At 74.2% G+C, this 57,671-nt stretch carries 46 protein-coding genes and 1 tRNA gene (2 of these 47 running past the window's edge); 33 read left to right on the forward strand and 14 right to left on the reverse strand.

Annotated features, from left to right (window positions below):
• From ACZ7C5_RS14975 to ACZ7C5_RS14985, 3 genes are all read left to right on the forward strand, one after another.
• On the forward strand, nt 1–3,190 hold the 3' portion of the coding sequence (locus ACZ7C5_RS14975) for an ATP-dependent helicase (RefSeq protein WP_401083343.1). It extends 353 nt beyond the left edge of the window; 3,190 of the gene's 3,543 nt are visible here — the last part of the coding sequence; its start codon lies beyond the left edge, outside the window; the stop codon is at nt 3,188–3,190.
• A gap of 105 nt (nt 3,191–3,295) precedes the next feature.
• Nucleotides 3,296–6,562, forward strand: coding sequence for a UvrD-helicase domain-containing protein (locus tag ACZ7C5_RS14980; protein ID WP_470322717.1), 3,267 nt, complete (start codon nt 3,296–3,298; stop codon nt 6,560–6,562).
• A 189-nt stretch (nt 6,563–6,751) separates the two neighbouring features.
• Nucleotides 6,752–7,960: a PP2C family protein-serine/threonine phosphatase gene (locus ACZ7C5_RS14985; RefSeq protein ID WP_401083346.1), complete on the forward strand. Its 1,209-nt coding sequence runs from the start codon at nt 6,752–6,754 to the stop codon at nt 7,958–7,960.
• Between the two features lie 73 nt (nt 7,961–8,033).
• On the opposite strand, the gene ACZ7C5_RS14990 is transcribed toward ACZ7C5_RS14985, so the two are convergent.
• Complete coding sequence (locus ACZ7C5_RS14990; protein ID WP_401083347.1) at nt 8,034–9,005, reverse strand: endonuclease/exonuclease/phosphatase family protein; 972 nt, start codon at nt 9,003–9,005, stop codon at nt 8,034–8,036.
• 79 nt (nt 9,006–9,084) lie between these two features.
• On the opposite strand from ACZ7C5_RS14990, the gene ACZ7C5_RS14995 reads away from it, so the two are divergent.
• The 6 genes from ACZ7C5_RS14995 to ACZ7C5_RS15020 all read left to right on the forward strand — a co-directional run bounded on the left by ACZ7C5_RS14995 (nt 9,085) and on the right by ACZ7C5_RS15020 (nt 17,118).
• Entirely contained in the window at nt 9,085–9,711 is a 627-nt protein-coding gene (locus ACZ7C5_RS14995) for a PadR family transcriptional regulator (RefSeq protein WP_401083348.1), read from the forward strand.
• A 72-nt stretch (nt 9,712–9,783) separates the two neighbouring features.
• On the forward strand, nt 9,784–10,548 hold the full coding sequence (locus ACZ7C5_RS15000) for an ABC transporter ATP-binding protein (protein WP_401083349.1): 765 nt from the start codon (nt 9,784–9,786) through the stop codon (nt 10,546–10,548).
• Entirely contained in the window at nt 10,545–13,418 is a 2,874-nt protein-coding gene (locus ACZ7C5_RS15005; protein ID WP_470322718.1) for an FtsX-like permease family protein, read from the forward strand. Before ACZ7C5_RS15000 ends, ACZ7C5_RS15005 begins: the two co-directional genes overlap by 4 nt.
• A 143-nt stretch (nt 13,419–13,561) precedes the next feature.
• Nucleotides 13,562–14,965 (forward strand): dipeptidase, encoded by a 1,404-nt coding sequence (locus tag ACZ7C5_RS15010; RefSeq protein ID WP_470322719.1) that lies wholly within the window; start codon nt 13,562–13,564, stop codon nt 14,963–14,965.
• Nucleotides 14,966–15,035: 70 nt separating this feature from the next.
• A complete protein-coding gene (nudC, locus tag ACZ7C5_RS15015; RefSeq protein ID WP_401083354.1) occupies nt 15,036–15,977 on the forward strand; it encodes an NAD(+) diphosphatase in 942 nt (313 codons plus the stop codon).
• Nucleotides 15,978–16,278: 301 nt separating this feature from the next.
• The gene (locus tag ACZ7C5_RS15020) at nt 16,279–17,118 is read left to right on the forward strand and encodes a GntR family transcriptional regulator (RefSeq protein WP_401083355.1); all 840 of its coding nucleotides are present in this window, start codon (nt 16,279–16,281) and stop codon (nt 17,116–17,118) included.
• Nucleotides 17,119–17,215: 97 nt separating this feature from the next.
• Here ACZ7C5_RS15020 and ACZ7C5_RS15025 read toward each other — a convergent pair whose 3' ends face one another.
• Nucleotides 17,216–17,473, reverse strand: coding sequence for a mycoredoxin (locus tag ACZ7C5_RS15025; RefSeq protein ID WP_401083357.1), 258 nt, complete (start codon nt 17,471–17,473; stop codon nt 17,216–17,218).
• Nucleotides 17,474–17,736: 263 nt separating this feature from the next.
• Here ACZ7C5_RS15025 and ACZ7C5_RS15030 point away from each other — a divergent pair, with 263 nt between their 5' ends.
• The 4 genes from ACZ7C5_RS15030 (at nt 17,737) to ACZ7C5_RS15045 (ending at nt 21,558) form a co-directional block, all read left to right on the forward strand.
• Complete coding sequence (locus ACZ7C5_RS15030) at nt 17,737–19,905, forward strand: ATP-dependent DNA helicase UvrD2 (RefSeq protein ID WP_401083739.1); 2,169 nt, start codon at nt 17,737–17,739, stop codon at nt 19,903–19,905.
• Between the two features lie 273 nt (nt 19,906–20,178).
• Nucleotides 20,179–20,625 carry a hypothetical protein gene (locus tag ACZ7C5_RS15035; protein ID WP_470322720.1) on the forward strand — a complete coding sequence of 149 codons (447 nt, stop codon included), beginning with the start codon at nt 20,179–20,181 and terminating at the stop codon, nt 20,623–20,625.
• Nucleotides 20,626–20,794: 169 nt separating this feature from the next.
• Complete coding sequence (locus ACZ7C5_RS15040; RefSeq protein WP_401083361.1) at nt 20,795–21,163, forward strand: WhiB family transcriptional regulator; 369 nt, start codon at nt 20,795–20,797, stop codon at nt 21,161–21,163.
• The gene (locus ACZ7C5_RS15045; protein WP_317620264.1) at nt 21,160–21,558 is read left to right on the forward strand and encodes a hypothetical protein; all 399 of its coding nucleotides are present in this window, start codon (nt 21,160–21,162) and stop codon (nt 21,556–21,558) included. Before ACZ7C5_RS15040 ends, ACZ7C5_RS15045 begins: the two co-directional genes overlap by 4 nt.
• 117 nt (nt 21,559–21,675) lie before the next feature.
• Here the strand turns inward: ACZ7C5_RS15045 and ACZ7C5_RS15050 are convergent, their stop codons facing one another.
• Together ACZ7C5_RS15050 and ACZ7C5_RS15055 are read right to left on the reverse strand one after the other, a co-directional pair.
• Nucleotides 21,676–23,091, reverse strand: coding sequence for an ABC1 kinase family protein (locus tag ACZ7C5_RS15050; protein WP_401083363.1), 1,416 nt, complete (start codon nt 23,089–23,091; stop codon nt 21,676–21,678).
• Nucleotides 23,092–23,639: 548 nt separating this feature from the next.
• Nucleotides 23,640–24,728, reverse strand: a complete 1,089-nt coding sequence (locus ACZ7C5_RS15055) for a TOMM precursor leader peptide-binding protein (RefSeq protein WP_401083364.1) — start codon at nt 24,726–24,728, stop codon at nt 23,640–23,642.
• A gap of 255 nt (nt 24,729–24,983) precedes the next feature.
• Between ACZ7C5_RS15055 and ACZ7C5_RS15060 the strand changes: the two genes are divergently transcribed.
• Nucleotides 24,984–25,721: a M48 metallopeptidase family protein gene (locus ACZ7C5_RS15060; RefSeq protein ID WP_401083366.1), complete on the forward strand. Its 738-nt coding sequence runs from the start codon at nt 24,984–24,986 to the stop codon at nt 25,719–25,721.
• 105 nt (nt 25,722–25,826) lie between these two features.
• On the opposite strand, the gene ACZ7C5_RS15065 is transcribed toward ACZ7C5_RS15060, so the two are convergent.
• A complete protein-coding gene (locus ACZ7C5_RS15065; protein WP_401083368.1) occupies nt 25,827–26,429 on the reverse strand; it encodes an NUDIX hydrolase in 603 nt (200 codons plus the stop codon).
• Nucleotides 26,426–27,949 carry a zinc-dependent metalloprotease gene (locus ACZ7C5_RS15070; RefSeq protein WP_470322721.1) on the reverse strand — a complete coding sequence of 508 codons (1,524 nt, stop codon included), beginning with the start codon at nt 27,947–27,949 and terminating at the stop codon, nt 26,426–26,428. Before ACZ7C5_RS15070 ends, ACZ7C5_RS15065 begins: the two co-directional genes overlap by 4 nt.
• A 199-nt stretch (nt 27,950–28,148) precedes the next feature.
• On the opposite strand from ACZ7C5_RS15070, the gene ACZ7C5_RS15075 reads away from it, so the two are divergent.
• The 4 genes from ACZ7C5_RS15075 to ACZ7C5_RS15090 all read left to right on the forward strand — a co-directional run bounded on the left by ACZ7C5_RS15075 (nt 28,149) and on the right by ACZ7C5_RS15090 (nt 31,403).
• Nucleotides 28,149–29,297 (forward strand): NAD-dependent epimerase/dehydratase family protein, encoded by a 1,149-nt coding sequence (locus tag ACZ7C5_RS15075; RefSeq protein WP_401083371.1) that lies wholly within the window; start codon nt 28,149–28,151, stop codon nt 29,295–29,297.
• Nucleotides 29,298–29,400: 103 nt separating this feature from the next.
• Complete coding sequence (locus ACZ7C5_RS15080) at nt 29,401–29,841, forward strand: molybdenum cofactor biosynthesis protein MoaE (protein WP_401083373.1); 441 nt, start codon at nt 29,401–29,403, stop codon at nt 29,839–29,841.
• Between the two features lie 230 nt (nt 29,842–30,071).
• Entirely contained in the window at nt 30,072–30,245 is a 174-nt protein-coding gene (locus ACZ7C5_RS15085) for a hypothetical protein (RefSeq protein WP_223244787.1), read from the forward strand.
• 42 nt (nt 30,246–30,287) lie between these two features.
• Entirely contained in the window at nt 30,288–31,403 is a 1,116-nt protein-coding gene (locus ACZ7C5_RS15090) for a YlbL family protein (protein WP_401083376.1), read from the forward strand.
• An 86-nt stretch (nt 31,404–31,489) separates the two neighbouring features.
• On the opposite strand, the gene ACZ7C5_RS15095 is transcribed toward ACZ7C5_RS15090, so the two are convergent.
• On the reverse strand, nt 31,490–32,062 hold the full coding sequence (locus tag ACZ7C5_RS15095; RefSeq protein ID WP_401083378.1) for a PPA1309 family protein: 573 nt from the start codon (nt 32,060–32,062) through the stop codon (nt 31,490–31,492).
• A gap of 236 nt (nt 32,063–32,298) precedes the next feature.
• Between ACZ7C5_RS15095 and ACZ7C5_RS15100 the strand changes: the two genes are divergently transcribed.
• The 3 genes from ACZ7C5_RS15100 to ACZ7C5_RS15110 all read left to right on the forward strand — a co-directional run bounded on the left by ACZ7C5_RS15100 (nt 32,299) and on the right by ACZ7C5_RS15110 (nt 37,738).
• Nucleotides 32,299–35,256 carry a UPF0182 family membrane protein gene (locus tag ACZ7C5_RS15100; protein WP_401083741.1) on the forward strand — a complete coding sequence of 986 codons (2,958 nt, stop codon included), beginning with the start codon at nt 32,299–32,301 and terminating at the stop codon, nt 35,254–35,256.
• 64 nt (nt 35,257–35,320) lie between these two features.
• Nucleotides 35,321–35,394, forward strand: a tRNA-Met gene (locus ACZ7C5_RS15105).
• Nucleotides 35,395–35,761: 367 nt separating this feature from the next.
• Nucleotides 35,762–37,738 (forward strand): tetratricopeptide repeat protein, encoded by a 1,977-nt coding sequence (locus ACZ7C5_RS15110; RefSeq protein WP_401083380.1) that lies wholly within the window; start codon nt 35,762–35,764, stop codon nt 37,736–37,738.
• A 118-nt stretch (nt 37,739–37,856) separates the two neighbouring features.
• Here the strand turns inward: ACZ7C5_RS15110 and ACZ7C5_RS15115 are convergent, their stop codons facing one another.
• Nucleotides 37,857–38,270 carry a Fur family transcriptional regulator gene (locus ACZ7C5_RS15115; RefSeq protein WP_188295753.1) on the reverse strand — a complete coding sequence of 138 codons (414 nt, stop codon included), beginning with the start codon at nt 38,268–38,270 and terminating at the stop codon, nt 37,857–37,859.
• Nucleotides 38,271–38,373: 103 nt separating this feature from the next.
• Here ACZ7C5_RS15115 and ACZ7C5_RS15120 point away from each other — a divergent pair, with 103 nt between their 5' ends.
• On the forward strand, nt 38,374–39,849 hold the full coding sequence (locus tag ACZ7C5_RS15120) for a catalase (RefSeq protein WP_401083382.1): 1,476 nt from the start codon (nt 38,374–38,376) through the stop codon (nt 39,847–39,849).
• Between the two features lie 67 nt (nt 39,850–39,916).
• Here the strand turns inward: ACZ7C5_RS15120 and hisN are convergent, their stop codons facing one another.
• From hisN to ACZ7C5_RS15145, 5 genes are all read right to left on the reverse strand, one after another.
• Nucleotides 39,917–40,714, reverse strand: coding sequence for a histidinol-phosphatase (gene hisN, locus ACZ7C5_RS15125; RefSeq protein ID WP_401083384.1), 798 nt, complete (start codon nt 40,712–40,714; stop codon nt 39,917–39,919).
• A 103-nt stretch (nt 40,715–40,817) separates the two neighbouring features.
• Nucleotides 40,818–41,141, reverse strand: coding sequence for a DMT family transporter (locus ACZ7C5_RS15130; protein WP_188295756.1), 324 nt, complete (start codon nt 41,139–41,141; stop codon nt 40,818–40,820).
• 108 nt (nt 41,142–41,249) lie between these two features.
• A complete protein-coding gene (gene rsgA, locus ACZ7C5_RS15135) occupies nt 41,250–42,302 on the reverse strand; it encodes a ribosome small subunit-dependent GTPase A (RefSeq protein WP_401083387.1) in 1,053 nt (350 codons plus the stop codon).
• 15 nt (nt 42,303–42,317) lie between these two features.
• Complete coding sequence (gene aroA / locus ACZ7C5_RS15140; RefSeq protein ID WP_470322722.1) at nt 42,318–43,649, reverse strand: 3-phosphoshikimate 1-carboxyvinyltransferase; 1,332 nt, start codon at nt 43,647–43,649, stop codon at nt 42,318–42,320.
• Between the two features lie 112 nt (nt 43,650–43,761).
• On the reverse strand, nt 43,762–44,487 hold the full coding sequence (locus ACZ7C5_RS15145) for a M50 family metallopeptidase (protein WP_401083390.1): 726 nt from the start codon (nt 44,485–44,487) through the stop codon (nt 43,762–43,764).
• A 151-nt stretch (nt 44,488–44,638) separates the two neighbouring features.
• On the opposite strand from ACZ7C5_RS15145, the gene ACZ7C5_RS15150 reads away from it, so the two are divergent.
• The 8 genes from ACZ7C5_RS15150 to def all read left to right on the forward strand — a co-directional run bounded on the left by ACZ7C5_RS15150 (nt 44,639) and on the right by def (nt 52,794).
• Nucleotides 44,639–45,391, forward strand: coding sequence for an SOS response-associated peptidase (locus tag ACZ7C5_RS15150; protein ID WP_401083391.1), 753 nt, complete (start codon nt 44,639–44,641; stop codon nt 45,389–45,391).
• Nucleotides 45,392–45,441: 50 nt separating this feature from the next.
• Nucleotides 45,442–46,122, forward strand: coding sequence for an alpha/beta hydrolase family protein (locus ACZ7C5_RS15155; protein ID WP_401083393.1), 681 nt, complete (start codon nt 45,442–45,444; stop codon nt 46,120–46,122).
• A 167-nt stretch (nt 46,123–46,289) separates the two neighbouring features.
• Complete coding sequence (locus tag ACZ7C5_RS15160; protein ID WP_317619982.1) at nt 46,290–47,147, forward strand: sigma-70 family RNA polymerase sigma factor; 858 nt, start codon at nt 46,290–46,292, stop codon at nt 47,145–47,147.
• A complete protein-coding gene (gene rsrA, locus ACZ7C5_RS15165) occupies nt 47,144–47,554 on the forward strand; it encodes a mycothiol system anti-sigma-R factor (protein WP_401083396.1) in 411 nt (136 codons plus the stop codon). Before ACZ7C5_RS15160 ends, rsrA begins: the two co-directional genes overlap by 4 nt.
• Before the next feature lie 395 nt (nt 47,555–47,949).
• Complete coding sequence (locus ACZ7C5_RS15170; protein WP_401083398.1) at nt 47,950–49,377, forward strand: HD-GYP domain-containing protein; 1,428 nt, start codon at nt 47,950–47,952, stop codon at nt 49,375–49,377.
• Between the two features lie 74 nt (nt 49,378–49,451).
• Nucleotides 49,452–50,816: an HD-GYP domain-containing protein gene (locus tag ACZ7C5_RS15175; protein WP_470322723.1), complete on the forward strand. Its 1,365-nt coding sequence runs from the start codon at nt 49,452–49,454 to the stop codon at nt 50,814–50,816.
• Nucleotides 50,817–51,116: 300 nt separating this feature from the next.
• The gene (locus ACZ7C5_RS15180; protein WP_188299282.1) at nt 51,117–52,109 is read left to right on the forward strand and encodes a tetratricopeptide repeat protein; all 993 of its coding nucleotides are present in this window, start codon (nt 51,117–51,119) and stop codon (nt 52,107–52,109) included.
• Between the two features lie 43 nt (nt 52,110–52,152).
• Complete coding sequence (gene def / locus ACZ7C5_RS15185) at nt 52,153–52,794, forward strand: peptide deformylase (protein WP_401083400.1); 642 nt, start codon at nt 52,153–52,155, stop codon at nt 52,792–52,794.
• Between the two features lie 74 nt (nt 52,795–52,868).
• Here def and ACZ7C5_RS15190 read toward each other — a convergent pair whose 3' ends face one another.
• Complete coding sequence (locus ACZ7C5_RS15190) at nt 52,869–53,885, reverse strand: LacI family DNA-binding transcriptional regulator (RefSeq protein ID WP_470322724.1); 1,017 nt, start codon at nt 53,883–53,885, stop codon at nt 52,869–52,871.
• A 181-nt stretch (nt 53,886–54,066) separates the two neighbouring features.
• Here ACZ7C5_RS15190 and ACZ7C5_RS15195 point away from each other — a divergent pair, with 181 nt between their 5' ends.
• The 3 genes from ACZ7C5_RS15195 to ACZ7C5_RS15205 form a co-directional block, all read left to right on the forward strand.
• Nucleotides 54,067–55,875, forward strand: a complete 1,809-nt coding sequence (locus ACZ7C5_RS15195) for a glycoside hydrolase family 13 protein (RefSeq protein ID WP_401083404.1) — start codon at nt 54,067–54,069, stop codon at nt 55,873–55,875.
• Nucleotides 55,872–57,221 (forward strand): alpha/beta hydrolase, encoded by a 1,350-nt coding sequence (locus ACZ7C5_RS15200; protein WP_470322725.1) that lies wholly within the window; start codon nt 55,872–55,874, stop codon nt 57,219–57,221. The genes ACZ7C5_RS15195 and ACZ7C5_RS15200 overlap by 4 nt, the downstream gene beginning before the upstream one ends.
• A gap of 64 nt (nt 57,222–57,285) precedes the next feature.
• A protein-coding gene (locus ACZ7C5_RS15205; RefSeq protein ID WP_470322726.1) for a sugar ABC transporter substrate-binding protein crosses the window boundary here: on the forward strand, nt 57,286–57,671 show its 5' end (the start). The gene runs 913 nt beyond the window's last position; only the first 386 of its 1,299 coding nucleotides appear in the window; it begins with the start codon at nt 57,286–57,288; its stop codon lies off the right edge, out of view.

Here is a 57,671-nt window from a genome sequence, read left to right on the forward strand (position 1 = left end):
GGAACTGCGGGACCGGATGTCCGGCCGGCTCGGGACCGCCGCCGCCCCGCAGGCCACCACCTTCCACTCCTTCTGTTACGCCCTGCTCCGCGCCCACCAGGACCCGGAGGACTACGCCGAGCCGCTGCGGCTGCTCTCCGGCCCCGAGCAGGACGTCATGGTCCGCGAACTGCTGGCCGGCGGCGCCGAGGACGCCAGGCTCGGCAGCACCCGCATCCAGTGGCCGCTGGACCTGCGGGCCTGCCTGACCACCCGCGGCTTCGCCGACGAGGTCCGCGCCGTCCTCGCCCGCAGCCGCGAACTCGGCCTCGGCGAGGCCGAGCTGGAGCGCTTCGCCCGGGGCGTCCAGCGCCCCGACTGGGCCGCTGCCGCGCACTTCCTGGCCGACTACCTCGACGTGCTCGACCTGCGCGGCGTCCTCGACTACGCCGAACTCGTCCACCGCGCGGTGCTGCTCGCCGAACGCCCCGAGATCGGGGCGCAGCTGCGGCGGCGCTACGAGGTCGTCTTCGTCGACGAGTACCAGGACACCGACCCCTCCCAGGTCCGGCTGCTGCGCCAGCTGGCCGGCGGCGGACGCGACCTGGTCGCGGTCGGCGACCCCGACCAGTCGATCTACGCCTTCCGCGGCGCCGACATCAACGGCATCCTCGACTTCCCGCAGACCTTCCTGCGGGCCGACGGCAGCCCCGCCGAGGTCAGGGTGCTGCGAGTCTCCCGGCGCTCCGGCGCCGTGCTGCTCGCCGCCTCCAGGGAGATCGCCCGCCGGATGCCGATGGGCCGGCTGCCCGCCGACAAGCTCGCCCAGCACCGCGCCCTGCTGCCCTCCCGCGAGGGCGGCAGGGTCGAGGTCTACACCTACCCGACCCCCGGCGCCGAACTCGACTCGATCGCCGACCTGCTGCGCCGCGCCCACCTGGAGGACGGCGTGCCCTGGGGCGAGATGGCCGTGCTGGTCCGGGCCGGCGCCCGCTCCATCCCCGGCGTGCGGCGGGCGCTCGGCGCGGCCGGCGTCCCGCTGGAGATCGACGGCGACGACCTGCCGCTGCGCGAGGAGCCGGCCGTCGCCCAGCTGCTGCTCGCCCTGCGGGTCTGCGCCCAGCAGGCGTCGCAGCAGGCCGCCCGGGACAGGCGGGGCGACCGGGACGTCACTGGCCCGGACACCACCGACCCGGACGCATCTGACCCGGAAGCCGCCGACCGGGACGCCACCGACCCGGACGCCACTGACCCGCTCATCGCCGATCCGCTCACCACCGACCTGGCGCACGCCCTGCTCACCGGCCCGCTCGGCGGCCTGGACGGCTCCGACCTGCGCCGCCTCGGCCGCGCCCTGCGCGAGGAGGAACGCGCCGCGCTGCGCGCCGACGGCCGCCCCGCCACCGCCCCGCGCCCGGCCGGCGAGCTGATCCGCGAGGCCCTCGCCGAACCCGAGCGCCTCGTCGCCCTCGACCCCGCGTACGCCCGCCGCGCCCGCGACCTCGGCACCCTGCTGCGCAAGGTCCGCGAACTGCTGGCCGGCGGCTGCACCGCCGAGGAGGCGCTGTGGGAGCTGTGGGACGGCAGCCGCCGCTGGCGCGAGCGCCTGGAGCGGTCCGCCCTGCGCGGCGGCGCGGCCGGCCGCAACGCCGACCGCGACCTGGACGCCCTGTGCGCCCTGTTCGAGACGGCCGCCCGGGCCGAGGAACAGGTCACCGGCCACCGCAGCGCCCTCGACCTGCTCGCCGAACTCGAAGCCCAGGACATCGCCGCCGACACCCTCACCGTCCGGACCGTACGCCCCGAGGCGGTACGGCTGATGACCGCCCACCGCTCCAAGGGCCTGGAGTGGCGCCTGGTCGTGGTGGCCGGCGTCCAGGACGGCCTCTGGCCCGACCTGCGCCGCCGCGGCTCCCTGCTGGAGGCCGACCGGATCGGCCGCGACGGCCTCGCCGAACCGCTCTCCCCCGGCGCGCTGCTCGGCGAGGAACGCCGGCTCTTCTACGTCGCCGCGACCCGCGCCAAGGAGCGGCTGATCGTCACCGCCGTCAAGGCCCCCGCCGACGACGGCGACGAACCCTCCCGCTTCCTGCGCGAGCTCTACCGCGAGGACGTCGACCCCCGGACCGGAAGGGTGGTCCGCCGCACCCCGCCGGTCACCGTCGAGGACGTCACCCACCGCCCGCGCCGTCCGCTGTCGGTCGCCGCGCTGGTCGCCGAACTGCGCGCGGTCACCGTCGACCCGGCCCGCTCGCCGGAACTGCGCCGCGCAGCCGCCGAACGGCTCGCCACCCTCGCCGCCGCAGCCGACGAGGACGGGCTGCCGCTGGTGCCCGCCGCCCACCCCGAGCGCTGGTGGGGCCTGGACGACCCGACCTCCGCCCCCGAACCGCTGCGCAGCGCCGACGTGCCCGTACGGCTGTCCGGCAGCGGCCTGGAGCAGCTGGAGAGCTGCTCCCTCCAGTGGTTCCTGGACAAGGAGGTCAGGGCGCGCGGCGCGGGCTCGGCCGCCCAGGGCTTCGGCAACGTGGTGCACGCCCTCGCCGACGAGGTCGGCTCCGGCCGCACCCCCGCCGACCTCGCCGTGCTCATGGAGCGGCTGGACACCGTCTGGGACGCGCTGGCCTTCGACGCGCCCTGGAAGTCCCAGCAGGAGAAGACCGAGGCCCGCGCCGCCCTGGAGCGCTTCCTCAACTGGCACGTCCTGGAACGCGGCCGGGACCTGGTCGCCACCGAGCACGGCTTCGACGTCACCCTCGACGTCGGCGGCGTCTCGGTGCGCATCCGCGGCTCGATGGACCGGGTGGAGAAGGACGCCGCCGGGCGCGCCTACGTGGTCGACTTCAAGACCGGCAAGCAGATACCCACCGACAAGTCGCTGCCCGACCACAAGCAGCTCGCCGTCTACCAGCTCGCCGTCCGGGCCGGCGCGCTGAACGAACTGCCCGGCTTCACCGAGCACCCGCCGGACACCGGCGGCGCCGAACTCGTCCACCTGCGCGAGCCCGCCGCCAAGGCCGCCCAGGACGCACCCAGGATCCAGCGGCAGGAGCCGCCCGAGGGCGAGCCGTGGATCGAGAACCTGCTCGCCGAGGCGGCGGGGAAGGTCCTCGCCGAGCGCTTCGTCCCGCAGACCGGCGGCGGCTGCGACCGCTGCTCCTTCCGCCGCAGCTGCTCCGCCCAGCGCGACGGCGCCCAGCTGGTCGAGTGACGGTGCCCGAACGAAGCGCACGGGTGACGGTGCCCGAAGCGGCCGGGTGACGGTGCCCGAACCGGTCGGATGAGGATTGTCCGCCACTCCGGTTACGGTTGCGGAGTGACCGCCGTGCTCAGCCATCCCGACCAGCTCAAGGAGCTGCTGGGGATCCCGTTCAACCGGGAGCAGATGGCGGCCGTCGGCGCCCCCCTGGAACCGGCCGTGATCGTGGCCGGCGCCGGCTCCGGCAAGACCACCGTGATGGCCGCCCGGGTGGTCTGGCTGGTCGGCTCCGGCGCGGTGCGGCCCGAGGAGGTGCTCGGCCTCACCTTCACCAACAAGGCCGCCGGGGAGCTCTCCGAGCGGGTGCGCGCCTCCCTCCTGAGGGCCGGGGCCGTCGACCGGGACGCCGCCGAGCCGCTCGGCGACCCGGAGATCTCCACCTACCACGCCTTCGCCGGCCGCCTGCTCAAGGAGCACGGCCTGCGGATCGGCATCGAACCGGACGTCCGGCTGCTCGCCGACGCCACCCGCTTCCAGCTCGCCGCCAAGGTGCTGCGCACCGCCTGCGGCCCGTTCCCCGCGCTCACCGGAACCTTCGCCAACCTGGTCGCCGACCTGACCGCGCTGGACGGCGAACTCGCCGAGCACCTGGTCGAGCCGCAGACCCTGCGCGAGTTCGACGAACGGCTGCTGGACACCCTCGCCACCGTCAGGCTGACCAACGACGACCTGCGGGCCGTCCCGGCCACCGCCAGGGCCCGGCTGGAACTGCTGCGCCTGGTCGAGGACTACCGGCGCCGCAAGCGCTCCGCCGGGCTGATGGACTTCGGCGACCAGATCGCCGCCGCCGCCCGCCTGGCCCAGCAGCGCCCGGAGGTCGGCGAACTGCTGCGCGGCCAGTTCAAGGTGGTGCTGCTCGACGAGTACCAGGACACCTCGGTCGCCCAGCGGCTGATGCTCGCCGGACTCTTCGGAGCCGGCCCCGACGGCACCGGCAGCGGCCACCCGGTGACCGCCGTCGGCGACCCCTGCCAGGCGATCTACGGCTGGCGCGGCGCCTCGGTGGCCAACCTCGACGAGTTCCCCCGGCACTTCCCGAAGGCCGACGGCCGCCCCGCCGACCGCTACGCGCTCAGCGAGAACCGCCGCAGCGGCGGCCGGCTGCTCGCCTTCGCCAACACGCTCGCCGCCCCGCTGCGCGAGATGCACGAGGGCGTCGAGGCGCTCCGCCCCGCCCCCGGCGCCGAGCAGGACGGCTTCGTCCGGGCGGCGCTGCTGCCCACCCACGCCGAGGAGATCGACTGGCTGGCCGACTCGATCGCCCACCTGGTGCGCACCGGCACCGCGCCGGGCCGGATCGCCGTGCTGTGCCGCGGCGGCGCCGCCTTCCCCGACATCCACGCCGCGCTGGTCGCCCGCGAGGTGCCGGTCGAGGTGGTGGGCCTCGGCGGGCTGCTGCAACTGCCCGAGGTGGCCGATCTGGTGGCGGTCTGCGAGGTGCTGCAGGACCCGACCGCCAACGCCGCGCTGGTGCGGCTCCTGATCGGCCCGCGCTGGCGGATCGGCCCGCGCGACCTCGCGCTGCTCGGCCGCAGGGCCGCCGAACTCGTGCGCACCGACCGGGACGAGGGCGTCGAGGCGCTGGCCGCCGCGGTCGCCGAGGCCGACCCGACCGAGGTGGTGTCGCTGGCCGACGCGGTGGAGACCTTCCTCGACGGCGACCAGCCGGACGAGCTGCCGTTCTCCGCCGAGGCGCGGGTGCGTTTCGCCCGGCTCGCCGCCGAGCTGCGCGAGCTGCGCCGCTCACTCGCCGACCCGCTGATGGACGTGCTGCACCGGGTGCTGTCCGTCACCGGTCTGGAGGTCGAACTCACGGCTTCCCCGCAGGCCCTGGCCGCCCGGCGGCGGGAGACCCTGCACGCCTTCCTGGACGTCGCCGCCTCCTTCTCCGACCTCGACGGCGACCCCGGCCTGGCCGCCTTCCTCGGCTTCCTGCGCGCCGCCCAGCAGTACGAGCGCGGCCTGGACAGCAGCCTGCCCGGCGGCGAGGACACCGTGAAGGTGCTCACCGCGCACAAGTCCAAGGGCCTGGAGTGGGACGTGGTGGCCGTCCCCGGCCTGGTACGGGGCGCGTTTCCCTCGTCGAGCCCGCGCGAACGCTGGACGAGCACCAAGCGCGTGCTCCCGCACGCCCTGCGCGGGGACGCGGACACCCTCCCGGACGTGCGCGGGGAGTGGAACGGGAAGTCGATGACGGCGTTCAGGAAGGCGCTGGCCGACCACTCCGGCGTCGAGGAACTGCGGCTGGGCTACGTGGCGTTCACCCGGCCCAGGTCGCTGCTGCTGGCCTCCGGGCACTGGTGGGGGCCGAGCCAGAAGACCGCCCGCGGTCCGTCCGCCTTCCTGGAGCAGCTGCGCGAGCACTGCGAGCGGCCCGGCGCGGGCGAGGTCGAGCACTGGGCCGAGCAGCCGGAGAAGGGGGCCGAGAACCCGGCGCTGGCGTCCCCCGTCGAGCGCCCCTGGCCGCTGCCGCTGGACCCGGCCGCCCAGCACGCCCGCCGCCGGGTCGCCGAGGTGGTGCGCCGCCGGCTCGCCGGAACTCCGGCGGGCCCTCCGGCCCAGGGCGGCGAGGCCGGGCCGACGGCTCCCGGATCGACGGCCCCCGAGCCCGAGCCGATGGCCCCCGAGGACCAGCGCCAGGTGGCCTCCTGGGACCGCGATCTGACCGCGCTGCTGGGCGAGTTGGAGCGATCCCGGCGCACCGGGCGCGAGGTGCCGCTGCCCGCCGCGCTGTCCGCCACCCAGCTACTGCGGCTGGCCGCCGACCCGGACGGCTTCGCCCACGACCTGGCCCGCCCGATGCCCCGCCCCCCGCAGCCCGCGGCCCGGCGCGGCACCCGCTTCCACGCCTGGGTGCAGTCCAGGATCGAGCCGCTGCTGCTGATCGAACCGGGCGCGCTGCCCGGCGCCGACGACGACGGCATCGAGGACGAGCAGGACCTGGAGCGGCTCAAGGAGGCGTTCCTGCGCACCCCGTACGCGCAGCGCAAGCCCCACCGGGTGGAGGTGCCGTTCCAGCTGGTGCTGGCGGGCCGGGTGGTGCGGGGCCGGATCGACGCCGTCTACCGGGAAGATGACGTGTTGTCGGAATCCGGTGGTGCGTCACGCTACGAAGTGGTGGACTGGAAGACCCACCGGGAGGAGACCGCCGACCCGTTGCAGCTCGCGGTCTACCGGCTGGCCTGGGCCGAGCACGCGGGCGTGGATCCCGAGCAGGTCGCGGCTTCGTTCCTGTACGTCCGCAGTGGCCGGATCGTCCGTCCCGCAGGACTTCCCGACCGAAAAGAGTTGGAACGGCTCCTGATCGGGAACAGTGACTATTGAGTCACGCAGAGCATCCAAGTCATCATGCCAGTGCCCGAAACCTGTGCGTCGTGCACGTTTCGCGCCTATTGTGGGGTCGGTAACCGGTCAACCCCCGAACTCCGGCCGCCAGCGAGGCCCGCATTCCCTACCCTCAGTCATCACCGCAGGTGCCCCCGGCATCGGCGTCTTCTGCTGGAGAAACCGAAGTTGAGCGCGACCGGATGGATCAGAGAGCGGTTCGCCGGGCCGACCCAGGGGCCCGCTCCGCGCGCGACCGGCACCTGGCCGAGGACGGCGCTGGCGCTGCCGTTCATCGGCATGGTGCTGATCGTCGCCCTCGACTACCTCAGCGGCACCGAGGTGACGGTCGAACCGGCCCTCACCGCCGTGCCCGCGCTGGCCGCCGTGGTCAGCCGCCGAACCTGGTACCCGCTCGCCATCGGCCTCGGCACCGAGGCCGCGGCCTTCCTGATGGCCATCCGCAGTGACACGCTCGGCGAGTCGGTGCACGCCGCCAGTGTCTTCGCGATCCTGCTCGTGGCCACGATCGGCTGGGTCAGCGCCACCCTGAGGCTGCGCCAGGAACGGGCGCTGGCCGACGCCCAGCTGGTCGCCTCGATCGCCCGCCGGGTGCTGCTGCGGCCCGTCCCCGAGCGGGTCGGCACCGTCCGGACCGCCGTCCACTACGAGGCCGCCGCCGCGCACGCCCGGATCGGCGGCGACCTCTACGAAGTGGTCAACACCCGCCACGGGGTGCGGGCCGTGGTCGGCGACGTGCGCGGCAAGGGCCTCGGCGCGGTGGAGACGGCCGCCGCCGTGCTCGGCGCCTTCCGCGAGGCCGCCCACCAGGAGCCCGCCCTCGACCGGGTGGCTGGCTGGCTGGCCGTCAGCCTCGACCGCGCCCTGCACGAGAACGACCACCCGGGCGTGGAGGAGGAGTTCGTCACCCTGGTGCTGATCGGCGTCGGCCCCGACGGCGCCGCGGAGATCGTCAACTGCGGCCACCCCGCCCCGCTGCTGCTGCGCGGCGAGGAGGTCCACCCGCTCGAACTCGCCGAGACCGTACCGCCGCTGGGCGTCCTCGACCCGGCCGACGTCCGCCCGCCGGTGCACCGGGTGCTGCTCCAGGGCGAGGACCGGGTACTGCTGTTCACCGACGGGGTGATCGAGGCCCGCGACCGCGCGGGCGTCTTCTACCCGCTCGCCGAGCGCTTCCCGCGCTGCGCCGCCGGCCGCCCGGCCGAGGTCCTGCAACGGCTGCACGAGGACGTGGTGCGCCACGTCGGACGCCAGCTCGGCGACGACGCGGCCATGCTGCTGCTCCAGTTCGACCCCCCGCCCGCCCTCGGGCCGGGGGACTCGCACGCGGTGGGGGTCCACCTCCCGCAGCAGGCCGGGGTCCTGACCCGCCGGTAGGCGGCTGCCGGGCACCTCCGCGGGGGCACCGCTACCGGGACACCGATGCCGGGACACCACTACAGGGACGCCGCTACAGGGACACCTCGACCAGCAGCGGGCGGTGGTCCGACACCGTCGCCCGCGGCGCCGCCGTCGGGCCGACCGCCGCGCGCGGCACGCCGATCGCCAGCACGTGGTCGAACTGCACCGCGGGCCGGTGCGAGGGATAGGTCGGCGTGCGCGCCAGGTCGTACCAGCCCTGGAGACGGGCGCGCGGCTCGCGCACCCGGCGCCGGCGCGGCTCGGCCAGGGCCGGACGGGCCCGCCGGGCCGCCCGCAGCTCACGCACCCGCACCCGCGGCGCGGTGCGCTCCAGCGCCGTCGCCCCGCCGAGCACCGTGCGCGGCACCGCGCCGACCAGGTTGAAGTCGCCCAGCACCAGGTACGGCTGCGGCAGGTCGGCGATCCAGCGCCGGATGCCCGCCAGCTGCGCCATGTTCCAGCCGGGGACGAAGGACAGGTGTGCCGCCACCACGGTGAACGGCCCCCGCTCGCCCTCCAGTACGGCCGCCAGCGCCGTCCGCGGCTCGTCCGGCACCGGGGTCAGCCCGCGCCGCCCGGCCACCCGCAGCGGCAGCCCGAACGGTGCCGGGGCGAACCTCCTGGCCCGCCAGTGCCGCACCGGAAGCCTCGTCAGCAGCGCCGTCCCGTACGACGGCGGGGCGCCGTCGCCCGTCTCGCCGGGCCCGTACACCCGCAGGCCGTTCGGCCCCGACGGCTCCCGCACCCAGCCCGCCACCGGCGCCGGGCTGCCGTGCAGGGCGGCGGCGAAGCGCCAGTCCTTCGCGCCCATCGCCGCGGCGGCGACCGCCGCCTGGTCGGTGCCGCCGGAGCGCGCCTGGTGCCGGTCCACCTCCTGGAGCGCCAGCACGTCGGCGTCCAGCGCGGCCACGGCCTCGGCCAGTGGCGCACCGGCGTCGGACGGGTAGGGCCGCGGGGCGCCGTCGGGGGCGAGGGGCTGGCCGTGCAACAGATTGAAGGTGGCGATGCGCAACTGGCTCACACCGCACGACGGTACCCGCTCGCCGGGGACGCCGGGCGCGGCTTGAGACGGTAGGGCATACCGGGTATACATACTCGGTATGTCCATCCGTCACGGTCTGCTCGCCCTGCTCGACCAGGGCCCGCGCTACGGCTACCAGCTGCGCACCGAGTTCGAGGCGCGCACCGGCGCCACCTGGCCGCTCAACGTCGGGCAGGTCTACACCACGCTCTCCCGGCTGGAACGCGACGGCCTGGTCGAGCCCGCGGGGGAGGACGGCGAGGGCCACCAGTTCTACGCCGCCACCGACGCCGGCCGCACCGAACTGCGGAGCTGGTTCGACACCCCGGTGCCCCGGACCAGCCCCCCGCGCGACGAACTGGCGATCAAACTCGCCATGGCCGTGACCGTCCCGGGGGTGGACGTCTCCGCCGTCGTCCAGGGCCAGCGCCGGCACAGCATCAAGGCACTCCAGGACTACACCCGGCTCAAGGGCCGCGCCCTCGCGGGGGAGAAGCGCCCCGGCGTGGTGCCCTCCGAGAGCAACGACCTGGCCTGGCTGCTCGTCCTGGACCAGCTGATCTTCCAGACCGAGGCGGAGATCCGCTGGCTCGACCACTGCGAGACCCGGCTCTCCCAGCAGGCCGAACTCCTGCGGAACCGCACCGCCGAGGCCGTCCGTGACGGCGCCGCGCCCGCCAAGCGCGGCCGCCGCCTGCGCGCCTGAGCCCCCGCACCACCCGAACCACCAGGCTCCGGTCCCGACACCGGGCCCACACCCAGCACAAGGGGGGAATTCGTGTCCCACACCGAAGAGGCCCGGCAGACGCCGGTGCTCCACCTGGAGAACGTCACCCGCGTCCACGGCCAGGGCGCCGCCGAGGTCCAGGCCCTGCGCGGCGTCGACCTCAGGGTCCACCCAGGAGAGTTCGTCGCCGTCATGGGCCCGTCCGGCTCCGGCAAGTCGACCCTGCTCACCCTGGCGGGCGGCCTGGACACCCCGAGCGGCGGCCGGGTCCTGGTCGAGGGCGTCGCCCTCGGCGAGCTCAACCGCAAGAAGCTCGCCCAGGTCCGCCGACGCTCCGTCGGCTACGTCTTCCAGGACTACAACCTGATCCCGGCACTCACCGCCGCCGAGAACATCTCGCTGCCGCGCGAACTCGACGGGCTGTCCACCCGCGCCGCCCGCCGCGAGGCCCTCGTCGCCCTGGAGGAGCTCGGCATCCCCGAGCTCGCCGACCGCTTCCCCGACGACATGTCCGGCGGCCAGCAGCAGCGCGTCGCCATCGCCCGCGCCCTGATCGGCGACCGCCGCCTGGTCCTCGCCGACGAACCCACCGGCGCCCTCGACTCCACCACCGGCGAGGCCGTCCTCGCCGTCCTGCGCGCCCGCTGCGACTCCGGCGCCGCCGCCATGATGGTCACCCACGAGGCCAGGCACGCCGCCTGGGCCGACCGGGTCGTCTTCCTGCGCGACGGCCGCATGGTCGACGAGTCCACCAGCCAGGACGCGGCCAGCCTGCTCGTCAGCGCCGCCGGCAACAGCCTGAAGGTGGACGAGTGAAGCTCAGCGCCTGGCGGGTGGCCCTGCGCATCGCCCGCCGCGACGCCCTGCGCGCCAAGGGCCGCAGCGCCCTCGTCATCGCCATGGTCGCCCTGCCCGTCCTCGGCGTCACCGGCGCCGACGTGGTCTTCCGCAGCGCGGAACTCTCACCCGCCGAACACGCGGTACGGGTCATGGGGCAGGCCGCCGGCGAACTGGACCTGGTCGAACGCGGCTCCTCCGTCAAGCAGGCGCCCGACCCCGAGCAGGGCTTCAGCATGCAGAGCCCCAAGGACGACGCCAAGGAGGGCGAAACCCCCAGGCACACCGCCGCACAGCAGCGCGCCCTCGACACCGACCCCGCCGAACTGGCCCGCCAACTGCTCCCGCCCGGCGCCACCCTGGTGCCCGAACGCCAGGGCCCGTACACCGCGGCGAGCAGCAGCCAGGGCCTGCTCAGCACCCGGGTCAGCGAAGCCGACCTGGCCGACCCGGTCTGGGCGGGCCGGATCGACCTGGTCAGCGGCCGCGCCCCCGCCGCCGACACCGAGGCCGCCGTCACCACGGACTTCCTGAAGCGCTCCGGCCTCAAGCTCGGCGACAGGACCACCGTCCGCGGCCTGGACGACGTCCCCTTCACCATCACCGGCACCTACGAGTACCCGGGCGAACTGCGCTCCACCGAGCTCTTCGCCCGCCCCGGCACCCTGCTCGACCGGCTCGCCAAGGCCACCGGCAGCACCGACGCCCGCGCGTCCGGCACCGACGTGCCCACCCGCTGGCTGGTCAAGCTCCCGGCCGGCGCCGCGCTCGACTGGCACAAGGTCACCGAGGTCAACGAGTACGGCTTCCTGCTGACCTCCCGCGCCGTCCTCACCGACCCGCCGGCCCGCGACGACGTCCCGTACTACGCCGAGCTGCGGTCGCGCGGGGGCGACGAAACCAGCTACTTCGACCGGACCAACGTCGTCATCCTCGCGACCGTCGTCGGCATGGCCCTGCTGGAGATCGTCCTCCTCGCGGGCCCCGCCTTCGCCGTCGGCGCCCGCCGCTCCCGGCGCCAGCTCGGACTGCTCGCCGCCGCCGGCGGTGAGCGCGCCAACGTCCGCGCGGTCGTGCTCGGCGGCGGCATCGTGCTCGGCGTCACCGGCGCCCTCACCGGCCTGGGCCTCGGCATCGGCCTGGTCGCCGCGCTGCGCACCATGGCCGAGGACCACTCCGGCCGGCGCTTCGGCCACTTCGACCTGCAACCGCTCGACCTGCTGGGCATCCTCCTGGTCGGCCTCGTCACCGGCCTGCTGGCCGCCGTCGTGCCCGCCGTCCAGGCCTCCCGCCAGGACGTCGTGGCCGCGCTCACCGGCCGCGACACCCTCAAGCCGCCGAGCCGCAGGCTCGCCGCCCTCGGGCTGCTGATGCTCGGCGGCGGCGCGGCCCTCGCCCTGTACGGCGCCACCAACGGCATCGGCAACAGCAGCTTCGCCGTCCTCGGCGGCTCGGCCCTCGCCGAACTCGGCATGGTCGTCCTCGTGCCGTACCTGGTCGGACTCTTCGGCCGGCTCGGCCGCTGGCTCTCGCTCGGCCCCCGGCTCGCCCTGCGCGACTCGGTGCGCCACCGCGCCCGCACCGCACCCGCCGTGGCCGCCGTGATGGCCGCCGTCGCCGGCTCGGTCGCGGTCAGCGTCTACATGGCCAGCGTCGACGAGGAGTACCGGCGCGACTACGCCGCCGCCGGCCCGTCCGGGGCCGTCATGCTCGGCACCGGCTGGCTGGCCGACGCCGACCTCAAGCTGCTGCCGCAGATGCGCGAGGCCGTCGAACGCGGCATCCCCGACCTCGGCCCGCGCGCCGACGTCCAGCGCGTCGAGCCCAGGGCCGACTGCGGCGAGGGCAGCTGGTGCGGCTACATCGGCGTCGAACCGCCCAAGGAGGAGCGCTGCCCCGCCGCCCTCCCGGAGAACGAACTCACCAACGCCGAGCGCGAGCGGATCCTGGAAACCGACAAGCGCTGCCAGACCAACGACCGCCGCGGCACCCCGTACAGCCCGCTGGTCGCCGGCGACGCCACCCTGCTGCGCAACCTCTTCGGCGTCACCGACCAGGGGGCCGTCCAGGCCCTCGCCGCCGGCAAGGCCGTGGTCTTCGACGCGCGCTACATCAAGGACGGCAAGACCTTCCTCGAGTACACCGTCCCGAACCCCGCGAGCACCGGCAACGGTCCCTCCTCGGAGAAGCCCCTCCGCACCGAGACCACCGTGGACGCCGTACTCGTCCAGGCCACCGTACGGGCCCCGGGCCAGGCCCTGGTCAGCCCGGCCACCGCCGCCCGGCTCGGCTTCCGGGCCACCCCGGCCGGCTCGGTCTGGCTGCCCGCCTCGATGCCCTCCGACGGAGCCCAGCAGCGGGCCGACGGCGCGCTCGCCAAGCTCAGCGACCACGACGTGCTCAAGGTCGAGCGCGGCTACGAGTCCCAGGCCGACCTGGTCCGCCTCGGCCTGAACGCCTTCGCCGCCATCGTCGCCCTCGGCGCGGCCGGCATCGCCACCGGACTGGCGGCCGCCGACTCCCAGCGGGACCTGACCACCCTCGCGGCGGTCGGCGCCGAACCCCGCATCCGGCGCTCGCTGTCCGGCTTCCAGTGCGGCGTGATCGCCGCGATGGGCGCCCTGCTCGGCGTGGTCTGCGGCGTGGTGCCGGGCGTGGCGCTGCGCAAGGTCGAGGCCGCGGCGGGCAAGTACCCCGGGATGAGCGCCGAGGAGCTCGCCAACAAGGCGACCCTGGTCTTCCCGTGGCCCACCATCGCCGCCACCGTGCTGCTGCTGCCGCTGCTCGCGGCCGGGCTCGCGGCGCTGATGACCCGCTCGCGGATCACCCTGCTGCGCCGCTCGGGCTGAGGCCGCCGCCCGCTCCCGCCGTCTCCGTCACCCCCGTCGCGCGCTGCCGCCGCGACGGGGGTGACGGAGGTTACAGCCCCGGGAGCGCCCGGCAGCCGGACGGCCGGGGCGGGCACCCGCACGGGCGAACTACAGTCGTCGGTATGACGAGAACCCCGGACAGCGTCGTCCGCTCCTACATCGACCGGCACCAGGCGGCCTTCCTCGCCGACCTCTCCGAGTGGCTGGCCATCCCCTCGGTCTCCGCCGACCCGGACCGGGCCGGCGACGTGCGGCGCTCGGCGCAGTGGCTGGTCGCCAAGCTGCGCGAGACCGGTTTCCCGGTGGCCGAGGTGTGGGAGACGGACGGACTGCCGGCGGTGTTCGCCGAGTGGCCCTCCGGGGACCCGGCCGCGCCGACCGTCCTGGTCTACGGGCACCACGACGTGCAGCCGGCGGCCCGCGAGGACGGCTGGGCGACCGAGCCGTTCACCCCGACCGTGATCGACGGCCGGCTGTACGCGCGCGGCGCCGCCGACGACAAGGGCCAGGTGTTCTTCCACACCCTGGGCGTGCGCGCCCACCTGGCCGCCACCGGCCGCACCGCGCCGGCCGTCAACCTCAAGCTGCTGATCGAGGGCGAGGAGGAGTCCGGCTCGCCGAACTTCGCCGGCCTGGTCCGGCGCGAGGCCGGGCGGCTGGCCGCCGACGTGGTCGTCATCTCGGACACCGGCATGTGGTCCGCGACCACGCCGACCGTCTGCACCGGCATGCGCGGCCTGGCGGACGCCCAGGTCGACCTGTACGGGCCCGACACCGACATCCACTCCGGCTCCTTCGGCGGCGCCGTCCCCAACCCGGCCCAGGTCGCGGCCGAGCTGGCCGCCGCGCTGCACGACGCCGACCGCAGGGTCGCGATCCCGGGCTTCTACGACGGCGTCGTCGAGCTGACCGAGCGCGAGCGCGAGCTGTTCGCCGAGCTGCCCTTCGACGAGGAGCAGTGGCTGCGGGTCGCCAAGTCCCACGGCACCCGCGGCGAGGCGGGCTTCTCCACCCTGGAGCGGGTCTGGGCCCGTCCGACCGCCGAGGTCAACGGCATCTGGGGCGGCTACACCGGCCCCGGCGGCAAGACCATCGTCCCCGCCTCGGCGCACCTGAAGCTGTCCTTCCGGCTGGTCGCCGGGCAGGAGGTGGAGAAGGTCCAGGACGCCGTGCGGGCCTGGGTGGCCGGGCAGGTGCCCGAGGGCATCCGCCACGAGCTGGTCTTCCCGGGGGCGACCCGCCCCTGCCTGACCCCGCTGGACCACCCGGCGCTCCGGTCCACCGTCCGCGCGATGGGCCGGGCCTTCGAGCAGAAGATCCTCTTCACCCGCGAGGGCGGCTCCGGTCCGGCCGCGGACCTCCAGGACGTGCTGGGCGCGCCGGTGCTGTTCCTCGGCATCTCGGTGCCCTCGGACGGCTGGCACTCGGTCGACGAGAAGGTCGAGCTGGACCTGCTGGCCAAGGGCGTGGAGACCGCCGCGTACCTCTGGGGCGACCTGGCGGAGAACTTCCGGCCGGGGGAATGACCCCCGCCGCACGCACCATGGCAGCCAGATCACTCATCCGGATGATTCACCACGTGGGGATGGAACAGACGTGAGCACCGTGCCTGAGACCGAGCGCCCGCTGCACCTGGCACTGGCCCGGTCCGGGGTGGACCGGGCGGCCGAGCACCGCCTGGACGAGCCCTGGCTGGCGGCCGCCTGGAGCCACCCGAGCACCCGGGTCCTGCCGATCGCCGGCGGCGAGGCGTTCGTGGTCGACACCGCGCAGGGCACCGAACTCGTGCTGATGCCCTCCTTCGAGGCGCCGCAGACCGGCGACCGGTACTTCCTCGGCACCGACGGGGACGGCGTCTCGTACTTCGCGCTGGCCGGCGAGAGCCTGCCCGGGCGGCTGGACGGCGACGCCCGCCCGGCCGGGCTGCGCGAGGTCGGCGGGCTGCTGTCCGACCGGGACGCCGGGCTGCTGGTGCACGCGGTGGCGCTGGAGCACTGGCACCGGCTGCACAGCTTCTGCTCGCGCTGCGGGCACCCGACCGAGAAGGCCGGCGCCGGCCACGTGCGGCGCTGCACCTCCTGTGCGGCGGAGCACTACCCGCGCACCGACCCGGCGGTGATCATGGTGATCACCGACGAGCGGGACCGCTGCCTGCTCGGCCGCCAGGCGCTGTGGCCTGAGGGCCGCTGGTCGACGCTGGCCGGCTTCGTCGAGCCGGGGGAGTCGATCGAGCAGGCGGTGGCCCGCGAGGTGCACGAGGAGGCGGGCGTGCAGGTCGGCGAGGTGCGCTACGTCGCCAGCCAGCCCTGGCCGTTCCCGTCCAGCCTGATGCTCGGCTTCACCGGCCGGGCGCTGCCCGGCGGCACCGAGATCACCGTGGACGGCGAGGAGCTGGCCGAGGCGCGCTGGTTCTCCCGGGAGGAGCTGCGGGCCGGGATGGAGGCGGGCGAGATCCTGCCGCCGTCCGGCATCTCGATCGCCCGGCACCTGGTCGAGCTCTGGTACGGGGAACCGCTGCCCTCGGCGGCGCGCTGGTAGTCCCCGCCGGTCTCGGTCGGTCCCCGTCGGTCCCCGCCGCTCTCGGTCGGTCCCCGTCGAGGGGGCCGGGACGAAAGGGGTCCGGACGAAAGAGATCCGGACGGGGGGCGCGTGGCAAATTCCATGCGCCCCCCTTTTCCTTTTCAATCCCTTCCCGCATTCGCCACGGGCCCGCTGTTCGTATCCGGACGGGCCAGTTCTGCTACCGGAGGGAGTCCCCGGGGGTTCGCGATCGACCCGCTCGGACGATATTGCCGGAAACGGCTGAAACCGCCTCGCCGCGCTCGCTACATTCACGAGGGTGACAATCCCCCGGGGCACCGCCCAATCCCCCAAATACCAGCGCCTCGCCGCCGACCTGCGCCGCCGGATCGCCGAGGGCGAGTTCACCTCCGACGCCGCCCTGCCGGTCGAGAGCGAACTGGAGCGCCAGTACGGCGTCGCCCGCAACACCGTCCGGCTCGCCGTCGACGTCCTGGTCAACGAGGGCCGACTGGTCCGCCTCCAGGGCAAGGGCACGTACCTGCGCGAACATCCCGTCCTGGACCACCGCGCCTACGGGCCCACCCTGCCCCCCGCGCCGCGCGACTGCCTCGCCGCGCCCTCCGCCGTCTACCTCGGCGAAGCCGCCGAAGCCGGGCGGGAACTCGGCACCGACTTCGAGATGATGATCGTCCGGGCCCGGGTGGACATCGCCGAACGGCTCGGACTGCGCCCCGGCGAGGCCATCGTGGTCCGCCGCCAGCTGCGGCTGCTCGACCGCGAGCCCTACTCGATCGAGGAGAGCCACTACCGGGCGGGCCTCGCCGCCGGCACCCCGCTGATGGAGCCCGACCCCGTCGAGGGCGGCGACGAGGCGGTGCTCGCCACCCTCGGGCGCACCGAGATCGGCGCGGTGGACCACCTGGTCGCGCGGATGCCGGGCCCCGAGGAGGCCCAGTGGTTCCAGGGCGGCCCCGGTGTGCCGCTGGTGGTGCAGACCCGCGTCACCTACGACCGGCGCGGCCCGGTGCGGGTCATCGAGACCCGCTACTCGGCCGACCGCAGCCGGCTCGTCTACGGCGTCGGCGACCTCGGCGCGCGCACCACGCTGCCCGCCCCCGCCGCGCCCGTCGACCCGGCCCGGGCCGACGCGCCGTGACACGCGCCGGCCCCGGGCGGCCCGGGGCCGGGTTCGGGCGCCCTTGAAGGCTGAAGGGGGGGTCAGGCCCGAAGAGGGCTCAGGCCCGGAGGGGGGCTCAGGCCGCCAGGGCCTTCTTGACCTGGAGCAGGCTCGGGTTGGTCATCACGACCCGCTCGCCGCCGGCGGCCGGCACCACCAGCACCGTCGGAACGGTCTGGTTGCCGCCGTTCACCGACTCGACGAAGGACGCCGACGCCGGGTCCTCCTCGATGTTGATCTCGGTGTAGCCGATGCCTTCACGGTCCAGCTGGCTCTTGAGTCGGTTGCAGTACCCACACCAGGTCGTGCTGTACATCGTCACGCTGCCGGACATCGAGGGGGCTCCTTCGGAAGAGAGGTGCGTACGGTCTCCGGAGGGAACGTCCACCGGACGGCGGGCATTCCGGCGCGCCGTCGACCGTCGTGCGGAGCGATCATCCTGCGATCACACCGTGCCTGTGGACAACTCCGCCCACGTTGTCCCACCGGGCTGAGAGGATGGAACGCATGCAGGAAGACCTCTTGAGCGGCAGCCCCTACGACGGCCCCCACGGCTCGCCCTGGGCCGACCCCGGCGCCGCCACCGGCCCGGACGCCGTGCTGGCCGGGCTCGACCCCGAGCAGCGCGCCGTCGCCACCGCCCTGCAGGGCCCGGTCTGCGTCCTGGCCGGCGCCGGCACCGGCAAGACCCGCGCCATCACCCACCGGATCGCCTACGGCGTGCGCAGCGGCGTCTACCACCCCCAACAGGTCCTCGCCGTCACCTTCACCGCCCGCGCGGCCGGCGAGATGCGCGGCCGGCTGCGCGAGCTCGGCGTCGACGGCGTCCAGGCCCGCACCTTCCACGCCGCCGCGCTGCGCCAGCTCCAGTACTTCTGGCCGCGCGCCGTCGGCGGCCCCGTCCCCCAGCTCCTGGAACGCAAGGTCCAGCTCGTCGCCGAGGCGGCCGGCCGCTGCGGCCTGCGCGTCCAGCGCACCGAACTGCGCGACCTCACCGCCGAGATCGAGTGGGCCAAGGTCACCCAGATCGCCCCCGAGGACTACCCCGCGGCCGTCGCCAAGTCCGTCCGCGAAGCCCCCCGCGACCCGGCCGAGACCGCCCAGGTCTACCGCGTCTACGAGGAGACCAAGAGCCGCCGCGGCAACATCGACTTCGAGGACGTCCTGCTGCTCACCGCGGCCATCCTGGAGGACCGCCCGGACATCGCCGACCAGGTCCGCTCCCAGTACCGGCACTTCACCGTCGACGAGTACCAGGACGTCTCCCCGCTCCAGCAGCGCCTGCTCGACCGGTGGACCGGCCCCGACGGCGGCGCCAGCCTGTGCGTCGTCGGCGACGCCAGCCAGACCATCTACTCCTTCACCGGCGCCACCCCCGACTACCTGCTCGGCTTCCGCACCCGGCACCCCGAGGCCACGGTGGTCAAGCTGGTCCGCGACTACCGCTCCACCCCCCAGGTCGTCCACCTCGCCAACGGACTGCTCTCCCAGGCCCGCGGCGAGGCAGCCCGGCACCGCCTGGAGCTCGTCTCCCAGCGCGAGGCCGGCCCCGAGCCGGTCTACACCGAGTACGAGGACGAGCCCACCGAGGCCGAGACCACCGCCCGGCGGATCAAGGAGCTGCTCGCCGCCGGGGTGCGCGCCAGCGAGGTCGCCGTGCTGTTCCGCACCAACGGCCAGTCCGAGGTCTACGAGCAGGCCCTCGCCGACCTCGGCGTCCCCTACCAGCTCAAGGGCGCGGAGCGGTTCTTCGAACGCCCCGAGGTCCGGGACGCCGGCGTGCTGCTGCGCGGCGCCGCCCGGGCCTCCTCCGACCCGCTCACCGACGACGCGCCCGACCTGGCCGGCCAGGTCCGCGCGGTGCTGGCCGCCCGCGGCTTCACCGCGGAGCCCCCGGCCGGCTCCGGCGCCGTCCGGGACCGCTGGGAGTCGCTGGCCGCCCTGGTCCGGCTGGCCGAGGAGTTCGAGCGGACCCGCACCGCGGCCGGCCAGGACACCGACCTCGCCGCCTACGTCGCCGAGCTGGACGCCCGCGCCGCGGCCCAGCACGCCCCGGCCGTCGAGGGCGTCACGCTCGCCTCGCTGCACGCCGCCAAGGGCCTCGAATGGGACGCCGTCTTCCTGGTCGGCCTCACCGAGGGCACCCTGCCGATCATCTACGCCAAGACCGACGAGCAGGTCGAGGAGGAGCGCCGGCTCCTCTACGTCGGCGTCACCCGGGCCAGGAAGCACCTCACGCTGTCCTGGGCGCTCTCCCGCTCCCCGGGCGGCCGGGCGAGCCGCAAGCCCAGCCGCTTCCTGGACGGGCTGCGCCCCGGCTCCTCCGCCCCGGGCGCGCGCACCGGCGCGCGAGGCGGGCGAGGGGGCGTCGAGTCCGGCGAGCGCTCCGCCGCGCGACGGGTCCGCGGCCCGGTCAAGTGCCGGGTCTGCGAGAAGGTGCTCACCGAGGCCGTCGAACGCAAGCTGCGCCGCTGCGAGAGCTGCCCGTCCACGATGGACGAGGGGCTGTACGAGCGGCTGCGCGAGTGGCGGGCCGGGCGGGCCAGGAAGCAGGGCGCGCCGGCCTACGTGGTGTTCACCGACGCCACGCTGATGGCGATCGCCGAGGACGTGCCCGCCAGCCGCCAGGAGCTGGCGGTCATCTCCGGGGTCGGCGCCATGAAGCTGGACAAGTACGGGGCGGCCGTGCTCTCGTTGTGTGCGGGGGAGGAGCCCGAGGAGGAACCGGACGGTGTCGAGGACGGCGATCCGGCCGATCCGGCGTGAGCCGGTCCGGGCGCGGTCCACGGGGACTGTCCGGGCGGCTTCGGAACCCGTCGTGCTACGTGCCGAAGAACTCGCGTGAAAAATAGTTTGCGCCACGTACCGGGAGCGCAATAGCCTGCCGGAGCGGTCAAGGGGACGCGGTCGCACGGGGTCGAACCTGTGCCGATCTCCCCTCGCCCCACAGCTTTACCGAGACAGACATCCGAACATTCGGAGCCAGGGAGACCAGGCTCCGCGAGACGCCGAGAGGAGGCGAAGACAGTGGGAAACATCATGATCACCAAAATGACTGGCCAGACCGTTGTCGCTGCCTCCGTGCGTGCCGCCCGCCTGCGGGTGCTCGCCGAACTCGGTGGAACCGGTCTGGGTCTCGACACCACCGGTGTCTCCGTCGTCCCCGCTGTCAGTGGCCTTGGGCACACTGATCTGTGCTTCACGAGCAGCAGGAACGTCGACGGCGCCTCCGTCGAGACCGGTCTGTCCCGCGATTGGGCGTCGTTCGGCACGTCGCGCTCCCTGCGCGACGAGCGACCGACCGAGGCACCGAAGGCAGCAGTAGCCGCCGCCATGCACGGCGACTATGCGCAGGTCATCGGTGCCGGAAACACCCAGAAGCAGAACGAGCAGCAGATTAACCAGGCCGTCGGCGCCTTCACGGGCGCCAAGGCCATCCGGATGTGGGCCTTCCGCGGCCCTGAACCCTGGAGAGAACTAACCTGAGCCAGCCTCAGGTCGGCACCTCCAGGGCCGCGGAACCCGTCACACCGGGATCCGCGGCCCTTCTGTTTTGTCCGGTACGCAAGACCACCCCAGGCCCTCCGGGGCCTCCGGCCCAGCACCACCAGTCACCTGGGCCGGAACCACTGAGAAGACGAGGAAGACGCCCACAGTGTCCACGGTCATCACGCCGCCCACCCCGTCCGTACCGCAGACAAGCCAGATCCCCAAGGCCGACCAGGCCGACCCCCCGGAGGTTCTTTCCATGCAGCTCAGCTCGATCGAGCAGGCCGAGTCCCTCGGTCTCCCCATCCCCTGCCGCGCCTTCGACCCCGAGGTCTTCTTCGCCGAGACGCCCGCCGACGTCGAGTACGCGAAGTCCCTCTGTGGCACCTGCCCGGTGAAGGAGACCTGCCTGGCCGGCGCCCTGGAGCGGCGTGAGCCGTGGGGCGTCTGGGGTGGCGAGCTGTTCGTCCAGGGCATCGTCGTCGCCCGCAAGCGTCCCCGTGGCCGTCCGCGCAAGACCGAGGTCATGGCGTGAACCCCGCCCACGAGGCCAGGGCCATCCGTCGGGGAGAGCAGCCCCCGCTGGACAGCGCCCTCCGCCGATCCGTGCGGATCGCCGCCGCCAAGGCCGACGCCGCAGCCCGCATCCCGTTCCCGAGCAAGCACCACGAGCAGGACCACGACATGAACCCCGCCGCCGTCGATCCCACCGCCCGCGCAGAGCAGGCCACCGAACTTCAGACCCAGAACAGGATCCTCGAGATGCAACTCATCCACGAATCCCTGGCCCGTGCCCATATGCAAGACAGGATGCACGAGGCCGAGAACCAACGGCTCGTCAGCCGGGTCATCCGGGCCCGCAAGCTCAGGCAGCGGGCCGAGCGGGCCTCGCTGCGGGCCCGCAAGGCGCTCGCCGTCGCGCTGATGTAGCAGGGCCCCGGCCCTCACCGGACCCTGATCCGGGCCCCGTCGTGCCGCAGGCCGCTCCCCACCGGTGGGAGCGGCCTGCGGTCGTTGGCGCGTGCTGCGGTTGTCGTGCTGGTGGGGTCAGTCCTTGCGGAGCCGGGCGGGTCCGGCGTCCTCGCGGGCCGGACGGGCCTGCTTCGTGGCCTTCTCGGGCTTCGCTGGGGACGGCCGCTCGGCGAACTCGGGCAGCCACGCCAGCATCTCCGCGCGGAACGGCGCCCTGGCACCCAGCTGGCAGAGCACCCCGATGGTGCTCAGCGTCACCCGGTGGATCAGCAGGTACGCGGGCGGCAGGTTCAGCTGCTTGCCCAGGTTGTAAGCGGGCGAGCGCGGATCGGCGATCCGGGCCGCCTGGGCGCGCATCCAGGTCCGGGTGAAGTGGAAGTTCTCCACCGCGGCCGGCTCGATGATCGGCAGCAGGTAGTCCAGCACCGCGTCCGGGTCCAGCTTGATCGAGGGCTTCACGAAGCCCTCCTCGCGCAGCATCCGCAGCACGCCCGCGGCGTCCCCGGCCAGCGCCATCCGCAGCGAGGCCCCGATCGGCGCGGGCAGCCCGCCGGGCAGCCGGTCCACGGTGCCGAAGTCCAGCACGCCCAGCCGCCAGCCCGACACCGGGCCGTCGTCCTTCAGCAGCCGGAAGTTGCCCGGGTGCGGGTCCGCGTGCAGCAGGCCGGTCCGGGACGGGCCGGCGAACAGGAACCGGGCCAGCAGCTGCCCGGCGCGGTCGCGCTCCTCCTGACCGCCGCCCGTGATCACCTCGGCCAGCGGGGTGCCGGCCATCCACTCGGTGACCAGCACCTGGTCGGCCTGGGCCACCACGCCGGGCACCACGATGTCCGGGTCACCCGCGAACTCCTCGGCGTGCCGGCGCTGGGCCTGCGCCTCCAGCTCGTAGTCCAGCTCCTCCGCGACGCGCTCGCGCAGCTCGGCGATCAGCGGCTTGATGTCCAGCCCCGGGATCAGCGGGCCCAGCAGCCAGGCCACCCGGCTCAGCTGCGAGAGGTCCGCGAGCAGCGCGTCGCCCGCGCCCGGGTACTGCACCTTGACGGCGACCTCGCGGCCGTCGTGCCAGACCGCCCTGTGCACCTGGCCGATCGAGGCGGCGGCCGCGGGCCGGTCGTCGAACTCCAGGAACAGCTCGCGCCAGTCGTCCCCGAGCCGCTGGGCGAGCGCGGTGTGCACCTTGGCGGCGGGCATCGGGGGAGCGGCGTCCTGGAGCTTGGTGAGCGCCGCCCGGTACGGCCCGGCGACCTCCTCGGGCAGCGCGGCCTCGAAGACGGACAGCACCTGCCCGAACTTCATCGCCCCGCCCTTGAGTTCGCCGAGGACCTTGAACAGCTGGTCCGCGGTGGCCTGTTGGAGTTCGGCGGTGACCACCTCGGCGGACCGGCCGCCGATCCGCTTGCCCAGGCCGAGCGTGGCGCGACCGGCTATCCCCAGCGGCAGGGCGGCGAGCCGTGCCGTGCGGGTCACTGCCTTGCGCGGAAGATCGCTCACCCCAGGCCTCCATTCCCCGGCCCCCGGTTCCGGGCGGCCGACCATCTCTACGCCATTGTGCCCGCTCCCCGCTGTCGGCCCCGCGGAATTCCGCGGGGCCGGGCCGGGAGTGCCGTCCCTTTGCGGGGAGTTGGGGGGCTTGGTCCGGTGGAGCCGGTGGGGGCCTTCGGTGGTTCGGCGTAGGAAGTCGGCGGCGTCGACTTCCTACGCCGGGGTGTGATGTTGCTCGCTTCTTCGGGGCCCCCTCCCCCCCACCCCCACCCCGCCCGCCCACCACCCGCCGCACCCTCCGCCCGCACCCACCTCTCACCCGGCCCGCGCCCCGCCCAGGGCAGGGCGCGGGCGATCAAGCGGGCTCCGGCCGCCGCCGGCCGTCGGCTCGCACGGCCGGTGGCTCACCCGACCGTGGGCTCGCACGGCCAGGCGTCCGCCCGGGTCATGTGCCGTCCCGGGGCCGGGTACGGCGGCTGCCGAGCCTCGCAGCCGCCGGACCCCAGCCCGGGGACGGAACCGTCGTCCTCCCTCCTCCGTCGTCCGTCCTCACCTCCTCACGCCGGCGGCAACGGCTGCCACAGGCACCCGCAGTCCGGATGCCCGCGGAGCCGCAGCCGCCGGAGCATCCCGTCGCTCGCCGACACCTCGCACCACCCGTCCACGCTCGGCGGCCGGCCCCCGTCCAGGTAGACCTGCGCGTGCAGGGCCGCCAGGCCGGCGACGGCCGTCGCCAGGGCCGTGTCGCAGGCCGGTGTCCTGGCCCGGCCGGGGCCGCCGTCGGCCAGCTGGGCGAGGACCCGCGGCCAGGCCGCGTCCTCGTCCTCCCGCCGCAGCACCAGGCAGTGCCCGCACGCCGACATTCCCGGGATCACCAGCGGTCCGACGACGCCGAACTCCTCGACCACGCCCACGTACAGGTGCGGCACTCCGGCCCGGAGCAGCAGCCGGGCCTCGTACGTCCCGCCCGCGAAGGCGGCGCTGCCGTCCCGCGGTGCGAGGACCACGAAGTCCGGTGGCGGGTCGCCGGGCTTCCCCCGTGGCAGCGGTGCCGGCTTCCGGCCGGTGGCCCGCTGCACCACCTCGCGGGCACAGGTCGAGCGCAGCCGCCCGATGTCCTCGGGCGGCAGCCCCGCGGGCGAGCAGTCGTCGGGCTTCACCCGGCCGCTGTCCGTGACGGTGACCGTGCCCGTGCCGCCGGCGGCGAGCACCGCCGCCACCGCGGCGCCGACCCGGCCCGCGCCGCGTACCTCGATCCGCGCGTCGGCCCGGCGGCCCAGGATCGCCGGTGCGGCGCCGGGGCCGGAGTGGACCAGGGAGAGCGAGGCGAGGTCGGGGCCGAGCAGGGCCCGGTGCGGATCGGGGAAGCGGGCCAGGGCCCGGGTGGCCGCGGCCGCGTCGTCCAGCAGACCGGTCTCCTCCAGGTCGGCGAGCAGGGCGTCGGCCGGTTCGCGGCCGAGCCCGATGCGTTCGCCTTCGCTCAGGAGCTCCGGTCGGTCGCGCGTCCCGTCGAGCAGCGCGAGGAAGTCGCAGAGGGTCTTGTCGGCGTTGCCGAGGACCCCGGCGAACCGGGTGACGGTGCCGAACTGCAAGGTCTCCGAGTCCCGCCAGCTGCGGGACAGGGCGGGCTTGAGGGCGAGGTGCACGACGATCTCCCTTCCGATCGTTTCCGGACGGCTGACCGCAGCTTGCCCCATCGCGCCGATGTCGTGCGGAATGTTATCCACAGGACTGTGCACATGATCACCCGATCTGTTCGCGCACCCTGTGGATAACTGGCCATCCTCTCCGGCGTCGGTTTCCGGACACCCGCTGTCGACTTTTCGTTCCCGATCACTCCATGAAAGATTCCGGCCATGGCAGCGGACTTCTGTCCGTGGTACCGGGTAACGTCGTGTGCCATGGCAGCCGAGCGGGACTTCCATCCACCGGCGTCGCGTCGGCGTGCCCGTGCGGCGTCCGGGTCGCAGGTCGCGACGCCGAACACGCGCGGGCGCCCGGACCAGCGGCAGCAGCCGGGGCCGGCGTCACCGCAGGCGCCGCCCACCGGCGCCGTTCCCCCCGAGCCGCACGACCGCAGCCGGGTCGAGGTGCGCCGCAGCGCCCGCCGCAGCCGTACCGTCTCCGCCTACCGCGAGGGCGACCGCACCGTCGTGCTGATCCCGGCCCGGATGTCGCACGCGGAGGAGCAGCGCTGGGTCGCGCAGATGCTGGAGAAGCTCGCCGCCCAGGAGTCCCGGCGGATCCCCGGGGACGAGGCCCTGATGGCCCGGGCCCGCGAGCTGTCGGCCGCCTTCCTGGACGACCGGGCCCGGCCCAGTCAGGTCCGCTGGGTCACCAACCAGAATTCGCGCTGGGGCTCCTGCACCCCCAGCGAGGGGACGATCCGCCTCTCCCACCGCCTCCAGGGCATGCCCGAGTACGTGCTGGACTACGTGCTGCTGCACGAGCTGGCGCACCTGCTGGTGCCGGACCACGGCCCGGCGTTCTGGGCCCTGCTGGAGGCCTACCCCCGAACCGAGCGGGCCCGCGGCTACCTGGAGGGTGTGGTGTCCGCCGCCCGGCTGCCGCACATCCCCGGCGCCCGGCACGCCCCTGCGGGGCCGGCCGGGCCCGACCCGGCCGCCTCCTGCGGCTGAGGCGGGGCAGGTGCCCGGGCCGGGCGCCACGGGCCGGGACCGACCGGAGGAACGACGGAAGGGGGCGTGGACCGACAGGTCCGCGCCCCCTTCCGTCGTCGCACCTCAGCCGGTCAGCTGCCGCGCCCTGGCCACCAGGTCGCGCACCGAGTGGTCGGTGAGCTCGGGCAGCCGGTCGTAGTCGAACCAGCGCAGGTCCAGCGACTCCTCGCTGATCATCGCCTGCGCGCCGGCCGGGGCCAGCGCGATGTACTGGACGTCCAGGTGGGTGTTCTCCGGCCGGTCCTTGCCGGTGCAGCGGACCAGGTGCCGGTCCAGCTTGGCCGGCACCGGGGCGCCGCCGGCCTCCAGCAGCACCAGGTCGGGGATGCCGGACTCCTCGACGGCCTCACGCAGTGCGGCCGAGGCGAGGTCGCGGTCACCGGGCTCGCAGTGCCCGCCCATCTGGAGCCACATGCCGACCTTGGGGTGCAGGGTGAGCAGCACCCGCCCGGCCGCCGGGTCCACGACCGCCGCGCTCGCGGTGATGTGCGCGGGCAGGCAGGAGCGGAAGAGGCCGTCGGGCCGGGTGGCGAGGTGCTCCAGGTAGTCGAGCCGCAGCTGCTCCTGGTCCTGGTCGGCGGGCCGCCACCCGGTCAGCGTGCGGACGGCGTCCGCGTGCAGGCCGGTCGCGGGAGCCCCGGTCGCGGGAGCCCCGGTGGTCGTCATGCGGTCGGCCCGCCCTTTCCGTCGGTGCCGTCCTCGTCGTCCTTCGGCTGCTCGTCCTGCTCGGTGAGGTCGGGCTTGCCGGCCGCGGCATCGCCGAGCAGCTTGTCGAACGCGTCGAAGTCGATGCCGCCCTCCAGGCCGTCGGCGGAGTCCCGGTGCACGAAGGCGTCCGGGTCGTCCAGGTCGGCGGCGGTGGGCAGCATGTCCGGGTGCTCCCAGAGCGCGTCGCGGCCCTCGACGCCGCGGGCGTCGGCGAGCAGCGCCCAGAGCCGGGAGGCGTCGCGCAGCCGTCGCGGGCGCAGTTCCAGGCCGACCAGGGTGGCGAAGGTCTGCTCGGCGGGCCCGCCGGCCGCGCGGCGGCGGCGGACGGTCTCGCGCAGCGCACCGGCCTGCGGCAGGTGCGGCTCGGCGGCGGCGTGCACGACGGCGTCGACCCAGCCCTCGACCAGCGCGAGGGCGGTCTCCAGGCGGGCCAGCGCGGCCTTCTGCTCGGGGGTGTCCTCGGGCTGGAGCAGACCGCCGGCCAGCGCGTCCTGGAGCGCCTCCGGGTTGCTCGGGTCGAGCTGGCCGACCAGCTCCTCCATCCGGGAGGTGTCGACCTTGATGCCGCGCGCGTAGGCCTCGACGGCGCCCAGCAGGTGGGCCCGCAGCCACGGCACGTGGGCGAAGAGGCGCTGGTGGGCGGCCTCGCGCAGGGCGAGGTAGAGGCGGACCTCGTCGGCGGGCACGCTCAGGCCCTCGCCGAACTCGGCGACGTTCTGCGGCAGCAGCGCGGCCTTGCCGGCCGGGGCGAGCGGCAGGCCGACGTCGGCGGAGCCGACCACCTCGCCGGCGAGGGCGCCGAGCGCCTGGCCGATCTGGGTGCCGAACATGGCTCCGCCCATCGAGCGCATCATGCCCATCAGCGGGCCGGCCATGGCCTGCATCTCCTCGGGCAGGACGCCGCCCATGGCGTTGCCGACCCGCTCGGCGACCGGGTCCACCAGGTCCTTCCAGACCGGGAGGGTGGCCTCGATCCACTCGGCGCGGCTCCAGGCGACGGCGGTGCCGGCGCCGGAGGGGAACTCGGTGGCGCCGTCGAGCCACAGGTCGGCCAGGCGGACGGCCTCGGCGACGGCGGAGCGCTCGGCGGCGCTGACCGAGCGGTCCTTGCTCTTGCCCTCGGCGGGCTCGGCGACCACGGTCTGGCGGGCGATGTTCTTGGCGAGGTCCCAGTTCACCGGGCCGCCCTCGAACGAGAGCATCTGGCCGAGCTGCTGGAAGGCGGCGCCGAGGTCGCCGGGGTTCATGCCGCCGAACATCGCGGCGAAGGGGTTGTCGGCACCGGCGCCGCCGGGGCCGCCCGGGGCGCCGGGCATGCCGAAGATCGCGCCGAAGGGGTTGCCGCTCCCGAAGCCGAACGGCGGCTGACCGCTGTCCGCCGGGTCCTGGTCCTTCTTCTTCTGCGCGTCGTCGGGCTTGCCCTTGCCGTCCTCGGGCTCCTCGGGCGGAACGCCGAATCCGAAGGGAAGGTCGCTCACGGGGTCCTCGATCCGGTCGGCCGTCATACGGGTGTGGCGGTGAAATCTGCGCCCGGGGCGGCGGCGGAGTGGGGGACTCGGGGGCGGCTCCCGCGCGGCAGGCCCGCGCCGGGTGCACCGCCGGGCCTTCGCCTCGGGCAGGATGGACGTACGTGACACACGTCCGTACGCACATAAAGCTAACCGTGGAGGATGGCCGGTGAGTTCCCCGCCCTCGGACGTTCGCTCTGGGCTGACCGGAGGAGAGGACGCGTCGGACACCACGGCGTCGCCGCCTCCAGCCTACGGCGGACGGCCGCTGACCGTGGCCGTGACCGGCGCCGCGGGCGTGCTGGGCGAGCGGGTCGCCGCCCGGCTGGTGGCCTCGCCGCACGTCCGGAAGGTCCTCGCGGTGGACGACCGCCGCGGCGACGTCCCCGGCGTGCAGTGGCGGGTCCTCGACGTTCGCGACCCCGCGGTTGCCGAACGGCTCTCCGGGGTGGACGTGGTGGTGCACCTGGCGATGGACTTCGGGATGGAGTCCGACGCGCGGGCCCGCAGCGCCTACAACGTGCGCGGCGCCCAGACGGTGCTGACCGCGGCCGCGGCCGCCGGGGTGCACCGGGTGGTGCTGTGCACCTCCGCGATGGTCTACGGCGCGCTGGCCGACAACGAGGTGCCGCTGGCCGAGGACTCCGAGCTGCGGGCCACCGAGGAGGCGTCGCTGGTCGGGGACCTGCTGGAGATCGAGCGGCTGGCCCGCCGGGCGCCGCGCGCCCACCCGGGCCTCCAGGTCACGGTGCTGCGGCCGGCCGTGGTGGTGGGCCCCGGCGTGGACACCGTGCTGACCAGGCACTTCGAGGCGCCCCGGCTGCTGGTGGTGGCCGGATCCCGGCCGTGCTGGCAGTTCTGCCACGCGGACGACCTGGCGGCGGCGCTGGAGTACGCGGTGCTGGGCCTGGTCGAGGGCGAGGTGACGGTCGGCTGCGACGGCTGGCTGGAGCAGGAGGACGTGGAGCGGCTGTCCGGGATCCGGCGGATGGAGCTGCCGGCCTCGCTGGCGCTCGGGACGGCGGCGCGGCTGCACCGGCTGGGCCTGACCCCGGCCCCGGCCGGGGACCTGGCGTACACGATGTACCCGTGGGTGGTGTCCGGCAGCAGGCTGCACGAGGCGGGCTGGCGCCCGGCGCACACCAACGAGCAGGTGCTGGCCGAGCTGCTGGCCCAGGTGTCCGGCAAGCACGCGGTGGCCGGGCGCCGGCTGGGCGGCAAGGAGGCGGCGACCAGCCTGGGGGCGGCCGGGGCGACGGTGGCGCTGGTCGGTACCGCGGCGCTGGTGCGCCGGGCCCGCAAGCGGCGCAGGTTCTGACCGGCCGGGGGCCGCGGACGGCACTTCCCGCGAGGTGAAATCCGCGTGTCGCGGCGTGGAAAGGGCTTGCCCCGGGCCGTCCCGGATGGGGAATCATGGGGGCATGTCCGAGAACCACGACCCCATCCGGCTGCTCGCCATCCGTGACACCCCGCTCTCGCTGGACGAGGTGTACGAGGCGGTCGGCGACGACGCGGCCGGCGGCACCACCGTGTTCGTCGGGACGGTCCGGGACCACGACGGCGGCAGGTCGGTCTCCGCGCTGGAGTACAGCTGCCACCCCACCGCCGAGCGGGAGATGCGCCGGATCGCCGAGAAGGTGGCCGCGGACTTCCCGGTCCGGGCGCTCGCCGCGGTCCACCGGGTGGGCCGGCTGGAGATCACCGACAAGGCCGTGATCGTCGCCGTCTCCTGCGCCCACCGCGGCGAGGCCTTCGCGGCCGCCCGCCGGCTGATCGACGACCTCAAGCACGAGGTGCCGATCTGGAAGCACCAGGTCTTCGCCGACGGCGAGGAGGAGTGGATCGGCGCGGGCGGCTGCTGAGACCGGCCGCGGTGCCGCGGAACCGATCGGCACACCTCGTGCGTCCGTCGGGTCAGGCGCGCCGGGGCCTCACACGAACGGGTCTGCGACGGCGCCCCGGATACTCCCTGGAAGTGAGCCGATCGGCCGTCCCGTAACCCGGACGGCGCCGGCCGCGTTGTCCGCCGGAGTGGTTAATCTGCTCATAGACACGACGAGCTGGGAGTGCTGGTATGGGTGTGCTCGCCTGGTTGATCATTCCGATTGTCGCCGTCCTGGTCGCCGCCCTCTGGGCCGGGTGGGCCCAGCGGGCCCCGCGGGCGACCGGCGACCCGGCCTCACTCGCCGAGCACCGGCGATTCATGGACGCCATGGAGCGCACCACCGCGGGAGCGGCCGCCCCCGGTGAGCGTTCCGGCAGGTAGCCCGGCGGGCACCGGGTCAGCCCCGTCCCGTACTGTCGAGGCATGCCACGCCGCTCCGCGACGATGCTCGCTGCCACCCTGCTGCTCATAGCACTGCTCTGCGTCTCGGTGCTGATGAAGGTGCCGTACACGGAGATGAGCCCGGGGCCGACGTACAACACGCTGGGGAACCAGGGCGGCAAGCCGGTGATCAGCATCAGCGGGCACGAGTCGTACCCGACGGACGGGCACCTCAACATGACCACCGTCCAGGTCACCGGGGCCAAGTACGAGCCCAGCCTGGTCAACGCGGTGGTCGGCTGGCTGCGGGACGACGTGCTGGTGGTGCCGCACGACAACGTCTACCCGAAGGGGCAGTCGGACGCGGACGCCAAGAAGCAGAACGCCGAGGAGTTCGCCTCCTCCGAGGACAGCGCCCGCACCGCGGCGCTCAAGCAGCTGGGCATCCCGGTCGGCAGCGAGCTGATCGTGAAGTCGGTCACCGCGGGTGCGCCGGCCGAGGGCAAGCTGCACGCGGGCGACCAGATCGTGGCCGTGGACGGCACACCGGTCGGCGGGGTCGACCAGGTGGTGGCCGCCGTCACCAAGCACAAGCCGGGCGAGTCCGTGGTCTTCACCGTCGTGCCGCGGGTCAAGGACGCCGCCGGCGGCACCGCCGCGGCCCCGGGCGGGAAGACCGACGTCACCGTCCCGACCGTACGGGCCAAGGACCTCGACCCGAAGGCCCCGGCCGAGCGGGCCGAACTCGCCGTGGTGGGCATCGGCACCGGACTCAGGCACACCTACCCGTTCCAGATCGACATCGGCCTCCAGGACGTCGGCGGCCCGAGCGCCGGCCTGATGTTCTCGCTCGGCATCATCGACAAGCTGACCCCGGGCGGCGACCTCACCGGCGGGAAGTTCGTCGCCGGCACCGGGACCATCGACGACGACGGCAAGGTCGGCCCGATCGGCGGCATCTCGATGAAGCTGATCGCCGCCAGGGACGCCGGGGCCGAGTACTTCTTCACCCCGTCCTCGAACTGCGCCGAGGCCACCAAGAACACCCCGTCCGGGCTGACCCTGATCAAGGCGGACACGCTGGACGGCGCGCTGAAGTCGCTGGAGCAGGTCCGCTCCGGGCAGACCTCCGCGCTGCCGTCCTGCGCCGCCTCGTAGCCGGCCGGACAGCGGCCTCGCGGCCGCCTCGCAGCCACCGAGCCACCGCCGGGGAGGCCGGTCGGGGAAACCGGTCGGGAAAGGCGTCAGGCGAAGGTCGCCAGCAGTGCCTCGGTCAGGCCGGGCACCAGGTCGGGGCCGGTCAGCACCTCGCGGGCGACGTCCTTGGACCGCAGCCGCAGGGCGATCTCCTTCTTGCCGTCGCGCAGCACCGCGGCGGTGATCCGCACCTCCTCGCGCTTGGGGTGGTTGGCCACCCACTCGGCGAGCTGGGTGTCGTTGGCGCCCCGCGGACGGGACTGCTCGGCGCCCGGCGGCAGCATCAGGCGCTCGACGACCAGGGCGCAGCCGGCCACGGAGTCGGGCCAGGCGATGGTGCCGAGGAACTTGTCGAGCTCCATGCCGGCCGGCAGCTCGTCCTGTTCGATCGGGGTGAGGCCGGCCTCGTCGCCGTCGGCGAGGCCGAGCTGCTTGGCGATCTTCGGGTTGGCCTTGCGCAGGGCGGCGCTGTCCACCAGGGCGAACAGCCGGGCAGGGAGGTCCCAGCCGAGGGTGGAGGCGTACTCGTCGATCTCCAGCGCGGCCCGGGTCAGCGGGGTGGCGGCCGGGAGCTTGGAGACGTCGTCGGGGGAGTTGTTCAGATCAGACGCGTCGGACATGTCTCAATCCTCACACGCCGGGCGGGACACGCTCGCCGGGTGGTGCGGCGGGACGGCCCCGGGCGGGGCCGGGACGGGCCGGGAGGGCCCGGGGAGGGCCCGGTGCGGACGGCCGGCGGCGGGCGGAAGTCGTAACCGTCTGCTAACGGTGGGAACTCGGCCAAAGCCTGGTTAAGTTGCTCTGACGACCGAACGAATCCAGACGACACAGCCGAGGTGCCACCGTGGTCTTCCAGATGCCCGAACGCTCAGGGCCGGGTTTCCGGCGAAGGGTAGGCCCGCCCTCCCGGCGGGCGCGGGTGGCCCTGCTGACCCTGGGCGTGCTCGCGGTGCTCTTCCTGCTGTTCGTCATGTTCGCGGGGTTCTGGACGGACTGGCTGTGGTTCAGGTCGGTCCACTTCTCCTCGGTGTTCACCACCCAGCTGTGGACGAAGACCGGCCTGTTCGCCGTGTTCGGCCTGCTGATGGCGGTGATCGTCGGCTTCAACATCTGGCTGGCGCACCGGCTGCGGCCGCCGCTGTCGGCGATGTCGGTGGAGCAGCAGAGCCTGGACCGCTACCGGTCCGGCCTGGCGCCGTTCAAGCGCTGGGCGCTGATCGGCGTTTCGCTGGTGATCGGCCTGGTGGCCGGTGCCGCGGCGTCCGGGCAGTGGCGGACCTGGCTGATGTGGACGAACTCGACCTCCTTCGGTGAGAAGGACGCCCAGTTCGGCATGGACGTCTCGTTCTACGCCTTCGACCTGCCGTTCTACGAGTTCGTGCTGGGCTTCGCGTTCAGCGCGGTGATCGTCTCGCTGCTGACCTCCGCGCTGGTGCACTACCTGTACGGCGGGCTGCGGCTCCAGGGCCCGGGCCGCCGGGCGAGCGCGGGCGCGCAGGGGCACCTGGCGGTGCTGCTGGGCGTGTTCGTGCTGCTGAAGGCCGTCGCGTACTGGCTGGACCGGTACGCGCTGGCCGTGAAGACCGGCTCCTACAAGGGCGTCTCCGGCTGGACCGGGCTGCGCTACGTGGACGCCAACGCGTTCCTGCCGGCCAAGACCATCCTGTTCTTCGTCGCGATCATCTGCGCGGTGCTGTTCTTCCTGACCCCGATCCGCCGCACCTGGGCGCCGGCCCTGATCGGCCTGGGGCTGATGGTGCTGTCGGCGGTGCTGATCGGCGGGCTGTACCCGGCGATCGTGCAGCAGTTCCAGGTCAAGCCGAACGAGCAGGCCAAGGAGACGCCGTACATCCAGAAGAACATCGACGCCACCCGCCAGGCGTACGGGATCGCGGACGCGCAGACCACCCCGTACTCCCCGCAGGGCACCACCAACTCCGAGGCGCTCAAGCCCGACGCGCAGACCATCTCGGACATCCGGCTGCTGGACCCGAACGTCGTCTCGCCGGCGTTCCAGTCGCTGGAGCAGCAGCGCAACTACTACGCCTTCCCGAACACGCTGGACGTGGACCGCTACGGCACCGGGCAGGACAAGCAGGACAGCGTGATCGGCCTGCGCGAGCTGGACCTCAACGGCGTGCAGCGCAACTGGATCAACGACCACTTCAAGTACACCCACGGCTACGGCGCGGTGGTCGCCAAGGGCAACCAGGTCGACGACAAGGGCCAGCCGGTCTTCACCGAGTCGGGCCTGCCGGCCACCGGCACGCTGGGCGACTACCAGCAGCGGATCTACTACGGCGAGAAGACCACCACGTACTCGATCGTGGGCGGCTCCAACAAGGAGATCGACTACACCGATCCCAAGACCGGCCAGAACGCCGAGACCACGTACGAGGGCAACAGCGGTGTCTCGCTGGACAACCCGCTGACCCGGGCCGCGTACGCGGTGCGCTTCGCCGAGCCGCAGATCCTCTACGCGGGGGCGATCACCGACGGCGCCAAGGTGATCTACAACCGGACGCCGAAGGAGCGGGTGGAGAAGGTCGCGCCGTGGCTGTCGATCGACGCCGACCCGTACCCGGTGGTGCAGGACGGCCGGGTGCTCTGGGTGCTGGACGGCTACACCACCTCGGACGGCTTCCCGTTCGCCTCGAAGACGACGCTGGGCGCCGCCACCAAGGACTCGCTGACCAACCAGCGCGGTGAGCTGCTGACCGCCGCCAACCAGGTCAACTACATCCGCAACTCGGTCAAGGCCACGGTGGACGCCTACACCGGCGAGGTGAAGCTCTACCAGTGGGACGAGAAGGACCCGGTGCTGAAGACCTGGATGAAGGCCTTCCCCGGCACCGTGGAGGCGAAGGCGGACATCCCGCAGACGCTGCTGCCGCACCTGCGCTACCCGCAGGACATGTTCAAGGTGCAGCGCGACCTGCTCGGCCAGTACCACGTCACCGACGCCAACTCCTTCTTCAACGGCAGTGACATCTGGCAGGTCCCGGTGGACCCGAGCAGCGACACCAGGCAGGTCCAGCCGCCGTACTACGTGACGGTGCGGATGCCGGACACCAACACCGCGAGCTTCTCGCTCACCAGCACCTTCGTGCCGAACCAGCGGCCCAACCTGGCGGCGTTCATGGCCGTCAACGCGGACCCGGGGGACGACTACGGGAAGATCCGCATCCTGAAGATGACCGGCGAGAGCGGCGCCCCCGGCCCCGGCCTGGTGCAGTCGAAGTTCAACTCCCGCCAGGAGGTGGCCAACCAGATCTTCGCGCTGAAGAGCGGTGGCGACGCCGAGCTGGAGTACGGCAACCTGCTGACCCTGCCGGTCGGCGGCGGACTGCTCAACATCGAGCCGGTGTACGTGCGGGGACGGGGCGCCAAGTACCCGACGATGCAGAAGGTCCTGGCGGTGTACGGGGACGACAACGTGGCGTTCGAGGACACCCTGGAGGCCGCGCTGAAGAAGGTGTTCGGCGGGGCGCCCCCGTCGACCACCCCGACCGCGCCGTCCGCGCCGACGACGCCCACCAGCCCGACCACACCGACGACGCCCACCACGCCGGCGCCGGGCGGGACGATCTCGCCGGAGCTCCAGAAGGCGCTCTCGGACGCGGAGAAGGCGTACGGAGACAGCCAGACCGCGTTCAAGAACGGTGACTGGGTGGCCTACGGCACCGCCCAGAAGGCGCTCGGCGACGCCCTGAAGGCCGCCGAGGCGGCCCGCGGCGGCAGCCCGGCGCCCGCCCCCGGCGGCACTCCCGCCCCGGGCGCCACCGGCGGCGGATCACCCGCGCCGCAGCCGTAGCCCGCTGAGCTGCGGTAACCGTTTTCCGTTCCACCCCGCGCCCGTGCTATGGTTTGTCCAACGGCGCGGGGTGGAGCAGCTCGGTAGCTCGCTGGGCTCATAACCCAGAGGTCGCAGGTTCAAATCCTGTCCCCGCTACAAAGGCCAGAGGCCCGGAGGATCATTCCTCCGGGCCTCTGGTGTTTCCGTCACCGTTCTCACCCGGAAGCGGCGGGAACCGCTCCGGTACTATCGACCGTCGCCAAGGACGACGGCAGCGGGGTTTGTGGGGCTGAAGTGTCGGGAAATCGACAAAGCGCCGAAGCAATTCCGTCGGCTTCGGGTCGGCCCCGCCGGAATTCGGCCGGGGCAGGTGTACGCGGGTACTGGGTGATGCGACGATGGGACACATGGGGGACGGTGCACGGCTGCTGACCGGCCGTCGGATCCGGCGCCTCTCCTGGGAGTCCCCCCGGCCGCGCGCCGGGGCACGATGCCGCGACACTCTGGGGGAGCGGGAGTCGGCATGAGGCTGATCGGCAAGTCAGGCGCCAGGTCCGCGGCGGCCGTCGAGGCGGACACCGACGCCTGGGCGGAGAGCGCCGAGACCCCCGGAAGCCGCCCCGGAGCCCTGCCCGCTCAGCGCACCAGCGGACTGTCCGAGCGCCCCCCGGCCCCGGGCTACGGGCCCGACAGCCTGGTCCATGTGCCGACCCGTCAGTTCGCCGCCGCCGTCGGCGCGTACGGGGAGGACTCCGGCGGGCAGCCGGCCGCCGGCGCCGCGATCGACCCGGCCGGCCTCGACTCGACCAGCTTCGAATCCGCCCTCGCCGCCCGGGAGTCCGCCGCCCTGGAGGCCCGCCACCGGCAGGCCGCCGACAGCGGCGACCCGGACGCCGCCGGCCGGCTCGGCACCCTGCTGCTGCGCCGCGGCGAGCTGGAGGACGCCGAGCCCTACCTGCGCGCCGCCGCGGCCGCCGGGCTGCGCGCCGCCGCCAACAACCTCGGCGTGCTGCTGCACCAGCAGGGCCACCGGGCCGAGGCGGGCCAGTGGTGGCGCCAGGCCGCCGTCGCCGGCAGCGCGCCGGCCGCGCACGCGCTCGGGCTGCAACTGCGGGACCAGGGCGAGGAGGAGGCCGCCGAGTACTGGCTGCACTTCGCCGCCGACCACGGCCACCCGCTCGGCGCCTACGCGCTGGGCGACCTGATGGAGCACCGGCGGGACGTGCGCGCCGAACGCTGGTTCAAGGTCTCCGCCGACGCCGGGCACCGGGAGGCCTCCTACCGGCTGGCCCGGATGCGCGAGGCCGCCGGGGACAAGGAGACCGCCGAGACCTGGTACCGCACCGCCGCCGCCCGCAGCCACGCCCGCGCCGCGCTGCGCCTGGGCGTGCTGCTGGAGGAGCGCGCCCGCACCGACCGGTCCCTGCTGGACGAGGCGGCCCGCTGGTACCGGCAGGCCGCGCAGAACGGGGAGCCGCGCGCGGCCTGCGCGCTGGGTTTCCTGCTGCGCGACTCCGGGGACCCGGCCGCCGCCGCCGAGTGGTGGCGGGAGGCCGCCGAGGCCGGGGACGGCAACGCCGCCAACGCGCTGGGCGCCCTGCACGCGAGCCGGGGCGAGGCCGCCGCGGCCGAGCGCTGGTACCGCGCCGCGCTGGACGCGGGGGACCAGAACGGCGCCTTCAACCTCGGCCTGCTCTGCGCCGGCACCGGCCGCGAGCAGCAGGCCGAGCAGTGGTACCGCAGGGCCGCGTACGCCGGGCACCGGGAGGCCTGCAACGCGCTGGCCGTGGTGCTGCTGCAGCGCGGCGACGAGTCGGGCGCCCAGCCCTGGTTCTCCAAGGCGGCCGAGGCCGGCAGTGTGGACGGCGCGTTCAACCTCGGCGTGCTGCACGCCGGCCGCGGCGAGCAGCGGCAGGCCCACGAGTGGTACGCGCGCGCCGCCGCCGAGGGGCACGGGGGTGCGGCCCTGCAACTCGCGGTCGCCCAGGAGCAGCGCGGCAACCTGGCCGGGGCGCTGGAGCGTTACCGGCAGGCGGCGGCCGGCGGCTCGGCGGAGGGCGCGTTCCGGCTGGCCTCGCTGCTGGACCGGCGCGGCGACGCGGACGCCGAGGCCGAGCACTGGTACGCGCTGGCGGCGGACGCCGGGCACCGGCGCGCGCAGGTGCGGATGGGTGTGCGGGCGGCCGAGCGCGGGGCGCTGGAGATCGCCGAGAGCTGGTACCGGCGGGCGGCCGAGGCGGGCAGCCGCAGCGCCGCGTTCAACCTGGGACTGCTGCTGGCCCGGCAGGACAGCGAGGCCGAGGCGATGCTCTGGTACACCCGGGCCGCCGACGCCGGGCACGGCCGGGCGGCGCTGCGGCTGGCCCTGCTGGCGCTGCGCCGGGGGGAGCCGACGCAGGCGGAGAACTGGTGCCGGCGGGCGATCGACTACGGGCCGGCCGAGGTGGCGGAGCGGGCCGGACGGCTGCTGGGCGCGCTGAGCGCGGAACTGAGCGCGTAGGGCGCGCCGCGTGCGGAGCTGAGCGGGTAGGGCGCGCCGCGTGCGGAGCTGAGCGGGTAGGGCGCGCCGCGTGCGGTGCTGAGCACGCAGGGCGCGTCCTGGCCGGGCAACCGGTCGGCTACCCGCGGCAGTTCGGGCACAGCCCGCGGTAGGTGACCTCGGCGGCGGTGACGGCGAAGCCGTGCCGCTCGGCGCCGGGCAGGGCGGCGAGCGGGTCGCCGTGCGGGTGGACGTCGCGGATCGCGCCGCAGCCCGAGCAGACCAGGTGCTGGTGGGCGCGGTGCGCGTTGGGGTCGTAGCGCTTGGCGCGGCCGTCGGTGGCGACCTCCAGGACCTCGCCGAGGGCGACCAGTTCGCCGAGCGCGTTGTAGACGGTGGCGCGGCTGATCTCCGGCAGCCGGGCCGCCGCGCGGGCGTGCACCTCGTCCGCGGTGAGGTGGACGTGGTCGCCGTCCAGGGCCTCGGCCACGACCCGGCGCTGCGAGGTCAGCCGCCAGCCTCTTGCGCGCAGTCTCTCCAGCAGGTCACTCATGCATCCAGAATAGGTCAGGCTCCGAGATTGGTTCCAGTGTTGACTTGGACAAAGTCCAAGTTAGGATCGTGTCATCACGACCGGACACCGCGGAGGCACTCCCATGACGATCCAGGACGAGCAGCGCCCCACCCTGACCACGGAGGCGGGTGCCCCCGTCGCCGACAACCAGAACACCGAGACGGCGGGCGTCGGTGGCCCGGCGCTCATCCAGGACCAGCTGCTGTTCGAGAAGCTCGCGCACTTCAACCGGGAGCGGATCCCGGAGCGCGTGGTGCACGCCCGCGGCGCGGGCGCGTACGGCACCTTCACGGTGACCGCCGACGTGACCCCGTGGACCAGGGCGGCGTTCCTGTCCGAGGTCGGCGGGCAGACCGAGGTCTTCCTGCGCTTCTCCACCGTGGCGGGCAACCTCGGCGCGGCCGACGCGGTGCGCGACCCGCGCGGCTTCGCGCTGAAGTTCTACACCGAGGAGGGCAACTACGACCTCGTCGGCAACAACACCCCGGTGTTCTTCATCAAGGACGCGGTCAAGTTCCCCGACTTCATCCACACCCAGAAGCGCGACCCGTACAGCGGCTCGCAGGAGGCGGACAACGTCTGGGACTTCTGGGGCCTGTCGCCCGAGGCCACCCACCAGGTGACCTGGCTGTTCGGCGACCGCGGCATCCCGGCCTCGTACCGGCACATGAACGGCTACGGCTCGCACACCTACCAGTGGCAGAACGAGGCCGGCGAGCACTTCTGGGTCAAGTACCACTTCAAGACCGACCAGGGCATCCGCAACCTCACCCAGGCCGAGGCCAACACCCTCGCCGGGGAGGACCCGGACAGCCACCAGCGGGACCTGCGCCGCTCGATCGAGCAGGGCGACTTCCCCAGCTGGACGGTGCAGGTCCAGATCATGCCGGCGGCCGACGCGGCGCAGTACCGCTTCAACCCCTTCGACCTGACCAAGGTCTGGCCGCACGCCGACTACCCGCCGATCGAGATCGGCCGGCTGGAGCTCAACCGCAACCCCGACAACGTCTTCGCCGAGGTCGAGCAGTCGGTCTTCTCCCCGGCGCACTTCGTGCCCGGCATCGGCCCGTCCCCCGACAAGATGCTCCAGGGCCGGCTGTTCGCCTACGCCGACGCCCACCGCTACCGGGTCGGCATCAATGCCGACCACCTGCCGGTGAACCGTCCGCACGCCACCGAGGCCCGCACCAACAGCCGGGACGGCCACCTGTACGACGGCCGCCACGGCCGGCAGAAGAACTACGAGCCGAACAGCTTCGGCGGACCGGTGCAGACCGGCCGTCCGCTGTGGGCCGCGACCGCCGTCGACGGCCTCACCGGCAACCACGTGGCGCCCTCGCACGCCGAGGACGACGACTTCGTGCAGGCGGGCACCCTGTACCGGCTGTTCTCCGAGGAGGAGAAGCAGCGCCTGATCGCCAACCTGGCGGGCTTCATCGCCAAGGTCTCGGCCGACCGCGAGGACATCGTGGAGCGGGCGGTCGACAACTTCCGCAAGGCCGACGCCGACTACGGGCAGCGGCTGGACGCGGCGGTCCGGGAGCTGCGCAAGCAGTAGCACCGGGCCCGGCAGGACGGCGGCCCCCGCGACCGGTTCCCACCGGTCGCGGGGGCCGCGACCACGCTCAGACGCTCAGCCGGCGCAGGGCCTCCTCGTGCAGCAGGCCGTTGGAGGCGACGGCGTCGGCGCCGCCGGGGCCGGGGATGCCGTCCAGGCCGGTGAAGCGGCCGCCGGCCTCCTCCACGATGACGCAGTTGGCCGCCATGTCCCACAGCGACAGCTCGGGCTCGGCGGCGATGTCGACGGCGCCCTCGGCGACCATCATGTAGGACCAGAAGTCGCCGTAGGCGCGGGTGCGCCAGCAGGCCCGGGTGAGGTCCAGGAACGGGTCGAGGCGGCCGCGCTCCTCCCAGCCGGAGAGCGAGGAGTACGAGAAGGACGCGTCCTCGATCCGGGAGACGCCGGAGACGTGCAGCCGGGAGGCCTTGGTCAGGCTGCGGCCGCCGAACGCGCCGAGGCCCTTGGCCGCCCACCAGCGGCGCTGGAGCGCGGGGGCGGAGACGATGCCGACCACCGGGCGCTCGACGCCGTCCGGGCCGTCCTCCAGCAGGGCGATCAGGGTGGCCCAGACCGGGACCCCGCGGATGTAGTTCTTGGTGCCGTCGATCGGATCGATCACCCAGCGGCGCGGGCCCGAGCCCTGGAGGCCGAACTCCTCGCCGAGGACGGCGTCCCGCGGGCGGGCGCGCTGGAGCACGCCGCGCACGAGCTCCTCGGCGGCCTTGTCGGCGTCGCTCACCGGGGTGAGGTCGGGCTTGGTCTCGACCTTCAGGTCGAGGGCGCGGAAGCGCTCCAGGGTGACCGAGTCGGCCGAGTCGGCGAGGACGTGGGCGAGTCGGAGGTCGTCGTGGTAATCGGCCATGTCCGAAACCCTAGCGAGCCTCCCCCGATCGGCACAGCCGGGCTCGCGGAGCGGTACGGAGCGGACCGGGGGGCGGACGGAGCGGGCGCGGGCGCGCGGCCGTTCAGTGCGCGGTGCCGCTGAGCTGGAGGCCGATGACACCGGCGATCACCAGGGAGATCGAGACCAGCTTGAGCACCGAACTGGTCTCGTTCAGGAAGACCATGCCGTAGATCGCGGTGCCGGCCGCGCCGATGCCCGTCCACACCGCGTAGGCGGGACCGACCGGCAGGGTCTTCAGCGAGAGCGTGAGCAGGCCGAAGCTGCCGAGGGCGAACACGCAGAAGCTGATGGTGGGCCAGAGCTTGGTGAAGCCCTCGCTGAGCTTGAGGTTGATCGCGAAGCCGGTCTCCAGCAGGCCGGCCAGGACCACCAGGGCCCATGCCATCGGGTGCCCTCCCTGTCGATCGAGGGTCGGGACGTGAACGGCCCGACTTTCCTATGATCGCCAGGCGGGCCCGCTCCGACACCTCGAACGGGCCACCGGCTCCGCGTCCTACTCGACCTCGCCCTCCTTGCTGGCCAGCAGCCGGCGCAGCGAGTAGAGCCGGGCGGCCTCGGCGTGGCCCTCGGCGACCCAGGCATCCAGCGCGCAGTCCGGCTCGTCGTGGCTGCACGCGCGCGGGCAGTCGACGGTGCCGGGCTCCAGGTCGGGGAAGGCCAGGATGACCCGGGACGGGTCGATGTGGGAGAGGCCGAAGGAGCGGAAGCCGGGGGTGTCGATCACCCAGCCGGGGTCCAGCGCCTTCTTCGAGCCGGGCTTGGCGCCGGGCGGCGGGGGCAGCCGCAGCGCCAGGGCGGAGACGGTGGTGTGCCGGCCGCGGCCGGTGACCGCGTTGACGTGCCCGGTCTGCCGCCTGCGGTCCGGGACGAGCGCGTTGACCAGGGTGGTCTTGCCGACGCCGGAGTGGCCGATGAACACCGTGGACAGCCCGCGCAGGTGCTCGCGGACGGCCTCGGCGCCGGTGGTCTCCAGCTCGTCGCGGCGGGTGACCACGTACGTGATGCCGAGCGAGGCGTAGGAGTCCAGCAGGATCGAGGCCGGGGCGAGGTCGGACTTGGTGAGCACCAGCAGCGGTTCCATGCCCGCGTCGTAGGCGGCCACCAGGCAGCGGTCGATCAGCCGGGGGCGTGGCTCGGGGTCGGCCAGGGCGGTGACGATGGCCAGCTGGTCGGCGTTGGCGACGACGATCCGCTCGTACGGGTCGTCGTCGTCCGCGGTGCGTCGCAGCACCGAACCGCGCTCCTCGACCCGGACGATCCGGGCCAGGGTGTCGGCGTCCCCGGAGAGGTCGCCGACCAGGTTGACCACGTCGCCGACGACGACGCCCTTGCGGCCCAGCTCGCGGGCCTTCATGGCGACGACCTCGTGCTCCTGCTTCGTCCCCGGATCGACCAGGCAGGTGATCCGGCCGCGGTCGACGGTCAGCACCATCGCCTCGGCGGCGTCCTCGTGTTTGGGCCTGATCCGGGTCCGCGGCCGGGAGCCCCGGCGGGCGGGGCGGTTGCGGATGTCGTCCTCGTCGGCGTCCTTGCCGTAGCGGCGCATGTGCTCAGTCTCCGCTCAGGCGTCCGCCGCCGCTCCGCCGAGCAGCTCGGCCCACATCCCGGGGAAGTCGGGCAGGGTCTTGGCGGTGGTGGCCACGTTCTCGACCCCGACGCCGGGCACGGCGAGGCCGATGACGGCGGCGGCGGTGGCGAGGCGGTGGTCCTCGTAGGTGTGGAAGACGCCGCCGCGCAGCGGGCGCGGGCGGATCCGCAGGCCGTCCTCGGTCTCGCTGACGTCGCCGCCCAGGTCGTTGATCTCCTTGGCGAGCGCGGCGAGCCGGTCGGTCTCGTGCAGGCGCAGGTGGGCGATGCCGTACAGGTGGGACTCGGAGTCGGCGAGCGCGGCGACGGCGGCGATCACCGGGGTGAGCTCGCCGACATCGTGCAGGTCGGCCTCGATGCCGTGGATCCGGCCGGTGCCGGTGAACTGGAGGCCCTCGTCGGTGAACGCGCAGGCGCCACCCATCCGGGTGTAGATCTCGCGCAGCTGGTCGCCGGGCTGGGTGGTGTGCGCGGGCCAGTCCCGCACGGTGACCCGGCCGCCGGTGACCAGGGCGGCGGCGAAGAACGGGGCGGCGTTGGAGAGGTCGGGCTCGACGACCATGTCGCGGCCGACCAGGGCGCCGGGGGTGACCCGCCAGACGTCCTTCTCGCCGCCGTCCTCGGGGGCGTCGACCTGGGCGCCGGCCAGGCGCAGCATCTCCACCGTCATCCGGATGTGCGGCAGCGACGGGACCGGGCCGCCCACGTGGCGGACCTCGATGCCGTGGTTGTAGCGGGCGCCGGAGAGCAGCAGCGCGGAGACGAACTGGGACGAGGAGGAGGCGTCCAGCTCGACCGGGCCGCCGTCCAGCGAGCCGGTGCCGTGCACGGTGAGCGGGAAGGCGCCGCGGCCCTCGTCGTCGATCCGGGCGCCGAGCGCGCGCAGGGCGTTGATCACGCCGTGCTGGGGACGCTCGCGGCAGCGCGGGTCGCCGTCGAAGTGCACCGGGCCGTCGGCGAGGACGGCGAGCGGGGGCAGGAAGCGCATCACGGTGCCGGCGTTGCCGACGTCGACGGAGGCGGGGCCGAGCAGCGCGGGGGCGGGGATGACCCGCCAGGCCTCGCCGCCGCCGGTGCCGCCGGAGTCGTTGTTGACCTTCTCCTCGATGGTGACCCCGAGGGCGCGCAGGCCGTCGGCCATCAGCTGGGAGTCCCGGCTGCGCAGCGGGCGGCGCACCCAGCCGGGACCGTCGGCGAGTGCCGCCAGGACCAGGGCCCGGTTGGTGACCGACTTGGAGCCGGGGATGCTGACGGTGGCGTCGACGGGGCTGGTGGCGACGGGAGCGGGCCACGGGGTCTCGGTCATGGGGCAAGTCTAGGGGCCGTGCCGGAACGGATTCCGCGTGCGGGCGTGGGTGTGGGCGTGCGGGCGGGCGTGGGTGTCGGGACGGTTCGGGGCGGCGCGTCGCGCGGACCGGCTAGGACAGCGGCTGGAGCAGCCAGGAGGCGCCGAGTCCGAGGCAGGCCAGGGCGACGAGCAGGAAGACGGTGACCCAGGCGATCGCGGGGACGTGGGTGAGCCGGGCGAGCTGGTCGGCGTCGGAGTCGCGGGCCCAGCCGATCCTGCGCTGGTGCTGGAGTTCCAGGACGGGACGGACCGCGCCGAACAGCAGGAACCAGCAGCCGAGGTACGCGAAGCCGGCCTGGACCTCGGCGCTGCCGAACCAGGAGACCAGGAAGAAGGCGGTGCCGGAGGCCAGCACGGTGAGGAAGCCGAAGGCGTTGCGGATGCGCAGCAGCAGGGCGAGCAGCAGCACGATCGCCAGCCAGAGCAGCAGGGTGATCCGGTCGGTGGCGAGCAGGGCGGCGCAGCCGAGGCCGAGCAGGGCGGGGGCGGTGTAGCCGGAGGCGGCGGTGAGGACCATGCCGGGGCCGGTGGGGCGGCCGTAGGAGAGGGTGAGGCCCGAGGTGTCGGAGTGCAGCCTGATGCCGGCCAGCTTGCGGCCGGTGACCAGGGCGACCAGTCCGTGGCCGCCCTCGTGGGCGATGGTCACGGCGTTGCGGGCGACGTGCCAGAGCGGGCGGGCCAGGACGGTGAGCAGGGCGACGGCCCCGGTGGCCAGGACCAGCCAGCCGGGCGGGGTGCTCTGGGTGCCGGTGACCTGGTTCCACAGGTCGCCGAAGGTGTGGTCGTCCGTGTTCATCGGTGCCTCTCCGCCTCCGTCCGTCGTACCGGGCCCGTCCCGTTGGGCCGTTCGGGGCAGCCTCCCATGCGGGGACGGGCGGGCGGGAGCGGGCGGTTCCGGTGCGGGGACGAGGAAGTCCCGGGGCCGGCGGCATGGCAAGCTGGCCCGCATGTGCGGTCGGTTCGCAGCCAGCAGCAAGCCCGAGGACGTCGTCGAGCTGTTCGACGTCGAGCACTGGGACCCGGGGGAGACCCTGGACCCGAACTGGAACGTCGCGCCGACGAACAGCGCGTTCGTGGTGCTGGAGCGGCTGGGCAGGGAGCGGCCGCGGCCGGTGCGGCAGCTGCGGGTGCTGCGCTGGGGGCTGGTGCCGCAGTGGTCGAACTCCGCCGAGACGGCGGTGAAGATGATCAACGCCCGGTCGGACACGGTGCACGAGAAGCCCTCGTACCGGCAGGCCTTCGCCGCCCGCCGGTGCATCCTGCCGGTGGACGGGTACTACGAGTGGCAGACGGTGCCGGGGGAGCGCGGCAAGGCGCGCAAGAAGCCGTACTTCGTCTCCCGGGCGGACGGCACCCCGCTGGCGCTGGCCGGGCTGTACGAGTTCTGGCGCAACCGGGCGGTGCCGCCCGGGCACCCGGAGGCCTGGCTGGTGACGTTCACGATCGTCACGACGGACGCGGAGGAGGCGCTGGCGCCGATCCACGAGCGGATGCCGCTGTTCCTGGACCGGCGGGACTGGGACGCGTGGCTGGACCCGGGGCTGACCGACCCGGACGAGGTGCGCCGGCTGCTGATACCCCCGCCGCCGGGCGCGCTGCTGGCCACCCCGGTCTCGCCGGCGGTCGGCAGCATCCGCAACAACGGCCCCGGGCTCAAGGAGCCGTGGGCCGAGGCCGAGTACGAGACCACCCTGTTCTGACCCGTCCTGTCCTGTCCTGTTCCGTTCCGAAGGTTCCTGGAGACGCCGAGATGAGCACCACCGAGCTGGTCCCCACCGAGGCCGGGGAGGCCCGGATCAGCTACCACCGGGCCGCGAAGCCGGTGGCCGTGCTGGCGCTCGGCCACGGCGCGGGCGGCGGGATCGAGGCCAGGGACCTGGTGGCGCTGGCCGGGAAGCTGCCGGCCAGGGGGATCACCGTGGCGCTGGTCGAGCAGCCCTGGCGGGTGGCCGGGAAGCGGCTGGGGCCGGCGCCGAGGACGCTGGACCTCGGCTGGCGGCCGGTGGCCGGGAGGCTGGCCGGGCAGGGGCTGCCGCTGGTGGTGGGCGGGCGCAGCGCCGGGGCGCGGGTGGCCTGCCGGACGGGCGCGGCGACCGGGGCGGTGGGGGTGGTGGCGCTGGCGTTCCCGCTGCACCCTCCCTCCTCCGCCCGCCATCGCGGAGGAGGGGCCCATGGCAGGCCGGAGAAGAGCCGGGCCGACGAGCTGCTGGAGTCGGGGCTGCCGACGCTGGTGGTGCAGAGCGCGGCGGACCCGTTCGGCGGGCCGGCGGAGTTCCCCGGGCTGCCCGCGGGGCACGAGCTGGTGGCGGTGCCGTACGGCAGCCACGGTTTCGAGGTGCCCAAGCGGGCGCCGGTGGGGCAGGACGAGGTGCTGGACCTGATCTGCGCCGCGGTGGGGGACTGGGTGCTGGCCCTGGTCGGGGGCCGGTGAGCGGAGCGTCGCCGTTCGCTCACTCGTGCGAGTGAATGGTCTCCGTGAGCGGGAATGTGCGCGGGGTGCGGGTGGTTGTCGTCTCCGTCAGCACGAGTCACCGGTGAGAGGCAGGGCAGATGGGTTCGATCGCGTGCCCCGAACGGCCTGAGGAGCGAGAGGCCGCTGTGGCGTTCGCCCCCTCCTGGCCGGAGTGGTTCGACGCGGGCGAGAAGCCCGTCAGCCCGATATCCTCCATTTCTGGGCGGCCCGCCGTGGGCCGTGCCCGTCATGCCGAGGAGGTGGGTCCGGTCGTCGGGACCGAGCACGAGGCCGATCCGGGCCGTGGCCCGGGCGACGCCATGCCCACGGGCGAGGCGCTCACCGGTGAGGAGCTGGCCGAGGCGATCGGTGAGGACACCTACCGGGTGTCGGCGGAGGAGAGCGAGGAGACCCGGCGGGAGCGCTTCGAGCGCGACGCCCTGGGCTACCTGGATCCGATGTACTCGGCGGCGCTGCGCATGACGCGCAACCCGGCCGACGCGGAGGACCTGCTCCAGGAGGCGTTCGCCAAGGCGTACGCGTCCTTCCACCAGTTCCGCGAGGGCACGAACCTCAAGGCCTGGCTGTACCGCATCCTCACCAACACGTTCATCAACTCGTACCGCAAGAAGCAGCGGGAGCCCCAGCGCACCGCGGCGGAGGAGATCGAGGACTGGCAGCTGGCCAGGGCCGAGTCGCACATGTCGACGGGTCTGCGCTCGGCCGAGACCCAGGCGCTCGACCACCTCCCCGACAGTGATGTGAAGGACGCGCTCCAGGCGATCCCGGAGGAATTCCGGATCGCGGTCTATCTCGCGGACGTGGAAGGCTTTGCGTACAAGGAGATCGCGGACATCATGGGTACTCCCATCGGTACGGTGATGTCCCGGCTGCACCGCGGCCGCCGTCAGCTGCGCGGCATGCTGGAGGATTACGCCCGTGAGCGCGGGCTCGTCCCGGCCGGCAGCGGGGCAGGGCAGGAAGCGAAGGGCTCGGGCTCATGAGCTGCGGCGATCCGCACGAAACCGAGTGTGGCGAGGTCCTCGACCACCTCTATGAATTCCTCGACAACGAGATGACCGAGGGCGACTGCGTCAAGTTGCGCGTGCACTTCGAGGAGTGCTCGCCCTGCCTGAAGCAGTACGGCCTGGAGCAGGCGATCAAGGCGCTGATCAAGCGCTCCTGCGGGTGCGACGACACCCCGGCCGACCTGCGCAGCAAGGTGCTGGCCAGGATCGACTCGATCCGGTCGGGGCAGCGCGCGGGCGAGCAGGTGGTGGTCGCGGTGGAGACCACCGTCGAGCTGCACGCCGAGGCGGCCAGGCCGGCGCCCAGGCCGGGCGGGGCGGCCGCGGGGGAAGCGCCCGGGCGTCCGGGCGCGCCGGTCGAGGCCGGCGCCCAGGCGGAGTGACCGGCCGACGGTAGGCGTGTGCCGGCCCGTCGGTGACGGCGGGTCGGATGGTTCGGACGGATTGTCGGGCGATTCGGCAGGTTGTCGGGAGGCCCGGGCAGGCCGTCGGACGGTTCGGATCAGGGTGTCCAGTGGCCCCGGGAGTGTGTGCTCCCGGGGCCGCTCCTGTTCTGCGCACATGCGCTGTCACTCGTTCGAGTGAGTTGGCGATGCGCCAACTGCGCCATTGCGCCATCATGCGTCCCCACGCCCGGGTGGCGGCCTATCCTCCTGACGGACGCTCACCGTCGGTTCGCCCGGCGTGCTGAGGCAACACCGGTCCGTACGGCGGGGAGGTCGAGATCGCTACCGACTGTGGAGGCGCGACCCTGCCGCGAGGGGCGGCGCGCTACCTGGTGGCCGTCCCGGTGGCGGCGCTGTGCTGTCTGGTGCCGCTGCTGCCGGCCGCCCCCGGAGTGCCGGGCTGGCTCGGCGGGCCGGTGGACTGGCCCAAGGTCGGACTGCTGGCCTTCCTGCACGGCTGCTGGGAGTCACTGGCCCAGGGCCTGCCCACGCCCTGCCTGGTGCTGGTGCGCCGGCTGCTGCGCCGGCCGGCGCTGCCCGAGCGGACGCCCGCCAGGCCCGGGGTGAACGCCTTCTTCCCGGTGCTGTTCGCCGGGGTGCTGATGCTGCCGCCGGCCGCCGCCGCCCTGGTGGCCGCCCCGGCCGCGCTGCTCGGCGGACCGAGCGGGCGCGGCTGCCGCCCGCGACAGCTGTTCAACGGCTCCCAGCTCGCGCTGTGCGCCTTCGCCTCCTCGGTCGTCTTCCACCTGCTGTACGGCCCGCAGCTGCTGCTCGGCTCCCGCTTCCCCGCCGCGCTACTGCCCGGGTTCGCCGCCGTCGCGGTGTTCTGCCTGGTCAACGGGGTGGTGGTGGGCGTCATGCGGATGCTCACCGAGGGTCGCAAGGTCTGGGTGCTGCTGCGCGGGGCGCACTCGGTGTGCGGGCTGCCGGTGCTGGTGCACGCGGCCGGCGGACTGATGGTCGCGGTGCTCTGGCAGGGCCCGTACGGCGCGTTCGCGGCGCTGCTGGCGCTGCTGCCGCTGTCCATCTCGGCCTGGGTGTTCGCCCAGGGCCAGCGCGAGCGGGACGCCCACCAGGCCACCGTGCAGGCACTGGTGCAGGCCGTGGAGATCAAGGACTCCTACACCCGGGGCCACAGCGAACGGGTCGGCCGGGCCTCGGTGCTGATCGCCACTCAGCTCGGCATGGAGGCCGAGCGGCTGCGCACCCTGCGCTTCGCCGGCATCCTGCACGACGTCGGCAAGCTCGGGGTGGCCACCGAGCTGCTGCGCAGAAACGGTCCCCTGACCGAGGCGGAGCGCCGGGCGGTGGAGATCCACCCGGTGTACGGGTACGAACTGGTGCGCGGGATCGACTTCCTCGGCGAGGCGCACGCGGGGATCCTGCACCACCACGAGCGGATGGACGGCCGGGGCTATCCGAGCGGGCTGGCCGGCGACCGGATCCCCGAGTTCGCCCGGATCATCTCGGTCGCCGACGCCTTCGACTCGATGACCTCCACCCGCTCCTACCGGCGCGGCCGGCCGGTCAGTGAGGCGGTGGCGGAGCTGGAGCGCTGCTCGGGCAGCCAGTTCGACCCGGTGATGGTGCGGGCGCTGATCGGCGCGCTGGCCGGGCACGACTGGCGGCCGGTGGTGCACTCCGAGGACTGCATCGAGGCGGTGCCCGACATCCCGCTCGGGGTGCCCGAGCCGGCCAGGGCGGCGCCGGGCCGGGTGCCGCCCCAGGGCGGGAACGTCCCTGCGGCCGGGCAGCCGTGAGGGCCCCCGGACGGGCGGTCCCCGGAGCCGTCTCTTCGGGGCTCAGGGCTTCCGGTCGTACGGCGCTCGGGTGGGTGGTGCCGGGATCCGGGCCGGCCGGGCGCCGCGCCCTGCGGCGGGTGGCCCTCGGCCGCACGCCCTGCGGGCGCACCGCGCGCGCGGTGCACGCGGCCGCCGCCGCGCTGCTGGTGCTCGCGCTGGGCGCGGTCGGGGTGCGCGGGATCGCGGAACCCGGGGTCGCGCTGGCGTTCACCGCGCTGATCGCGCTGGGCGAGTGTGTCCGCATCACCCTTCCGGGGGATCGGGAGCAGGCGCCCATCGGCGCGGCGGGGGCGCTGGCGTACGCCCTGCTCGGGCCGCTGCGCGGGGTGCCGACCGCGCACGGGACGCTCCAGGTGGTCGCGGTGACCGGGGCCGGCCTGCTGCTGGGCCGGCTGGCCGGACTCGCCCTGCCGCACCGGCCGGGACAGCCGCACCGCCGTCCGCCCTGGGGCGACCCGGCCCGCCGCGACGGCGCCGCCCGCCGGCTGCTCGCCGTCGGCTTCGCCGCCGCCGTCTTCCAGCCGCTGTACACCGGCGGCGCGGTCGACCGCTTCTCGCCCGCGGGCCCGGCGTACGGGGCCTTCCTGACCACCGTCGCCGCGCTGGCCGCGCTCTGCGACGCGACCCTGGCGGCCCTGCTGCGCCGCTCCGGCGGCGGGCTGCGGTTCCCGGCGGCGCTGGAGGACGAGCTGCGCTCGCTGTTCGGCATCGGTTCGGCGATCGTCGCCACCGGGATGCTGGTCAGCCTCGCGGCCGGCGAGGTCGGGCTGTGGGCGCTGCCGCTGTTCTGCACCCCGCTGCTGCTCGCCCAGGTGTCCTTCCGGCGCGCCGCCGCGGTGCGGGCCACCACCGGGCAGACCATCGCCAGCCTCGCCCGGGCCACCGAGGTGGCCGGCTACACCCCGCACGGGCACGCGCGCCGGGTCGCGGACACGGCGTGCGCGCTGGGCCGCGAGCTGGGTCTGGGCACCCGCGAGCTCGCCCTGTTGGAGTACGCCGCGCTGATGCACGACGTCGGCCAGCTGTCCCTGGTCGAACCGGTGCCGGACGGCGCCACCGCCCTGCTGCCCGGTGCCGAGCAGCAGCGGATCGCCCGCCTCGGCAGCGAGGTGATCAGCCGCACCGGGGTGCCCAGGCAGGTCGCCGAGCAGGTCGCCCGGCTGGCCGACCCCTGCTCCGGCCCCGCCGGCGGTGAGGGCCCGGTGCCGCTGGCGTCCCGGATCATCCGGGTCGCCAACGCCCACGACGACCTGCTCACGGCGGCCCGCGGCCGGGGCGTCGGCGAGGCGGTCGGGCGGCTGGAGGCGCTGGAGGCGCTGCGGCTGGGCCGCGGCCGGGTCTACGACGCCCGCGTCGTGGACGCCCTGGCCAGGGTGGGCGGGCAGACCCGCCGCTGAGGGGCGAGCCGGGGTGCGCGGGGCGCGGGCGCGCCGGGCCGTCCGCCGCCGTCGCGGCGCCGTCGCGGCGCCGGGGAACCGGGATCCGGCCGTCAGGGGTTGAGCGGGCGGCATCGGACGGGCAGGCTGGGGAGGGGCGGGCCCCAACCTCGGCGGTGGGGAGCGCGGCCGGGGGCGGGCGTGGTTGGATGCGGTCGTAGCGTGGAACACCGACCCGGGGCACCGGGCTCCGAACGCCGCCCGAGGCGGTACGGGCACGGTGGCACGGGACTTGAGCGGACGACGACGGCAGGGACGAACGTGAGGATCTTCCACCGGGCACGGCACCGGCCGTCCGCCACCTGGCGGCAGACGACCGACCGGGCCTTCACGCTGATCGGCGACGGCCGCTACGAGGACGCCGGCGCGCTGCTGGTGATGGCCGCCGACCTGGAGCCGTGGCTCTCCGACTCCTGGTTCAACCTGGCCCTGCTGCACAAGTTCCGCCGGGACTGGGAGCAGGCCCGCTCGGCCGGCCTGCGCGCCGTCGCCCTGCTGGACCGCGAGCACGGCGCCCCGGACTGGTGGAACCTCGGCATCACCGCCACCGCCCTCCAGGACTGGCCGCTGGCCCGCCGCGCCTGGCAGGCGTACGGGCTGAAGCTGCCGGGCGGCCCCGGCGGGCAGCCGGACGGCCCGGTCAGCCTGGACCTCGGCACCACCCCGGTGCGGCTCTCCCCGGACGGCGAGTCCGAGGTGGTCTGGGGCCGCCGGCTGGACCCGGCCAGGATCGAGGTGCTGTCCATCCCGCTGCCCTCCTCCGGCCGCCGCTGGGGCGAGGTGGTGCTGCACGACGGCGCCCCGCACGGCGAGCGGGTCACCGACGGCGTCGCCTACCCGGTGTTCGACGAGATCGAGCTGTGGGCGCCGTCCCCGGTGCCGACGTACGTGGTGCTGCTCCAGGCCGCCACCGCCGGGGACCGGGACGCGCTGGAGAAGCTGGTCGCCGACGCCGGCTACGCGGCCGAGGACTGGACCTCCTCGGTGCGGCTGCTGTGCCGGGCCTGCTCGGAGAGCCGGATGGCCTCCGACGACGGCGTCGCCGCCCACCACGACCCGCACGACGACGGCGACGCCGCCCACCCGGGCCACCTCAGCCACCTCAGCCAGGGCGGCGCGGCCGGGATGTCCTGGCTGGTCGAGCGGGAGTGCGGGATCGCCGCCCCGGCGCACCTCGTCCGCACCCTGCTGGACCGCTGGGCGGCGGCCGCCCCCGCAACCCGGGCTTACCGGGACCTCGAAGAAGTGTGCTGAGTACCCTGGTGAGGTAACGCGTACACCGACGGAAGCGGAAGACATGGCGGAGCAGGCCGAGCAGCACCAGCACGAGCACGACGTGGAGGGGACGGCGCCCGAGACGCCCGTGAAGGTGATGGGTGAGGAGCCCGACCTCAGCAAGGGCACCGCGCGCCCGATCACCGTCGTCGGCAACCCGGTGCTGCACCGCGAGGTCAAGGACGTCACCGCCTTCGACGGCGAGCTGTCCGCGCTGATCGACGACATGTTCCAGTCGATGTACGCCGCCGAGGGCGTCGGCCTCGCCGCCAACCAGATCGGCGTCGACCTCAAGGTCTTCGTCTACGACTGCCCGGACGACGAGGGCGTGCGCCACATCGGCCACGTGATCAACCCCGTGCTGGAGGAGTACCCGGCCGACCGCCGCCGCGTCCTCGACGACGGCAACGAGGGCTGCCTCTCCGTCCCCACCGCCTACGCCGAGCTGGCCCGCCCGGACTACGCCGCGGTCACCGGCGTCGACCGGGACGGCAAGCCGGTCCGCGTCGAGGGCACCGGCTTCTTCGCCCGCTGCCTCCAGCACGAGACCGACCACCTCTACGGCACCCTGTACATCGACAAGCTGTCGAAGCGGGACCGCAAGGACGCCCTGCTGCAGATGGCCGAGGGCACCCCGAAGTACGCGACGGTGCCGAACGACTGACGGTGCCGCTCGACTGACGGCGCGGTGCGCGCGAGGGCCGGGACACCACGGGTGTCCCGGCCCTCGGCGTCGGGTCAGCCGTTGCGCACCCGGCCGGTGGACTCGCGGGCGACCAGTTCCGGGGTGAACAGGTAGTCCCCGACCTGCCCGCCGTGCCCCTCCAGCTGGCGCCAGAGGGCCTCGGCGACGGCCGAGCCCATCTCCTGGATCGGCTGGCGCACGGTGGTCAGCGGCGGGTTGCTGTGCGCGGCCAGGTAGCAGTCGTCGTAGCCGACCACGGAGAGGTCGCCCGGCACCGAACGGCCGGCCTCGCGGGCGGCCTGGGCGACGCCGAGGGCCATCAGGTCGCTCCCGGCGACGATCGCGGTGACGCCCGCGTCGAACAGCCGGCGGGCGGCCGCGGCGCCGCCGGCGATCGAGTAGGAGGACTCCGCGTACCAGTCGGCCGGGGCGTCCTCGCCGAGCAGCTCGCGCATCGCGCGCCGGTAGCCGTCCAGGCGGTTGATCGAGGGCCGCAGGTACCCCTGGCCGCCGGCCAGCCCGATCCGCCGGTGGCCCAGTTCGCGCAGGTGGGCGACGGCGATCCGGGCGCCGAGTGCCTCGTCGGTGGCGACGGTGGGCACGGCCAGGCCCTCGACCCGGCCGCTGACCAGCACCATCGGGATGCCGCGTTCGTGCAGCAGCCGGTAGAAGCCGTGGTCGGCGTGCGGGTTGGCGTGCCGGCCGGAGACCAGGACCAGCCCGGAGACGCCCTTGCGCAGCAGGACGTCGATGTAGCCCAGCTCCGCGGTGCCCTGGCGGGTGGAGGTGCCGACCACGGCGGTCAGGCCGTGCTTGGCGAGCTGCACCTCGATCGCGGAGGCGAGCAGGGGGAAGACCGGGTTGTCGAGCTCGGGGACGACGATGCCGACCAGCGCGCCCTGGTGCGGGTCGTAGCCCTGGTCCGGCTGCCAGCCGAGTTCCCGCATGGCCTCGGCGACCTTGAGCCTGGTGTCGCCGGAGACGCCCGGCCGGTCGTTGATCACCCTGCTCACCGAGGCGGCGCTGACGCCTGCCCGGGCGGCGATGTCCCGTAGTGACGGGCCGCTCAATTGGTCCTCCCGACTGGTCGAGCCTGCATCTTACAAACCGCCGGCCGTGGGTCAGCGAGGCTGGTGAAACAATCTTAGCAACGTATTGCGCAACTGTTTCATCGCCGTTACGGTTCCCTCGTCGGCCCCGGTAAGCGGAACGCCGCCCTCCATCACCCTGTTCACCCGACCGAGGAGCTCCATGGAAACGGCCCGCAGCCACCGCCTCGCCGCCCGCCACCAGCCGCACCACGACGGCTCCGCGCGTTACGTCGGCGACCTCGCGCCACGGCTCGGGCAGACCGTCGACCTGCTGGTTCGGGTGCCGGCCGGCCGGCGGGTGGAGCGGGTCTTCCTGCGCTCCGTCCCGGACGGCGAACCGCACTTCGAGGCCGCGGTGCCCGACCGCACGGACGCCGACGCGACCTGGTGGCGGGCCCGCCTGACGATGGTCAACCCGGAGATGAACTACCGGTTCTGGCTGCACACCCCGGACGGCGGACGCTGGCTCACCGCGGCCGGCCTGCACGACCACGACCTGCCGGACGCCACCGACTTCCGCCTCACCACCCACCCGGCCCCGCCCGCCTGGGCCGCCGACGCGGTGGTCTACCAGGTCTTCCCCGACCGCTACGCCCGCGGCGGCGACGCCCCGCTCGCCGCCTGGGCCCGCCCCGCCGAATGGGACGCCCCGCTGCACACCGGCGACGCCGCCGCCCTCCAGCAGATGTACGGCGGCGACCTCTGGGGCGTGGCCCGCCGGATCGACCACATCCAGCGCCTCGGCGCCACCGTCATCTACCTCACCCCCTTCTTCGAGGGCCGCTCCAACCACCGCTACGACGCCGTCTCCTTCGACCGCGTCGACCCGGCGCTCGGCGGCGACGAGGCGCTGATCGCGCTCACCACCGAGGCCCACCGGCGCGGCATCAAGGTGATCGGCGACATCACCCTCAACCACTCCGGCAGCGACCACGAGTGGTTCCGCACCGCACAGCAGGACCCGGACGGCCCCGAGGCCGGCTTCTACTTCTTCGGCGAGGGCGGCCCCGAGGACTACGCCACCTTCCTGGGCGTGCGGACCCTGCCGACCTTCGACCACCGCTCGGCCGAACTGCGCCGCCGCCTCTACGAGGGCCCCGGCTCGGTGGTCGCCCGGTACCTCCGGGCGCCGTTCCACCTGGACGGCTGGCGGGTCGACGTGGCCCAGATGGCCGGCCGGCGCGGCGAGGTCGAGCTCAACCGCCTGGTCGCCACCACCACCGCGGCCACCGTCCGGGCCGCCAACCCCGACGCCGTGCTGCTCGCCGAGCACCAGCACGACGCCTCGCTCGCCCTGGGCGGCGACGGCTGGCAGGGCACCATGAGCTACGCGGGCTTCACCCGCCCGGTCTGGTCCTGGCTCGCCGAACGGCACGACCAGAAGGACTTCTGGGCGGTGCCCGGACCGATCCCCGACTACGGCGGCGCCCAACTGCGGGCCACCATGACGGCGTTCGGCGCCGCCCTGCCCTGGCGCAGCCGGGTGCACAACCTCACCCTGCTGGACTCGCACGACACCGCCCGGTTCCGCAGCTTCGCCGGACCCGAACGCCAACTGCTGGGCGCCGCCCTGCTGTTCACCCTTCCCGGCACTCCGATGGTGTTCTCCGGCGACGAGGTCGGCGTGCTGGGCGAGGGCCTGGAGGAGGGCCGCAAGCCGTTCCCCTGGGACGAGTCCACCTGGGACCGGCACACCTACCGCACCTACCGCGAGCTGATCCGGCTGCGCCGCGGCCACAGCGCGCTCGCCGGCGGCGGGCTGCGCTGGCTGCTCGCCGAGCGCGACGTCCTGCTGTTCGAGCGCGAGGACGACCACGAGCGGATCCTGGTGCAGATCAGCCGGGCCGACCACCCGCCGGTGGCCGGGGAGTGGCACGCCACCCACCTGCTCGGCGGGCCGCAGCTCGTCCCCGGTCGCGACCTGCCCGCCGAGGGCCCGGCCGTGCACGTCTGGTCGGTGGCCCGGTGAGCGGCGCCGGGGCCGCCGTGCGCCGCGGCCGGATCGAACGCATCCCGGGCTTCCGCTCCGAACCGCTCGGCAACGAACGGGACCTGCTGGTCCACCTGCCGCCCGGCTACGACGAGGACCGGGACGCCGACTACCCGGTGCTCTACCTCCAGGACGGCCAGCAGGTCTTCGACCAGGGACAGCGCCCCACCTGGGCGCTGGACCGGACGCTGGAGCGGCTCTACGCCGAGGGCCTGATCCCCGAGCTGATCGCGGTCGGCGTGCCCAACGCCGGTGCCGAGCGCGGCACCGAGTACTCGCACGTCGCCGAGTACTGGCGCACGCCCGGCACCCCGCTCAAGGGCCACCGCTACGAGGCGTTCCTGGCCGACGAGGTCAAGCCGTTCGTCGACGCCCGCTACCGGACCAGGACCGGGCCCGGGCACACCGCGGTGATGGGCTCCTCGATGGGCGGCCTGGTCGCCTACCACATGGCCTTCCGCCGACCCGAGGTGTTCGGCCTGGCCGCCGTCCTCTCGCCGTTCCTCACCCACGTCGACCCCGCCGACCTCGGCGAGAAGGTGGTGTACGAGCGCTACCGCCGCCGCGGACCCCGCCGGCTCTGGCTGGACATCGGCGGCCGGGAGGGCCTGATCCTGGCCCGGCCGGCCAGGGAGCTGGCCGGCCGGCTCCTCGACGAGGCCGGCTACACCAGCGGCGCCGACCTCCTCTACTACGAGGACCCGACCGCGCCCCACCACGAGGACGCCTGGCGCCACCGGGCCCGGCACGCGCTGCTGCACCTGTTCGGCGCCCCCTCGCCGGTCGTCTCGCTCACCGCCCCCGCGCACCTGCGGCTCGCCCCCGGCGAGACCTGGAGCGCCGTCAACCCGGTCGCCGTCCGGGCCGACGGCGTGCGGTACACCGCGCTGGAGGCCGACTGCCGGGCGGAGCGGCCCGAGGTCGCCGCCGTCTCACCGCACGGGCTGCTGCGCCCGCTGGCCGCCGGACGCACCGCGGTGACCGTCCGGGCGCACGGGCTGAGCGCGCACACCGAGGTCGAGGTGGCGCCGGAGCTGCCGGCCAGGCCCGTCCTGGAGGTCGTCGTCACCGTGCCGGACGGCACCCCGGACGACGCGCCGGTGATGTTCGGCCCGCTGCCCTGCCGGCCCGACGGCCCGGGGCGCTTCCGCGGCCGGATCGCCGTCCCGCGCGGCACCGGCTTCGACGGCGGCGTCTCCCGGGGCTGGGGCCTGGACGCCGTCGACGGGGACGGCCTCCGGGTCATGCACCCGCTCACCGTCGACCGGGACACCCGGCTCGACCTCACCGTCGACCGCTGGCACCGCCCGGCGGACGGCATCTGACCCGCCCCGCCCTCCCGGGGCCCGGCCTCTCCCGGGCCCCTCCCAGACGAAGGAGTCTCGGACGATGCGCTACCGCAGACACGCCGCCCTCGGCGTCCTCGCCCTGCTGGTCACGGCCTGCGGCGGCACCTCGCCCGCCGGCGCGCCGGCCGCCGGCCCGTCCTCAGCGAGCGGCGCGGCCCCGGGAGGAACGATGACCGACCCGGCGATCCCGGCCGCGGAGGGCGACCTGGTGATCTGGGCGCAGACCCAGCAGGCCGCCGCCCTCCAGCCGCTCGCCGACCGGTTCGGCAAGGAGCACGGGGTCCGGGTCACCGTCGTCCCGCAGTCCGTCAACACCCAGCAGGCCTACGTCTCGGCCACCAACGCGGGCAAGGGCCCCGACCTGGTGGTCGGCGCCTCCGACTGGCTGGGCAACCTGGTGCAGAACGGCGTCGTCGCGCCCGTCCC

This window comes from Kitasatospora sp. NPDC036993, from assembly GCF_055607525.1.

Excerpts from the sequence above, each read along its gene's own strand:
- aroA (WP_470322722.1), bottom strand. The coding sequence starts at position 43,649 with ATGACCGAGACCCCGTGGCCCGCTCCCGTCGCCACCAGCCCCGTCGAC.
- def (WP_401083400.1), top strand. The coding sequence starts at position 52,153 with ATGGCGGAGCAGGCCGAGCAGCACCAGCACGAGCACGACGTGGAGGGG.
- ACZ7C5_RS15065 (WP_401083368.1), bottom strand. The coding sequence starts at position 26,429 with ATGACGACCACCGGGGCTCCCGCGACCGGGGCTCCCGCGACCGGCCTG.
- ACZ7C5_RS14995 (WP_401083348.1), top strand. The coding sequence starts at position 9,085 with ATGTCCATCCGTCACGGTCTGCTCGCCCTGCTCGACCAGGGCCCGCGC.
- rsgA (WP_401083387.1), bottom strand. The coding sequence starts at position 42,302 with ATGCGCCGCTACGGCAAGGACGCCGACGAGGACGACATCCGCAACCGC.
- hisN (WP_401083384.1), bottom strand. The coding sequence starts at position 40,714 with ATGGCCGATTACCACGACGACCTCCGACTCGCCCACGTCCTCGCCGAC.
- ACZ7C5_RS15110 (WP_401083380.1), top strand. The coding sequence starts at position 35,762 with ATGAGGCTGATCGGCAAGTCAGGCGCCAGGTCCGCGGCGGCCGTCGAG.
- ACZ7C5_RS15060 (WP_401083366.1), top strand. The coding sequence starts at position 24,984 with ATGGCAGCCGAGCGGGACTTCCATCCACCGGCGTCGCGTCGGCGTGCC.
- ACZ7C5_RS15010 (WP_470322719.1), top strand. The coding sequence starts at position 13,562 with ATGACGAGAACCCCGGACAGCGTCGTCCGCTCCTACATCGACCGGCAC.
- ACZ7C5_RS15155 (WP_401083393.1), top strand. The coding sequence starts at position 45,442 with ATGAGCACCACCGAGCTGGTCCCCACCGAGGCCGGGGAGGCCCGGATC.
- rsrA (WP_401083396.1), top strand. The coding sequence starts at position 47,144 with ATGAGCTGCGGCGATCCGCACGAAACCGAGTGTGGCGAGGTCCTCGAC.
- ACZ7C5_RS15130 (WP_188295756.1), bottom strand. The coding sequence starts at position 41,141 with ATGGCATGGGCCCTGGTGGTCCTGGCCGGCCTGCTGGAGACCGGCTTC.
- ACZ7C5_RS15115 (WP_188295753.1), bottom strand. The coding sequence starts at position 38,270 with ATGAGTGACCTGCTGGAGAGACTGCGCGCAAGAGGCTGGCGGCTGACC.
- ACZ7C5_RS15080 (WP_401083373.1), top strand. The coding sequence starts at position 29,401 with ATGTCCGAGAACCACGACCCCATCCGGCTGCTCGCCATCCGTGACACC.
- ACZ7C5_RS15145 (WP_401083390.1), bottom strand. The coding sequence starts at position 44,487 with ATGAACACGGACGACCACACCTTCGGCGACCTGTGGAACCAGGTCACC.
- ACZ7C5_RS15100 (WP_401083741.1), top strand. The coding sequence starts at position 32,299 with ATGCCCGAACGCTCAGGGCCGGGTTTCCGGCGAAGGGTAGGCCCGCCC.
- ACZ7C5_RS15025 (WP_401083357.1), bottom strand. The coding sequence starts at position 17,473 with ATGTCCGGCAGCGTGACGATGTACAGCACGACCTGGTGTGGGTACTGC.
- ACZ7C5_RS15150 (WP_401083391.1), top strand. The coding sequence starts at position 44,639 with ATGTGCGGTCGGTTCGCAGCCAGCAGCAAGCCCGAGGACGTCGTCGAG.
- ACZ7C5_RS15095 (WP_401083378.1), bottom strand. The coding sequence starts at position 32,062 with ATGTCCGACGCGTCTGATCTGAACAACTCCCCCGACGACGTCTCCAAG.
- ACZ7C5_RS15195 (WP_401083404.1), top strand. The coding sequence starts at position 54,067 with ATGGAAACGGCCCGCAGCCACCGCCTCGCCGCCCGCCACCAGCCGCAC.
- ACZ7C5_RS15035 (WP_470322720.1), top strand. The coding sequence starts at position 20,179 with ATGATCACCAAAATGACTGGCCAGACCGTTGTCGCTGCCTCCGTGCGT.
- ACZ7C5_RS15090 (WP_401083376.1), top strand. The coding sequence starts at position 30,288 with ATGCCACGCCGCTCCGCGACGATGCTCGCTGCCACCCTGCTGCTCATA.
- ACZ7C5_RS15120 (WP_401083382.1), top strand. The coding sequence starts at position 38,374 with ATGACGATCCAGGACGAGCAGCGCCCCACCCTGACCACGGAGGCGGGT.